Origin of the sequence: Corynebacterium sp. Marseille-P8863, assembly GCF_946902955.1 — a bacterium.
Taxonomy (GTDB): Bacteria; Actinomycetota; Actinomycetes; order Mycobacteriales; family Mycobacteriaceae; genus Corynebacterium; species Corynebacterium gottingense.
On record NZ_CAMPQC010000004.1, the window covers coordinates 1 to 56,789 of the forward strand.

At 66.8% G+C, this 56,789-nt stretch carries 54 protein-coding genes, 1 tRNA gene and 1 rRNA gene (1 of these 56 running past the window's edge); 32 read left to right on the plus strand and 24 right to left on the minus strand.

What is annotated here, in order from left to right; all coding sequences use genetic code 11:
* The first annotated feature begins 8 nt into the window (after positions 1–8).
* From rrf to der, 19 genes are all read left to right on the plus strand, one after another.
* Positions 9–126 (plus strand): 5S ribosomal RNA (gene rrf / locus OVO38_RS03930).
* 1,051 nt (positions 127–1,177) lie between these two features.
* Positions 1,178–1,777 (plus strand): hypothetical protein, encoded by a 600-nt coding sequence (locus tag OVO38_RS03935; RefSeq protein ID WP_267207802.1) that lies wholly within the window; start codon positions 1,178–1,180, stop codon positions 1,775–1,777.
* 161 nt (positions 1,778–1,938) lie between these two features.
* Entirely contained in the window at positions 1,939–2,784 is an 846-nt protein-coding gene (locus tag OVO38_RS03940; RefSeq protein ID WP_267207803.1) for a hypothetical protein, read from the plus strand.
* 17 nt (positions 2,785–2,801) lie between these two features.
* Positions 2,802–3,797 (plus strand): HAD-IIA family hydrolase, encoded by a 996-nt coding sequence (locus OVO38_RS03945; protein ID WP_267207804.1) that lies wholly within the window; start codon positions 2,802–2,804, stop codon positions 3,795–3,797.
* 1 nt (position 3,798) lies between these two features.
* On the plus strand, positions 3,799–3,966 hold the full coding sequence (locus OVO38_RS03950) for a hypothetical protein (protein ID WP_233125703.1): 168 nt from the start codon (positions 3,799–3,801) through the stop codon (positions 3,964–3,966).
* 14 nt (positions 3,967–3,980) lie between these two features.
* Positions 3,981–4,811, plus strand: coding sequence for a TlyA family RNA methyltransferase (locus OVO38_RS03955; RefSeq protein ID WP_239216807.1), 831 nt, complete (start codon positions 3,981–3,983; stop codon positions 4,809–4,811).
* Entirely contained in the window at positions 4,808–5,728 is a 921-nt protein-coding gene (locus OVO38_RS03960; RefSeq protein ID WP_095547083.1) for an NAD kinase, read from the plus strand. Before OVO38_RS03955 ends, OVO38_RS03960 begins: the two co-directional genes overlap by 4 nt.
* A 40-nt stretch (positions 5,729–5,768) precedes the next feature.
* Positions 5,769–7,496: a DNA repair protein RecN gene (gene recN / locus OVO38_RS03965; RefSeq protein WP_267207805.1), complete on the plus strand. Its 1,728-nt coding sequence runs from the start codon at positions 5,769–5,771 to the stop codon at positions 7,494–7,496.
* Positions 7,497–7,549: 53 nt separating this feature from the next.
* A complete protein-coding gene (gene steA, locus OVO38_RS03970) occupies positions 7,550–8,746 on the plus strand; it encodes a putative cytokinetic ring protein SteA (RefSeq protein WP_095536104.1) in 1,197 nt (398 codons plus the stop codon).
* A gap of 12 nt (positions 8,747–8,758) precedes the next feature.
* Positions 8,759–9,634: a copper transporter gene (locus tag OVO38_RS03975; protein ID WP_095536105.1), complete on the plus strand. Its 876-nt coding sequence runs from the start codon at positions 8,759–8,761 to the stop codon at positions 9,632–9,634.
* 10 nt (positions 9,635–9,644) lie between these two features.
* A complete protein-coding gene (locus OVO38_RS03980) occupies positions 9,645–10,322 on the plus strand; it encodes an NUDIX domain-containing protein (protein ID WP_279629699.1) in 678 nt (225 codons plus the stop codon).
* Positions 10,322–11,236, plus strand: a complete 915-nt coding sequence (gene xerD / locus OVO38_RS03985) for a site-specific tyrosine recombinase XerD (protein ID WP_144717010.1) — start codon at positions 10,322–10,324, stop codon at positions 11,234–11,236. Before OVO38_RS03980 ends, xerD begins: the two co-directional genes overlap by 1 nt.
* Before the next feature lie 105 nt (positions 11,237–11,341).
* Positions 11,342–12,457 (plus strand): hypothetical protein, encoded by a 1,116-nt coding sequence (locus OVO38_RS03990; protein WP_267207806.1) that lies wholly within the window; start codon positions 11,342–11,344, stop codon positions 12,455–12,457.
* A 110-nt stretch (positions 12,458–12,567) separates the two neighbouring features.
* Positions 12,568–13,449 carry a ParA family protein gene (locus tag OVO38_RS03995; RefSeq protein ID WP_267207807.1) on the plus strand — a complete coding sequence of 294 codons (882 nt, stop codon included), beginning with the start codon at positions 12,568–12,570 and terminating at the stop codon, positions 13,447–13,449.
* Positions 13,450–13,530: 81 nt separating this feature from the next.
* Positions 13,531–14,313, plus strand: coding sequence for a segregation and condensation protein A (locus tag OVO38_RS04000; RefSeq protein ID WP_233125709.1), 783 nt, complete (start codon positions 13,531–13,533; stop codon positions 14,311–14,313).
* Positions 14,314–14,378: 65 nt separating this feature from the next.
* On the plus strand, positions 14,379–14,939 hold the full coding sequence (gene scpB, locus OVO38_RS04005) for an SMC-Scp complex subunit ScpB (RefSeq protein WP_416358573.1): 561 nt from the start codon (positions 14,379–14,381) through the stop codon (positions 14,937–14,939).
* A 90-nt stretch (positions 14,940–15,029) separates the two neighbouring features.
* A complete protein-coding gene (locus OVO38_RS04010; RefSeq protein WP_095536110.1) occupies positions 15,030–15,977 on the plus strand; it encodes a pseudouridine synthase in 948 nt (315 codons plus the stop codon).
* The gene (gene cmk, locus OVO38_RS04015; RefSeq protein WP_095536551.1) at positions 15,977–16,684 is read left to right on the plus strand and encodes a (d)CMP kinase; all 708 of its coding nucleotides are present in this window, start codon (positions 15,977–15,979) and stop codon (positions 16,682–16,684) included. The genes OVO38_RS04010 and cmk overlap by 1 nt, the downstream gene beginning before the upstream one ends.
* The gene (gene der / locus OVO38_RS04020) at positions 16,681–18,276 is read left to right on the plus strand and encodes a ribosome biogenesis GTPase Der (protein WP_267207809.1); all 1,596 of its coding nucleotides are present in this window, start codon (positions 16,681–16,683) and stop codon (positions 18,274–18,276) included. Before cmk ends, der begins: the two co-directional genes overlap by 4 nt.
* A gap of 27 nt (positions 18,277–18,303) precedes the next feature.
* Here der and OVO38_RS04025 read toward each other — a convergent pair whose 3' ends face one another.
* Positions 18,304–19,104, minus strand: coding sequence for a class I SAM-dependent methyltransferase (locus OVO38_RS04025; RefSeq protein WP_267207810.1), 801 nt, complete (start codon positions 19,102–19,104; stop codon positions 18,304–18,306).
* A 40-nt stretch (positions 19,105–19,144) separates the two neighbouring features.
* On the opposite strand from OVO38_RS04025, the gene OVO38_RS04030 reads away from it, so the two are divergent.
* The 4 genes from OVO38_RS04030 to OVO38_RS04045 all read left to right on the plus strand — a co-directional run bounded on the left by OVO38_RS04030 (position 19,145) and on the right by OVO38_RS04045 (position 22,370).
* Positions 19,145–20,095: an alpha/beta hydrolase family esterase gene (locus OVO38_RS04030; protein ID WP_267207811.1), complete on the plus strand. Its 951-nt coding sequence runs from the start codon at positions 19,145–19,147 to the stop codon at positions 20,093–20,095.
* Positions 20,096–20,128: 33 nt separating this feature from the next.
* Complete coding sequence (locus OVO38_RS04035; RefSeq protein ID WP_267207883.1) at positions 20,129–21,082, plus strand: diacylglycerol/lipid kinase family protein; 954 nt, start codon at positions 20,129–20,131, stop codon at positions 21,080–21,082.
* Between the two features lie 208 nt (positions 21,083–21,290).
* Positions 21,291–21,782 carry a hypothetical protein gene (locus tag OVO38_RS04040; RefSeq protein WP_267207812.1) on the plus strand — a complete coding sequence of 164 codons (492 nt, stop codon included), beginning with the start codon at positions 21,291–21,293 and terminating at the stop codon, positions 21,780–21,782.
* The gene (locus OVO38_RS04045) at positions 21,783–22,370 is read left to right on the plus strand and encodes a DUF3558 family protein (RefSeq protein ID WP_267207813.1); all 588 of its coding nucleotides are present in this window, start codon (positions 21,783–21,785) and stop codon (positions 22,368–22,370) included. It begins immediately after the preceding gene.
* Positions 22,371–22,452: 82 nt separating this feature from the next.
* On the opposite strand, the gene OVO38_RS04050 is transcribed toward OVO38_RS04045, so the two are convergent.
* From OVO38_RS04050 to OVO38_RS04060, 3 genes are all read right to left on the minus strand, one after another.
* Positions 22,453–22,526: transfer RNA gene (locus OVO38_RS04050), tRNA-Pro, on the minus strand.
* Between the two features lie 85 nt (positions 22,527–22,611).
* Complete coding sequence (locus OVO38_RS04055; protein WP_267207814.1) at positions 22,612–23,016, minus strand: YchJ family protein; 405 nt, start codon at positions 23,014–23,016, stop codon at positions 22,612–22,614.
* Position 23,017: 1 nt separating this feature from the next.
* Positions 23,018–24,223 (minus strand): alpha/beta fold hydrolase, encoded by a 1,206-nt coding sequence (locus OVO38_RS04060; RefSeq protein WP_095553681.1) that lies wholly within the window; start codon positions 24,221–24,223, stop codon positions 23,018–23,020.
* A gap of 219 nt (positions 24,224–24,442) precedes the next feature.
* Between OVO38_RS04060 and secA2 the strand changes: the two genes are divergently transcribed.
* The 4 genes from secA2 to OVO38_RS04080 all read left to right on the plus strand — a co-directional run bounded on the left by secA2 (position 24,443) and on the right by OVO38_RS04080 (position 29,028).
* Positions 24,443–26,734, plus strand: coding sequence for an accessory Sec system translocase SecA2 (gene secA2 / locus OVO38_RS04065; protein ID WP_095536559.1), 2,292 nt, complete (start codon positions 24,443–24,445; stop codon positions 26,732–26,734).
* Between the two features lie 160 nt (positions 26,735–26,894).
* Positions 26,895–27,326, plus strand: a complete 432-nt coding sequence (gene odhI / locus OVO38_RS04070) for an oxoglutarate dehydrogenase inhibitor Odhl (RefSeq protein ID WP_095536120.1) — start codon at positions 26,895–26,897, stop codon at positions 27,324–27,326.
* Positions 27,327–27,405: 79 nt separating this feature from the next.
* Complete coding sequence (locus OVO38_RS04075) at positions 27,406–28,152, plus strand: MerR family transcriptional regulator (protein ID WP_323746820.1); 747 nt, start codon at positions 27,406–27,408, stop codon at positions 28,150–28,152.
* Between the two features lie 300 nt (positions 28,153–28,452).
* Positions 28,453–29,028 (plus strand): MerR family transcriptional regulator, encoded by a 576-nt coding sequence (locus OVO38_RS04080; RefSeq protein ID WP_095536121.1) that lies wholly within the window; start codon positions 28,453–28,455, stop codon positions 29,026–29,028.
* Between the two features lie 79 nt (positions 29,029–29,107).
* Here OVO38_RS04080 and OVO38_RS04085 read toward each other — a convergent pair whose 3' ends face one another.
* From OVO38_RS04085 to OVO38_RS04105, 5 genes are all read right to left on the minus strand, one after another.
* Positions 29,108–30,568: a VWA domain-containing protein gene (locus OVO38_RS04085; protein WP_267207815.1), complete on the minus strand. Its 1,461-nt coding sequence runs from the start codon at positions 30,566–30,568 to the stop codon at positions 29,108–29,110.
* A 65-nt stretch (positions 30,569–30,633) separates the two neighbouring features.
* Positions 30,634–31,509, minus strand: coding sequence for a 3-methyladenine DNA glycosylase (locus OVO38_RS04090; RefSeq protein WP_095553684.1), 876 nt, complete (start codon positions 31,507–31,509; stop codon positions 30,634–30,636).
* Positions 31,496–32,548, minus strand: coding sequence for a hemolysin family protein (locus tag OVO38_RS04095; protein ID WP_095547064.1), 1,053 nt, complete (start codon positions 32,546–32,548; stop codon positions 31,496–31,498). The genes OVO38_RS04090 and OVO38_RS04095 overlap by 14 nt, the downstream gene beginning before the upstream one ends.
* Positions 32,545–33,939, minus strand: coding sequence for a hemolysin family protein (locus OVO38_RS04100; RefSeq protein ID WP_267207816.1), 1,395 nt, complete (start codon positions 33,937–33,939; stop codon positions 32,545–32,547). The genes OVO38_RS04095 and OVO38_RS04100 overlap by 4 nt, the downstream gene beginning before the upstream one ends.
* Positions 33,940–33,951: 12 nt before the next feature.
* Positions 33,952–35,244, minus strand: coding sequence for a DEAD/DEAH box helicase (locus tag OVO38_RS04105; protein ID WP_095553687.1), 1,293 nt, complete (start codon positions 35,242–35,244; stop codon positions 33,952–33,954).
* Between the two features lie 147 nt (positions 35,245–35,391).
* Between OVO38_RS04105 and OVO38_RS04110 the strand changes: the two genes are divergently transcribed.
* Positions 35,392–36,468, plus strand: coding sequence for an HNH endonuclease signature motif containing protein (locus tag OVO38_RS04110; RefSeq protein ID WP_267207817.1), 1,077 nt, complete (start codon positions 35,392–35,394; stop codon positions 36,466–36,468).
* A gap of 7 nt (positions 36,469–36,475) precedes the next feature.
* On the opposite strand, the gene gndA is transcribed toward OVO38_RS04110, so the two are convergent.
* Complete coding sequence (gene gndA, locus OVO38_RS04115; protein WP_095276670.1) at positions 36,476–37,945, minus strand: NADP-dependent phosphogluconate dehydrogenase; 1,470 nt, start codon at positions 37,943–37,945, stop codon at positions 36,476–36,478.
* Between the two features lie 47 nt (positions 37,946–37,992).
* Between gndA and OVO38_RS04120 the strand changes: the two genes are divergently transcribed.
* The gene (locus tag OVO38_RS04120) at positions 37,993–38,445 is read left to right on the plus strand and encodes a PaaI family thioesterase (protein WP_267207818.1); all 453 of its coding nucleotides are present in this window, start codon (positions 37,993–37,995) and stop codon (positions 38,443–38,445) included.
* Between the two features lie 3 nt (positions 38,446–38,448).
* On the opposite strand, the gene OVO38_RS04125 is transcribed toward OVO38_RS04120, so the two are convergent.
* The 5 genes from OVO38_RS04125 to OVO38_RS04145 form a co-directional block, all read right to left on the minus strand.
* Complete coding sequence (locus tag OVO38_RS04125; protein WP_095536569.1) at positions 38,449–39,522, minus strand: magnesium and cobalt transport protein CorA; 1,074 nt, start codon at positions 39,520–39,522, stop codon at positions 38,449–38,451.
* 160 nt (positions 39,523–39,682) lie between these two features.
* Complete coding sequence (pflA, locus tag OVO38_RS04130) at positions 39,683–40,558, minus strand: pyruvate formate-lyase-activating protein (RefSeq protein ID WP_095276661.1); 876 nt, start codon at positions 40,556–40,558, stop codon at positions 39,683–39,685.
* Between the two features lie 94 nt (positions 40,559–40,652).
* Complete coding sequence (grcA2, locus tag OVO38_RS04135; RefSeq protein ID WP_144716995.1) at positions 40,653–40,904, minus strand: autonomous glycyl radical cofactor GrcA2; 252 nt, start codon at positions 40,902–40,904, stop codon at positions 40,653–40,655.
* 93 nt (positions 40,905–40,997) lie between these two features.
* Complete coding sequence (gene pflB, locus OVO38_RS04140) at positions 40,998–43,109, minus strand: formate C-acetyltransferase (RefSeq protein ID WP_144716994.1); 2,112 nt, start codon at positions 43,107–43,109, stop codon at positions 40,998–41,000.
* A 302-nt stretch (positions 43,110–43,411) separates the two neighbouring features.
* Positions 43,412–44,812, minus strand: a complete 1,401-nt coding sequence (locus OVO38_RS04145; protein WP_095536131.1) for an NAD(P)/FAD-dependent oxidoreductase — start codon at positions 44,810–44,812, stop codon at positions 43,412–43,414.
* Positions 44,813–44,953: 141 nt separating this feature from the next.
* Here OVO38_RS04145 and OVO38_RS04150 point away from each other — a divergent pair, with 141 nt between their 5' ends.
* Entirely contained in the window at positions 44,954–46,252 is a 1,299-nt protein-coding gene (locus OVO38_RS04150) for an SAM-dependent methyltransferase (RefSeq protein WP_267207819.1), read from the plus strand.
* A gap of 112 nt (positions 46,253–46,364) precedes the next feature.
* Here OVO38_RS04150 and OVO38_RS04155 read toward each other — a convergent pair whose 3' ends face one another.
* Both OVO38_RS04155 and OVO38_RS04160 read right to left on the minus strand, forming a co-directional pair.
* Entirely contained in the window at positions 46,365–47,099 is a 735-nt protein-coding gene (locus tag OVO38_RS04155) for a YceI family protein (RefSeq protein WP_095548205.1), read from the minus strand.
* 5 nt (positions 47,100–47,104) lie between these two features.
* Complete coding sequence (locus OVO38_RS04160) at positions 47,105–47,440, minus strand: hypothetical protein (protein WP_267207820.1); 336 nt, start codon at positions 47,438–47,440, stop codon at positions 47,105–47,107.
* A gap of 134 nt (positions 47,441–47,574) precedes the next feature.
* On the opposite strand from OVO38_RS04160, the gene OVO38_RS04165 reads away from it, so the two are divergent.
* The gene (locus OVO38_RS04165) at positions 47,575–47,946 is read left to right on the plus strand and encodes an RNA polymerase-binding protein RbpA (protein WP_095276641.1); all 372 of its coding nucleotides are present in this window, start codon (positions 47,575–47,577) and stop codon (positions 47,944–47,946) included.
* 67 nt (positions 47,947–48,013) lie between these two features.
* Here the strand turns inward: OVO38_RS04165 and OVO38_RS04170 are convergent, their stop codons facing one another.
* The 6 genes from OVO38_RS04170 to OVO38_RS04195 all read right to left on the minus strand — a co-directional run bounded on the left by OVO38_RS04170 (position 48,014) and on the right by OVO38_RS04195 (position 54,309).
* Positions 48,014–49,000 (minus strand): polyprenol monophosphomannose synthase, encoded by a 987-nt coding sequence (locus OVO38_RS04170; RefSeq protein ID WP_267207821.1) that lies wholly within the window; start codon positions 48,998–49,000, stop codon positions 48,014–48,016.
* A 95-nt stretch (positions 49,001–49,095) separates the two neighbouring features.
* Positions 49,096–50,628 carry an apolipoprotein N-acyltransferase gene (gene lnt / locus OVO38_RS04175; RefSeq protein ID WP_267207822.1) on the minus strand — a complete coding sequence of 511 codons (1,533 nt, stop codon included), beginning with the start codon at positions 50,626–50,628 and terminating at the stop codon, positions 49,096–49,098.
* The gene (locus OVO38_RS04180) at positions 50,629–51,213 is read right to left on the minus strand and encodes an FxsA family protein (RefSeq protein ID WP_267207823.1); all 585 of its coding nucleotides are present in this window, start codon (positions 51,211–51,213) and stop codon (positions 50,629–50,631) included.
* A gap of 9 nt (positions 51,214–51,222) precedes the next feature.
* Positions 51,223–52,422 (minus strand): lipase family protein, encoded by a 1,200-nt coding sequence (locus OVO38_RS04185; protein WP_267207824.1) that lies wholly within the window; start codon positions 52,420–52,422, stop codon positions 51,223–51,225.
* A 5-nt stretch (positions 52,423–52,427) separates the two neighbouring features.
* On the minus strand, positions 52,428–53,204 hold the full coding sequence (locus OVO38_RS04190; protein WP_095545725.1) for an SDR family oxidoreductase: 777 nt from the start codon (positions 53,202–53,204) through the stop codon (positions 52,428–52,430).
* 4 nt (positions 53,205–53,208) lie between these two features.
* Positions 53,209–54,309 carry a M24 family metallopeptidase gene (locus OVO38_RS04195; RefSeq protein WP_267207825.1) on the minus strand — a complete coding sequence of 367 codons (1,101 nt, stop codon included), beginning with the start codon at positions 54,307–54,309 and terminating at the stop codon, positions 53,209–53,211.
* Between the two features lie 33 nt (positions 54,310–54,342).
* Here OVO38_RS04195 and OVO38_RS04200 point away from each other — a divergent pair, with 33 nt between their 5' ends.
* Positions 54,343–54,966, plus strand: coding sequence for a trypsin-like peptidase domain-containing protein (locus tag OVO38_RS04200; protein WP_267207826.1), 624 nt, complete (start codon positions 54,343–54,345; stop codon positions 54,964–54,966).
* On the opposite strand, the gene OVO38_RS04205 is transcribed toward OVO38_RS04200, so the two are convergent.
* On the minus strand, positions 54,963–56,789 hold the 3' portion of the coding sequence (locus tag OVO38_RS04205) for a DEAD/DEAH box helicase (RefSeq protein WP_267207827.1). The gene runs 1,041 nt beyond the window's last position; the window shows 1,827 of its 2,868 coding nt (coding positions 1,042–2,868); the start codon falls outside the window, past its right edge; it ends in the stop codon at positions 54,963–54,965. The two genes, OVO38_RS04200 and OVO38_RS04205, sit on opposite strands and share 4 nt — an antisense overlap.

Genomic DNA, 56,789 nt, shown 5'->3' on the forward strand with positions numbered 1-56,789 from the left:
TTGGGTGTGTCGGTGGTTGATGGCGGCGGGGAAACGCCCGGTCCCATTCCGAACCCGGAAGCTAAGCCCGCCCGCGCTGATGGTACTGCACTCGGGAGGGTGTGGGAGAGTAGGTTACCGCCGACCCAATAACTATAAATAATTGAATACTGTTTGTGCGCCCCGTCGGGTGGGACCTGTTGTTGGTCCATACCCGGCGGGGCGCTTTTTTCTATTCCCGCGCGGGGTGGGGGCTGCTGGCCCCCCGGCTGTTGATCGAGACGCACCCCGCGCTATTTGGCGCCCGCGGCGACACCGGACCGAGGGGGTTTACCGTTGGCGGTTGTCTACATGGGGCGAGCTCCATCTCCACCGACCGGGCACATGCGGCCAGGGCTTCTATCGGCGCAACCGTACAAATAGAGCTAGCTCCAAAGAGAGCCGCCGCGCCGAAGTTTTACAACCACCGCACCCACACACCTGGCACCGTTTCGCAACACTTGTTACCGCAGAGTGATCGGGGAGTTTCGTGAGGGGGCGGGGATCCCAGTGGTTTTACTCTGCCAGCCCAAGAGCGCAACTCGGCTAAACACCCGGGGCAAAGATTTCGCTGTTACCCTCGCCGCGCGATCGCCGGGCGTTGCTGTTGCCACCCGGTTCACGCGTGCTGGCGCACCGCCCAACCCCGCGTGCAGTCAGTAGGGCGGCTATTTGACGAGATCTCCGTGACGAAGATGCGAGACCGGGGGGACCGCGTGAACTCGTCATCCTTTTCTCGTCAACCGCACACAGCGTCCATCAAACTCACGCCATTCTCGTCAAACACGCGAAAGCTTCACCGGGCCGGACCGACAGCTCGCCGTCACACCCGCACCGGGAGAAGCTCAGAGCCCCGACGCGGCACCATCCCCAGCTGAAAGAAGGGCTGCGATGTCCGCGGAGTGGGAAAGCAGCCGATTTTCAAGAGCATGGATTACACGCAACGTCCACTGGTGCGCTCTCACAATATTGGCAGTGTGGCAACGCACTGAATCGATTCAGACGTGATTTGTCTCGCACACGCCTTGCACCTTTTGTAGATTGACAATTGACAGTCAGTTAACAATGCGATTGTCGGAAGCCAGCACACATTCTCTACCAATTGGAGTTTTAAGCTATGTTGAATAAGCGTTTCGCGGCCAGCGTTGTTGCTGGCTGCATGATCACCCCCGGAATTGTCGCGCCTTCGGCCAATGCGGTATCCGTCAAGGTGAGCGGTGGCACCTGCCACTTCACCTTCACTGCTCAGGAGCAAGAGCGGTACATGATGCCAAGCTCAAACACGACAACGCCGCAGGAGGCGAAGAAGGCCATCAAGGAGACAAAGGCAGCGCAAGCGCAGGAGCGAAAAGCTATTGCGGAGCTGAAGAAGACCGATCCCGCCGCCGCGGCAGAGCGCGAGAAGTTGTTCAAGGTTGGGGTTGAGGCCTACGAGAAGACCTTCCTTCCAGCTTTTCAAAAGTGCGCGGGCAGTGGTGGCTCCAATGCGCCGCAAAAGCCGAAACCCAAGCCGAAGCCCAAGCCGAAGCCAAAGCCGGGGACTCCGGGCACCGATGGCGGTTCCAGCTCTCAGGACGGCGGTAAGCCCGGAGATGCCGAGGGAAAGAACGCGCTGAGCGATGAGGACGGCAAGCTCAACGGGGCGGGGATCGGAGTCGTCTCGGCCGGCGTGATCCTGTTGGTGCTGGGCGGCGTTGCAGCTGCGCTTCCTTCGCTGAAGCCGATGCTGCCCGCTGAGATTGCGGCGATGCTGCCGTAGTGAGGTTCGCCTCGCCTGGAGTAGGGGCTCAGTAGAAGGCCGCGAGCTCGTGAGGGTTCGCGGCCTTTGGTGTGGCGGTGGCGTCGATAAGCACTTCGCCCCTGGCGGTGTCCGAGAGCAACAGACCCTATAATGAGTTGAACGCGAAAGAAAGGGCATTGATGTCGGAAAACGATAACCGGTCGTATAAGCGTGGTGGCCAGAACGGCCGTGGTGGCAAGCCGAAGCGTGGCCGCGATGACAAGCGTCGCGGTGGCCGCGGCGACAGGTTTGAGAAAAAGGTCCGGCATGATCGGTCGAACCCGTCACGGCAGGGGTTCCGCGAGGACCGGATGGCGCAGAAGATTTCCGAGCCGGATCTGCCGGATGGCATCGACATCAATGAGCTTGATCGTTCCGTGCTGCAGGACCTGCGCGTGCTGTCCAAGGACAACGCTAACCGCGTAGCGCAGCACATGGTGATGGCGATCGAGATGCTGGAGGACGACCCCAAGCTCGCGCTGCGCCACGCGCGTGCCGCGAAGAACCGCGCAGGCCGCGTGGGCGTGGTGCGCGAGACCAACGGAATCGTGGCCTACCACGCCGGTGAATGGAAGGAAGCGCTTTCCGAGCTGCGGGCGGCACGCCGCATGAGCGGCGGCCCCGGCCTGTTGGCCGTCATGGCAGACGCGGAGCGCGGCCTTGGCCGCCCCGAAAAGGCACTCGAGCTGGGGCGGACGCCGGAGGCTCGGCAGCTGGAGCCGGAAGACCGCGTCGAGCTGGCCATCGTGCTCGCAGGTGCGCGCCACGATCTTGGGCAGCACGACTCCGCACTGGCAACGCTGTCTCGCCTTGACCCGACGCTGCATCCTGAAACCTTCTCCGAGCTGCGTTTGGCCTACGCGTACGCAGATGCGCTGCTCTCCGTGCAGCGAGAGAACGAGGCCAAGGAGTGGTTCGCCGCTGTGGACAAGGCAGACGAAGACGGCATCACGGATGCGGACGAGCGTGTCCGCGAGCTGAGCTAGAACGAGCGCGACGAGACATGGACGGAAACACGACGCTACAAGCGCAGCACGACGCGCTTCTGCTGGATCTGGACGGCACGGTCTGGGAGGGCGGCCGGGCGATCCCGAACGCCGTCGAGGCGATCAACGCCTCCGGGTGCAAGGCAATCTACATCACGAACAACGCCTCTCGAGCGGCGAGCAGGGTCGCAGCAATGCTGCAAGACATTGGGCTCAACGCCGCCGAGGCCGACGTGCTCACCTCGGCTCAGGCCGCGCTCGGGCTGGCGGAGGACGTGCTCGAACCGGGGGATCCGGTGCTCGTGCTCGGCGCGCAGCCGTTCAAGGATCTCGTCCGTGACGCGGGGTACCAGGTCACGGATTCCGCCGACGACGCACCGAAGGCTGTGCTCCACGGGCACAACCCGGACACCGGGTGGGCGGAACTGTCCGAAGCCGCGTTGGCCATCCGCGCCGGCGCCGTCTACCTCGCGTCCAACATGGACACCACGCTGCCGATGGAGCGGGGCCTGATGGTAGGCAACGGATCGATGATCGCTGCGGTCACCTCAGCCACCGGCGTGACGCCACGGTCGGCGGGCAAGCCCGAGCCCGCGATGTTCCACCAGGCGGCAGAGCGCTTCGGGGCCAAGTCGCCGCTGGGCATCGGCGACCGCCTGGACACCGACCTGGCTGGCGGCGTCGCGGCGGGGATGCCCACGCTCCACGTGCTCACCGGCGTCTCCGGGCCGCTCGCGCTGCTCCAGGCCCCGCCGCAGCAGCGCCCGACGTACATCGGCGAAGATATGCGCGCGCTGGCGGCGGATCCCGCCACGCTGCAGCCCGGTGCGCAGGGCGGCTTCCAGGCGCGGATGGAGGGCGACGAGCTGGTCGTGGATGGGGGCGAGGAGGCGTCGACAAGCGTTCAGGCGCTGCGTACCGCCCTCGAGGTCGCCTGGGCGCAGCCCACCGGGCCGAGGAATGTGCGGGCGGCGTCCACGGAGGCCGAGGCCGCGCTGGCGAAGTGGTGGTAGCGTGCCCGCGCCGAAGCCACACGACCCGCGCACGACGCAGCACAGCCCCGCCGAAGTCACGCAGCGCGTGCAGGAGATTCTCGCCGAGCCCGTGCAATCGCTTGTCGACGAAGCGTCGCAGCTCACCCGCGCCCACGACGTCTTAAGCGACGCCCTACGCAACCAGTAGAAGGAGACTCAGACGTGGCACCTGGACGGAGGCGACTCGACGCCGAACTCGTCCGCCGCAAAATCGCGCGCTCGCGCGAGCAGGCGCAGATGTGGATCAAGGAAGGCAAAGTCATCGTCGGCGGCTTCCCCGCGACGAAGCCCGCCACCGTGGTGGAACCCGACGCTTCCATCAAGGTGGATGTGGCGGAGGAGGACGAGTGGGCGTCGCGAGGCGCGCACAAGCTCCTGTCCGCGCTGGAGGCGTTCGGGCCGCAGGGGCTCGACGTGGCGGGCAAAGTGGCGCTCGACGCGGGCGCATCGACCGGCGGCTTCACCGACGTGCTGCTCAAGCGCGGGGCGCGGGAAGTCATCGCCGTGGACGTGGGGTACGGGCAGTTGATCTGGCGGCTGCAGAATGATCCGCGCGTGCGGGTGCTGGACCGGACGAACATCCGCAACCTGACGCTCGAGCAGATCGGGCAACCCGCCGACCTCATGGTGGGCGATCTTTCCTTCATCTCCCTCAAGCTGGTGCTGCCCGCGATCGCGGCCTGCCTGGCGCCGGGGGCCGACCTGCTTCCCATGGTGAAACCGCAGTTCGAGGTGGGCAAGGACCGGCTCGGCCATGGCGGTGTCGTGCGCTCGAACGAGCTGCGCGCCGAGGTGACCGCGGACGTGGCCGCGTACGCGCAGTCGCTGGGGCTCAGCGTGAAAGGCGTCACCGCTTCTGGTCTTCCCGGCCCGAGCGGCAACGTAGAATACTTCCTATGGCTGGTCAAAGACGGCGGCGCCGGAGCACTGGATGCTGCGGCGCTGCGGGCCATGGTGGACACAGCAGTTGAGGAAGGACCGACACACACGTGACTGAGACCGCGCACCGGACAATCCTGCTCGTCCCGCACTACTACCGGCCCGAAAACATCTCTTCCGCTGCGGTCGCGGCGCGCCTGCTCACCGCCGCCGGCATCGGGGTTCGGCTGCTCACGTTGCGGGAGGACAGCCCTGTTGATGAGGACGCGGTGCTGCGCGACTTGGACCACGTCCAGCCCGGGCCAGACGCCGCGAAAGGCTGTGAGCTTGTCCTCGTCCTCGGCGGCGACGGCACCTTCCTCCGCGCCGCGAGCTTCGCGCACGCGCAGGACATCCCGGTGCTGGGCATCAACCTGGGCCACGTCGGATTCCTCGCAGAGGGCGAGTCGGAGAGCCTCGAGGCGGTGATCCAGCACGTCATTGATAAGACCTACCGTGTCGAAGAGCGCATGACTATCGACGTCATGGTGCGCGACGCAGACGACAACGAGCTGGGGCGCAGCTGGGCGCTCAACGAGTGCAGCATTGAAAACGCGAACCGCACGCAGGTGCTCGACGCCACGTTGGAGATCGACTTCCGCCCCGTGTCCTCGTTTGGCTGCGACGGTGTGCTCATCTCCACCCCGACCGGCTCGACCGCGTACGCCTTCTCCGCGGGCGGGCCCGTCATGTGGCCGGCGCTGGACGCCATCCTCGTCGTGCCGAACAACGCGCACGCGCTGTTTGCTAAGCCACTGGTGGTCTCGCCGCGGTCCACGGTTGCCGTCGAATCCGAACCGACGACGAGCGACGCCGTGGTAGTCATGGACGGCTTCCGCTCGATTGCAATGCCCCCGGGCTCGCGCGTGGAAGTGATCCGCGGCGCGCGCCCGGTACGGTGGGTGCGTATCGACGACCGCCCGTTCACCGACCGGCTGGTGAACAAGTTCCAGCTGCCGGTGTCTGGCTGGCGTGGCCCGCGCTACTCGTAGTCGCGGCTGCACGGGACGGATGTGAGGGAAGGGAGAAGCCATGCTGGCAGAGATTGCCATTAGCAACCTGGGCGTGATCTCGCACGCCTCTGCGGAACTGGCTCCGGGGCTCACGGTGCTCACCGGTGAGACCGGCGCCGGTAAGACCATGGTGGTCACCGGTCTGCGGCTCCTCACCGGAGGCCGCGCGGACGCGTCCCGCGTGCGCACCGGCGCCAAGGAGGCCGTGGTCGAGGGCGCGTTCAGCACCGACGGGCTTCCGGAGGACGTCCGCGTGCGCATCGCGGAGATCGCGGAGGGGGCCGGCGCGGCCGCCGACGAGAACGACGAGTACGTCGTCTCCCGCTCAGTCAAGGCGACCGGGCGGTCGAAGGCGCACCTCGGCGGCCGGACGGTGCCCGCGGCAACGCTGGGCGAGCTTTCCAATGAGCTGCTCACAATCCACGGGCAAAACGACCAGCTGCGCCTCATGTCGCCAGATCAGCAGCTCGCGGCGGTGGACCGGTTCGACCCGAAAATCGCCGGCAAGCTGGAGACCTACCGCACCGCGTACACGGCGTGGCGCAAGGCGGCGAGCGAACTCCGCGAGCGCACGGAGCGTCGACAGGAGCTGGCCCAGGAGATTGACCGGCTGCAGTTCGCCATCTCGGAGATCGACGAGGTCGCCCCGCAGGACGGCGAGGATACAGACCTCGTCGACACCATTAATCGCCTCCAGGACGTCGACGCGCTGCGCGAGGCGTCGCACACCGCGCTCGTAGCCATCGACGGCGCCGAGGCGGCTGGCGGGTACGGCGACGACGAGGAAGCTGCCTCCACGCTCGTCGGCCGCGCGGCGACCGCGCTGGACGGCGCGAGTGACAAGGCGCTGCAGGAGCTCGGCGCCAGGTTGCACGAGGTGGCGAGCATGCTTGGCGACGTCTCCGCGGAACTTGGCAGCTACGTCGCGGAGCTCCCGAGTGACCCGGACGAGCTTGAGCGGCTCCTCCAGCGCCAGCAGCAGCTCAAGGGGTTGACCAGGAAATACGCCCCCGACATTGCTGGCGTCCTGGCCTGGCGCGCCAAGGCTGCGAAGCGGCTCGAACGCATCGACACCTCCGACGAGGCCATCGAGCAGCTGAAGAAGCAGGTCGCGGAGGCGGAAGCCCAGATGCGCACCCGCGCCACCGCGTTGTCGAAGGCGCGGGCCAAGGCCGCCGCGGCGCTGGGCAAGGCCGTGACCGAAGAACTCCACGGCCTGGCGATGCCGAAGGCGCAGCTGACCGTATCCATTGACAGCACCGACTTCGGCCCGCGCGGCGCCGATGCGGCGGAGATTCGGCTTGCCCCGAACAGCGCGCTCGAGCCGAAGCCGCTGGCGACGAGCGCGTCCGGCGGTGAGCTCTCGCGCGTCATGCTCGCCCTCGAGGTGGTGCTGTCCGGCACCAGCGGGGGAGCGACGATGGTGTTCGACGAGGTCGACGCCGGCGTCGGCGGGCGCGCAGCGGTGGAAATCGGCCGCCGCCTTGCCCGGCTCGCCGCGCGCAACCAGGTCATCGTGGTCACCCACCTCCCGCAGGTCGCGGCCTACGCGGATACCCACCTGCACGTGGCAAAGGATGTCAGCGACGAGGCCGTCACCTCGGGCGTGCTGAGCCTGAGCTCCGCCGAGCGGATCGACGAGCTGGCCCGCATGATGGCCGGCCTGGACGACTCCGATACCGGCAAAGCCCACGCGAAGGAGCTGTTCGCAAGGGCGCAGCGCGAAGTGGAGGAATTGCGCCAGTAGCGCTCCCGCGCGCCTACCAGGTTCGGGCAGGTCACGCGTGCACAATATGACGCATGACTGTTGCTTCCCGGAACTCCGAATCCGCGCAGCCCGCGCTGACGGGCACGTTGCGTGACTGCAGGCCGAAAGGCAAGGGGCCGTCCCGCATGAGCGAGGGCGACATCGCGCTGGTTGATTCGGCGGACATGACTCGCCGCCAGGCTGAGGCGCTGCTCGCGCACCGGCCGAGCGCCGTGATCAACCTGTCCCGCTTTTCCACCGGCGCCATGCCCAACTACGGCCCGCATTTGCTTCTCGACGCCAACGTCACCCTCCTCGAAGCAACCGGAGGCGACGGCGCCCTGCGCGACGGCAAGAAGGTCCGCCTCGGCGAGGACGGCAGCATCACCGTGGGCAAGAAGCCCGCGGGGACCGCAGTGCCTGTGACGCGCGGCGACCTCGACGCCACGTTCGCCGAGGCGCAGCGCAACCTGGTCGAGCAGATGGAGGCCTACTTTGGCAACACCATCGAGTTCGTGCACGCGGAAGCCCCGTTGCTCATCGACGGCCTCGGCGCCCCGGACCTTGGCGAGTCCATGGCGGAGCGAAAGGTCGTGGTGGTGTCGCCCTGCCCGGACCTCCGCGATCGGCTGAAGGGGATCAAGAACTTCATGTCCGAGTTCACCCCGGTGATCGTGGGCGTTGGTCAGGCGTCGGACGTCCTCGTGGAGCTCGGTTTCGAACCTGACTACATTGTCGGAGATCCGACTGACGTGGCGTCGGAAAGCTTGCGCAGCGGCGCGCGCGTCATCCTCCCCGCCGAGCCGGACGGGTTTGCTCCGGGGCTGGAGCGCATCCAGGATCTGGGAGTGGGGGCGATGACCTTTCCGGCGGCGACGGAATCCCCGACGGACCTGGCGATCCTGTTGGCGGTGTTCCACGACGCGGAGATGATCGTGACCGTTGGTCAGGTCGTGGAGCTTGACCAGATTTTCGCCGCGCCCGAGTCGACGCCGCCCGAGGCGCTGCTCACCCGCATGAAGGCGGGACGCAAGCTGGTTGATTCCACGGTGGTGGAGCAGCTGTACGCGGTGCCGTCGAGTGGCGGGGTCGCGTGGGCGTGGGCGATCCTGGGGATCCTGGTGGCGATCGCGACCATCGTCCTCGTCGTCGGCCTGTATGGGCCGGGGGATTTCTCTGACAACCTGGTCAATACCTGGAACAGCATTGCGCTGTCCTTCCAGGACCTGATCGACCGCCTGACCAAGTAAAGGAGCCTGAACATGTCTGATGGAGGACGCACAAGCGGGCTTGTGGTGACCGGCCTGGGGTGGGGCATTGCGCTCGGCGTGGCCGCCGGCGCGCTGCTCATCGCGCCCGCGATGCATAACGACGGCCAGCCGCTTGGCCAGGACAACTCCGCGACCTCGAAGGAGGCGCAGCGCGCGGAGGCGTACGCCGACAACTCGGATACGCTGCTCGGTGAGCAGTCGGCGGCAATTGTGAAAGACGCGCTGAAAGATAAGCACGTGACGGTGATCCGCACCGAGGGCGCCTCCGATGAGGACGTGAAGGCGGTGCGCTGGCTGCTGGGAAAGGCGGGCGCCAAGGATTCCGGCGAGCTTGAGTTGGCATCAAAGTTCACGGATCAGGACTCGGCGGACGCGCTGTCGTCACTGATCGCAAACACCCTGCCCGCCGGGGCACAGCTGTCGGTGGAAGATCGACGGCCAGGCGTCCACGCCGGTGAATCGCTGTCCGCGGCACTGTTGGTTGATGCGGAGACGGGGGAGCCGCTCGCGCCCGCGGGCGACCGGCAGTTCGTCCTCGATGCGCTCAAGCAAGCGGGGTTTGTGCACTACAGCGGCGACCTTGTGCCCGCTGACGCGATCGTGATCGTGACCGGGGCCGCCGGAGACGACACCGACGAGGAAGGCGGCGTGGGCGCAGGCAAGGGCGCCCCGGACGAATTCGGCCAACAGCTGCTTGCAGACTTCGCCGACGCACTGGGCAAGACTGAGCCGACCGTGTTAGGCGTGCGCGAAATTGACGCGTGGCACGCACCGGAGCTCCAGCACGCGACCTTTGTGCAGGCCGTGGAGACGGAGGCGGGCCGCATCCGCGCGACGCTTGGTGCGGCAGGCTCGGCAACGTCCTAGGCTTACACCTATGGCTGAACAGATGGAACACACTTCGCCGCACGCGCACGAGTTCACGGTCGTTGACTCGGAACTGCTGCAGGAATCGCCCATCTTGGCGATGCGCCGAGACACGGTCACGATGCCCGGCGGGGCGCAGGCGTCGCGCGAGGTCGTCGAGCACTTCGGCGCAGTCGCCGTCGTTGCGCTGAACGATCGTAACGAGGTGGCCGTGGTGAAGCAGTACCGGCACGCTGTGCGCCACCGCCTGCTCGAGCTCCCCGCCGGGCTGCTCGACGTCGCCGGTGAGGACGAGCTGACCGGCGCCAAGCGCGAGCTTGTCGAGGAAGCCGGGCTCGAGGCCGCCAACTGGTCAGTGCTTGTGGACCTGGTGACCTCGCCCGGCTTCGCCGAAGAGGCCGTCCGGGTCTTCCTCGCCCGCGAGCTCCGCGAGGTCCCTCGCCCGCCCGCCGAGGAGGAAGAGGCGGATATGACGTTGACCTGGATGCCGCTGGAACAAGCGCGCGAGGCGGTGCTTCGCGGTGAGATCGTCAACTCCATCGCGATCGCGGGCGTGCTCGCAGCAAGCGAGGTGCAAGCCGGTCGCGCGACACCGCGCAGCACCGACGCACCGTTCGAGCTGCGCCCGACCTCGCTGGCAAAGCGCCGCGTCGCCGCAGGGATCACCCCGGACATGAAGCGCATCTAGTGCAGGCTCGCACCCTCGCCGAGCGCTGGTTGACCCACCTCATCGTCGAGCGCGGCGTGTCCACGCACACGGAGAGCAATTATCGACGCGACGTCAACCGCTACCTCACCTGGCTGGAGCGCGCCGGCATCACCGATCTCGCGGCAGTCAGCGCGCTGGACGTCGAGGCGTACGTGGCCGACCTCCGCCGCGGCGTCGACGGGACGAAGCCGCTGGCCACCTCCTCGGTAGCGCGGGCCCTGGTCGTGGCTCGGGGGCTGCACAAGTTCGGCGTGGCGGAGGGGGTCCTGCCGCGCGACGTGGCCGCCGAGGTGGCCCCGCCGCAGCAGGGCGAGCAGCTGCCGGACACGCTTTCTGTCGCGGAGGTCGAGTCGCTGCTTGACTCGTGCGCGGGCGATACCCCGGTTGGCGTGCGCGATCGCGCGTTGCTGGAGCTGCTCTACGCCACGGGCGCCCGCGTCTCCGAGGTGCTTGCACTCAACGTCGACGACGCGTCCGAGCTCGAGCCCGGCGCAGGGGTTCTCACCGTCACCGGCAAGGGCAATAAGCAGCGGCTGGTGCCGGTGGGCAGTCACGCGCAGGACGCGCTGCAGGCATACCTTGTGCGGGTGCGCCCGTCGTTTGCCACCGGAAAGTCTCACGCCCTGTTCCTGAACACCCGCGGCGGAGCTCTGTCGCGCCAAAGCGCGTGGACGGCGATCAAGCAGGCCGCCGAGCGGGCGGGCGTGCACAAAGACATCTCCCCGCACACGCTGCGCCACTCGTTTGCCACGCACCTTCTCGAGGGAGGGGCGGATGTGCGGACGGTGCAGGAGCTGCTGGGACACGCGTCGGTGACCACGACGCAGATTTACACCCACGTCACGGCGGAGAATTTGCGCGAGGTGTGGCGGCAGGCCCATCCGCGTGCGTGAGTCGGGGGCGGATCTCACCGTTGCCTGTGGATGCAGTGGCAGTGGTTGCCAGCATAACCGTGTAGATTGAGCGTTTTGCACGATACTCAAGGAGGTCCACGACCCGTGAATCTAGCTCGCCGTACATTTGCCGCGTGTGGCGTCGCCACGCTCTGCGCCGTTGGTGCGCCGCTCGCGTCAGCGCAGCTTCCCGAGGGCATCGACCCTGCGGAGGTGCAATCGATGATCCCGTCCGAGGTCACTGTCCGCGCCGGCGAGACCACCACCGTGGACCTCGGCGTGCCCGTGGATGCGAATTACTCCGGCGGCGGATGGACCGTCACTTCCAACGGCACTCAGGTCTCGGTCACCGCACCCGATGACCCTGGCGCCACTGCGAGCGTGCCCGCCAGCTCTGGAGGGATGAACGCGACCGTCAATCTGGTCGCCGTGGGCGATGACGAGGAGGCAATTGCCGACGACGCGTCGTCGGCAGGCGGCGCAGCCAGCGCCGACGATGATGCTTCCGGCAGCGAAGGCGGCAGCGGTGCGCGCGAGTTTGGCAGGTCCGGCGAGGATGGGGACGGCGAAAGCGCTGGGGATGCTGGGGATACGGAGGACTCAGGAGACTCAGGAGACTCAGGGGACTCAGAGGATTCAGCAGGCAGCGCCGGTAGCGGGCACAGCAGGAACGGCGGCGCGGCCGGCAGCGTGTCCCACCCGGACCGCACTAAGGCGGAGGAGGTGGACACTTCGGGCGCCAAGCGCTTCGAGTTCGACGGCGAGATTGACGGCAACACGCTCGTGGTGAAGGTGCCGTTGTCGCGCGCTGCGGACCTGATGAAGTACACCAAGACCGATACCGAGGGCGCAACGCTGCGCTACCTGGACGTCAACGGCCAGGTGATCAAGGGGGTCAAGCGCGACGTCGACGTGGCGAAGCGCACGCTGACCCTGACGTACCCGGAAGGCGAGACACCGGACAACCCGTTCATTATGGAAGTGGTGCGGGACGGCAAGGCCGAGTTCGTCGCCGTGATCACCGCGACCAATGCGCCCACGGAAGAGGCGAGCGGGGACGGGGAGAATCCGTATGGGGAGGCGTCGGCAAGCGATCAAGGCCCCAACACTGACTCGAACGGTGGCGGCTCGATTGTCCCGCTGATTATCGGCGGGGTTGCGCTGCTGGCGGCGATTGCGTTGATCATTGTGTTCTTTGTACGGCGGCGCGCGCGGGCCTAAACGGCGAAACAACAGTGTTGTAAGATGGGCGCGTCAAGCGTTACGGCGTGACGGGCTCGATTGGCGCAGAGACGGTGCCAGGCGACGGAAAGGCACGGAGAGGACCGACAATGGCAGACGACGCACTGTTCGACGCTTCCGAGGAGAAGACCTTCCTCACGGGGCGTCCGTTCCGCGAGTTTGCGGACCCGGCTCCGCTGGACAAGCACGGCCCGGCCACAGTGCTGTCCATGGTCAACCAGAAGGGTGGCGTGGGGAAGACGACCTCCACCATTAACCTGGGTGCGTGCCTGGCGGAGCAGAGCCGCAAGGTGCTGCTGGTGGATCTCGACCCGCAGGGCGCCCTGTCCGCGGGGCTCGGGGTATCGCACGACGAGGAGCAGGTCACCGTCTACGACCTGCTCTTTGACAACACCACGAGCATCCACGGCGCCATTCGCCATTCCAACGTCAGCGGGCTCGATCTCGTGCCGGCAAACATCGACCTCTCGGCCGCGGAAATCCAGCTGGTCAACGAGGTGGGGCGCGAGCACACGCTCGCGCGAGCGCTGCGCCCGGTGCGCAACGAGTACGACATCATCATCATCGACTGCGGCCCGTCCCTTGGCCTGCTCACGGTCAACGCTCTGGCCTGCTCGCAGGGGGTCATCATCCCGATGGAATGCGAGTACTTCTCGCTGCGCGGACTGGCCCTGCTGACGGACACGGTGGAGAAGGTGCGCGACCGCATCAACTTCGACCTGGACATCGTGGGCATCCTGGTTACCATGTTTGACCGGCGCACGACGCACGCCCGCGAGGTGATGGATCGCGTCGTGGAGGTCTTCGGGGACCGCGTTTTTGACACCGTGATTACGCGGACCGTCCGGTTCCCGGAGACCTCGGTCGCCGGTGAGCCGATCATCACGTGGGCGCCGCGCTCGCAGGGAGCGGAGCAGTACCGCAACCTGGCCAAGGAGCTGCTGGAGCGCACCGAAACCAGGACCTCGTAGGCCGGCGTGAGCGACCCGCACACCGGGGCAGAAGCGCGCGACGGAGCGCAAGCGAGTGGGCAGGCGGGCGAGCAGCCCGAGATCACCGGGTTCCGCCTCGTGCTCAACAACTTTGAGGGCCCCTTCGACCTGCTGCTCAACCTGATTAGCTCGAAGAAGCTGGACGTCACCGAGGTGGCGCTTGCAGAGGTGACCGATGAGTTCATCGCGTACACGCGGGCGCTTGGAGAGACCGCCGACCTGGACGAGATCACGGAGTTCATCCTCGTCGCGGCCACGCTCCTGGACCTCAAAGCGGCGCGCCTGGTGCCGCGTGGCGACGCCGACGAGATCGAGGACCTCGAACTGCTGGAGTCGCGCGACCTCCTCTTCGCCCGCCTGCTGCAGTACCGCGCGTACCAGCAAGTGGCCGACCAGTTTGCGCAGTGGCAGAAGCATGCCAGGCGCAGGTACCCGCGCGCGGTGTCGATGGAGCCACAGTTCGTGGACCTGCTGCCGCCCGTGCGCCTGGGACATACCCCGGCCAGTTTTGCGGAGCTTGCCGCCAGCGTCTTCCGGCCGAAGCCGCCCGAGGAGGTCGGCGTTGACCACCTGCACGCCGTGCAGGTCTCTGTGCCGGAGCAGGCCGGGCGGATTCTGGAAACGCTGAAGCTGGTCGGGGCGACGCAGTGGCTTTCTTTCGCGTCGCTGACCAAGGATTGCGCGCTGTCCATGGAGATCGTCGGCCGGTTTCTCGCGCTGCTCGAGCTGTACAAGGCGCGCGCCGTGGAGACGAAGCAGGAGGAGGCGCTGGGGCCGCTGGAAGTGTCGTGGACCGGGCTCGACGTGGACCCCGCGGTGGTCGCGGCAAGCAACTGGAGCTAGGCGGTGCTAGGTAGTGCGCGATGGGTGGGGGCGGGGAGGCGTCGATAAGCACTCGGCCCCTTACAATGTGCGACATGGACATGCCGATGGTCTCACAGCTGCGCTCGCGCGTGGAATCGATCCTGCTTGTGGTGGACAACCCCGTCGAGGCAGAAGACCTGGCGGGGGTGTTGGACGCGACGCGGGAAGACGTGGACGCGGTGCTGCGCGAGTGGGCCGGCGAGCTTGACGCGCGGGGCAGCGGGATCGAGCTGCGCGAAACGCAGGAGGGGTGGCGGCTCTACACGCGGCCGCACAACGCCGATGCGGTCGAGGCGTTCGTCCTGGACGGCACGCAAACGAAGCTGAGTCGCGCCGCACTTGAGACGCTCGCGGTGGTGGCGTACCGCCAGCCGGTGACGCGCGCGCAGGTCGCTGGCGTGCGCGGTGTCAACGTGGACGGGGTGATGCGCACGCTGACGCTGCGCGGGTTGATTGCGGAGGTCGACCCCGATGACGCCACTGGCGCGCACCGCTACGTCACCACGGAACTGTTCCTGGAGCTGCTGGGACTCGACTCGCTGTCGCGCCTGCCGGACCTGGCGCCGCTGTTGCCAGAGGTAGACGCGATCGAGGATGCGTGGTAGAACACCAAGTCCTGGTAGACTCTGCCACGAACTTGGGCGCACCGTTTTCGGTGGCCCGTACAACCCCAATACGTTTGCAAAGGATTCAGCATGACTCCTCCCGCTCGCCGAGACGGCACACCGGACAAGGGGAAGGACGAAACGTTCTACCCTTCGTACGCAAAGCCGGCGAAGAAGCAGCACGTCCGACTGGACAAGCGGCGCGAGAACGCCCGCAAGAACGAGCCCCACCCGTTGGAAGATAACTGGTGGGACGACGATGACAAGGGTGCCACGGGTGCCAAGAAGGCCCGGAAGCAGAAGTCCGAAGGCATTCGCCTGCAAAAAGTGCTCGCGCAGGCCGGCGTGGCGTCGCGCCGCCACGCGGAGGTGATGATTGACCAAGGCCGCGTGGAGGTCAACGGCAAGATCATCACCGTCCAGGGCACGCGCGTGAACCCCAATGTGGACATCATCCGCGTCGACGGCACCCGCATCAACGTCAACGAGGAGTTGGAGTACGTCGCGTTTAATAAGCCGCGCGGGGTGCACACCACGATGCGCGACGAGATGGACCGCATCTCCGTCGGCTCCTACCTGTCCGAGCGCACCGCGGCCGGGCAGCGCCTGTTCCACGTGGGCCGCCTCGACGCCGACACCGAGGGGCTCCTCCTATTGACCAACGACGGCGAGCTGGCCAACCGCCTCACGCACCCGAAGTACAAGGTGACCAAGACCTACTTGGCAACGGTGCTGGGCGAGGCCAAGGGCGACCTGGTGAAGAAGCTGAAGGAGGGCGTTGTGCTTGACGACGGCACCGTGACTGTAGACTACGCGCAGATCGTCGACGTGCACAACGGCCAGTCCATCGTCCGCGTGGAGCTGCACGAGGGCCGCAAGCACATCGTGCGCCGCATGCTCAAGGAGTGCGGCTTCCCGGTGCAGCGCCTGGTGCGCACCAAGGTGCACACCGTGCAGCTGGGAGACATGAAGCCCGGTTCCATGCGCGTGCTGAACTCTGCCGAGTTGGCCTCCTTGTACAAGGTGGTGGATATGTAATGGCTGACGCAACGCAGCTTTCGAACATGCCGGACGGCGGGCTCATTCTCGCCGTCGACGGCCCTTCCGGGACCGGCAAGTCCACCACCTGCCGCGCGCTGGCGAAGTCGCTGGGCGCGAAGTACGTGGATACGGGCGCGATGTACCGCGTGGCCACGCTTGCGGTGCTCCGCGCCGGAGTCGACCCGGCCGACACCGACGCGGTGGTGGCGGCGACCGCCGATCTGCCGCTCGAAGTCTCCGACGACCCAGATTCCAAGCAGGTGCTCCTCGGCGGCGAGGACGTCTCGGGCGAGATCCGCGGCCCGGAGGTTACCCGCAACGTCTCCGCCGTCTCCGCCATTCCACAAGTCCGCGTGAACTTGGTCGAGCTGCAGCGCAAGCTGGCCCGCGAGGCCCACCGCGCCATCGTAGAGGGGCGCGACATCGGGACGGTGGTGCTTGCCGACGCCCCCGCGAAGGCCTTCATGACCGCCTCGGCCCAGGTGCGCGCGCAGCGCCGCTACGACCAGGACATCGCCGCGGGACGCAACGCCGACTTTGACACCGTGCTCGCGGACGTGCAGCGCCGCGACGAGCTCGACTCGTCCCGTGCGACCAGCCCGCTGAAGCCCGCGGAGGACGCGGAGGTCATCGACACCTCCGAGATGACCCCCGAGCAGGTGCTTGACGCCCTGACCGGGCTGATTGAAAGGAGCGCGAAATGACACACCGCGAGGAACCGGAAACCCAGTTCATTCAGCCTGGGATCGACGCGTCCGGCTACGAGGACCTGGACCCCGCCGAGGTAGGTGCCGACGACGCGGAGTTCTACGACGCCGACTTTGACGTCAATGATTTCGACGACGCCGATTTCGCAGCCCCCGATTACGGCGAGGACAGCGAGGGCCCTGAAAACACGGACGACTACACCGACGAGGATTGGGCCGAGGTCGAAGAGGCCTTCGGCATCTTGCGCCCGAACGTGGTGGAGGAGAACCTGCCCACCGTGGCGATCGTCGGCCGTCCGAACGTGGGCAAGTCCAGCCTGGTCAACCGCTTCCTCGGCCGCCGCGAGGCCGTGGTGGAGGATCACCCGGGTGTGACTCGTGACCGCGTGAGCTACCTGGCCGAGTGGGGCGGGCGCCGCTTCTGGGTGCAAGACACCGGCGGCTGGGACCCGAACGCCCGCGGCATCCACGGCGCGATCGCCCGCCAGGCGGAGGCCGCGATGGAAACGGCCGACGTGATCGTCATGGTGGTGGACGCGCAGACCGCCATCACGGAGACGGATTCCGTGATGGCGCGCAACCTGCAGCGCTCTCCGGTCCCGGTGATCCTGGTGGCGAACAAGTTTGAATCAGAATCCCAGTGGGGCGACGCTGCCGAGTTCTACGGGCTCGGCCTGGGCGACCTGTGGCCCGTCTCCGCGCTGCACGGCCGCGGAGGCGCCGACGTGTTGGACGAGATTCTGCGCCTCTTCCCGGACGAGCCGCGCGCGAAATCCTCCATCACGGACGGTCCACGCCGAGTCGCGCTGGTGGGCCGCCCGAACGTGGGCAAGTCCAGCCTGCTGAACAAGCTGTCCAAGTCGCACCGCTCGGTGGTAGACAACGTCGCTGGCACCACGGTGGACCCGGTGGATGAGATGATCCAGCTGGATGAGCACCTGTGGAAGTTCATCGACACCGCTGGCCTGCGCAAGAAGGTGAAGAACGCGCAGGGGCACGAGTACTACGCCAGCCTGCGCACCCGCGGCACGATCGACGCGGCGGAGGTCTGCGTGGTGCTCATCGACGCCTCCGAAGAGATCTCCGAGCAGGACCAGCGCGTCATCTCCATGGTGCTGGAGGCAGGCAAGGCCATGGTCATCTGCTTTAACAAGTGGGACCTCATGGACGAGGACCGCCGCTACTACTTTGACCGCGAGTTCGACGAGATGATGGGGCACCTCCCGTGGGTGACCAAGCTCAACATCTCCGCAGACACGGGTCGCGGCCTGCACCGCCTCGAGCCGGCGATGGCGCAGGCGCTGGAGAACTGGGACAAGCGCGTCTCCACCGGCCAGCTGAACAACTGGCTGCGCGAGGCGATCGCGGCGAACCCGCCGCCAATGAAGAACAACCGCCTGCCCAAGCTGCTCTTCGCCACGATGGCGACCACCCGCCCGCCGACACTGGTGCTGTTTACCACCGGCTTCCTGGACGCCGGTTACCGCCGCTACCTGGAGCGTAGGTTCCGCGAGCAGTTCGGCTACCACGGCACGCCGGTGCGCATCGCCGTGCGCGTGCGCGAGCGCAACCCTCGCCGCCGCAAGTAGGGGCCGATAGCTTATCGACGCCCCCGCTCACCCCTCTTTCCCGTACACAAACGCGTCCGCGCGGTAGGGAAGAGGGATGCGCTGGCCGCGCTCGAAACCGAGGCGGTCGTGGAGGTACCAGTCCAGGTTGGCCACCATCTTTGCGCGCGTCTTCTCGTTGGCGCGCAGCCAGTACGAGCGCGAGGCCATAAGCTCGAAGCACTCGTCGGTGGTGACGATCTGCGCCCAGGTGTCGCGCACCTCGCCCTCCAGCGTCCACGGGGTTGCTACGTCGGGGTAGAACCCGGCGCGCTGGACGTCGCCGGAGTGCATGATGCGGCTTAAGCGCAGCACCCACGGGTGGTTGACGGCAAGGGTGTTCCAGCACAGCAGGAGCTTGCCGCCCGGGCTCGTGATGCGCGCGGCCTCCGCGCTCGCCGTCGCGGTGTCCACCCAGTGCCAGGTTTGCGCGCAAGTGACGGCGTCGACGGCGCCGTCGGCTAGCCCGGTTGCTTCGGCCGTCGCCCGCCAGGCGGGGACGTTGGGGAGCTTGTCCCGCAGGACGCGGACCATGTCCGCGGACGGGTCGCAGGCGAGGACCCGGCGCGTGGATTCGGAGTCGGCCCCGGCGCCGAGGAGCTCGGTGAGCTTGCCGGTGCCGGCGCCGACGTCCAGGATGCGGGTGCCGCCGGCGCGCTGGGGAAGGTCCGCGATGAGGGCTGGGACTGAGGGCGGGTAGGAGGGCCGGATGGCGTCGTAAAGCACTGCACCGCTGTTGAACGCACTGGCTGAGCTGCTGCGATGCTGTGCGTCGCGGAACGCTGGCTGCTGCTTCCCACTCGGCTTCATAATGGACTAATCTACCGATACGAATCTGGATGGAGGAACTATGGCAGCACGGCGCCTCGTGGCGCTGCTCGTCGCGGCGGGCCTGGCGCTGAGCAGCGCTGGTTGTGGGGGCGGTGAGCAGCTGGACGCCGTCGACGCCGACCTGATCGCGCCCTCCACTCCGCGGGACGAGGTCGCCGAGGTGCAGCCGTGGAGCAAGCCGGAGACGCAACGGCGCACGATCAAGGTGGGCCAGCGAGACCGGAGCTTCCTCTTGAGCCTGCCGGCGGGCGCGCGGGAGCGCTCGCGGCTCCCGCTGATCTTTGCGTTCCATGGGTACAGGGAGGACGCGGCGTCGATGCGGAAGTACTCGCAGCTCGATGGGGCGGACGCGATCGTCGTGTACATGGATGGCGTGGATCGGGCGTGGGCGCCCGCCCCGTACGCCAGGACGACCGGCGGGGACGACCTGGCGTTCGTGGACGCCGTGCGCGAGCAGGTGACAGGCGAATTCTCGGTGGACAAGGCGCGAGTGTTTGCCACCGGCCTGTCCAACGGGGGCGGGTTCGCCTCCTACGTGGGCTGCCAGCGCCCGCAGGATTTTACTGCGGTGGCGTCGGTGTCGGCGGCGTTCTACCAGCGCGTCTCGCAGGGGTGTTCCTCCATCCCGATTAAGCACGTGGACTTTCACGGCACGAACGACTCCGTGATGAGCTACTTCGGCGGCCAGCGCCACGACACGGCGTACGAGTCCGTCGAGGCAATGCTGGCGGAGGCGGCGGAGCGCAACCACTGCGACGCGGAGTACGTGGAAAAGCCGCTTTCAGACACCGTGACGGAGCTGCGGTGGGACGGCTGCGACGCGCCGTTGGTGCACTACCGTGTGGACGGCGGCCCGCACATTTGGCAGGGCGGCACGGTGGATTCGTCGCGGACGACCTCTGCAGGATTTGCCACACGAACGCAGCTGGCGTTTTTCGGCGTGCCGTTTGGCTCAGTGTCGGACCTGTAATGTGCACCAGGTGCCCTATGCTTTGGCATTGTGATGCAGAACTCTGACAACGCGACCAGGACGGCCATTGTGGTGTACAACCCGGTCAAGATCGACGAGAAAACGCTGCGCTCCCAGGTCGAGCGCTACGCGCAGGACGGCTGGCACATCGAGTGGGTGCGCACCACACCGGACGATTCCGGCGAGGCGGAGGTGGCCGCGGCGCACCACCCGGACGTCGAGCTTGTACTGGTGGCCGGCGGCGACGGGACGGTGCGCGAGATCGCCACGTCGCTTGCGGGATCCGGCATCGCGCTGGGCATCGTGCCGACCGGCACCGGCAACTTGCTCGCGCGCAACCTGCGCCTCGACCTCGGCCTCGAGGAGTCCGTGCGGCGGGCGTTTCGCGGGGAGCACAAGCTTATCGACGTCTGCCGCGCCAAACTTTCACGCCCCGACGGCTCCAACGAGCGTCTCGGCTTCGTGGTGATGGCTGGCGTCGGCCTGGACGCGCAGATGATCGCGTACACCGACGAGAGGCTCAAGAAGAAGATCGGTCCGTTGGCGTACGTCTCCGGCATTGCGAAGTCGCTGCGCGGCGGCAACCGGATCAAGGCGTCCTTCGTTGTGGACGGGGACCATACTCACTCGCAGCGGTTGCATACGCTGATCTTTGGTAACTGCGGAGAGCTGATCAATCAGGTCCCGTTGTTGCCTGAGGCTAGGCCGGACGACGGCGTCCTCGATGCCGTCGGCATGGCGCCGCGTGGTCCCGTCGGGTGGGCGAAAATCGGCCTCAACCTTGTGGTCAATAAGGCGGCGAAACTCCGCGGTCGGAAGCCTGATCCGGCGGTGGTGGAATTTGCGGACCTGCTGTACTCGCGGGGCAGCTACGCGCGGGCCGCGTTTGCAGAGCCGGAAATCTTCGAAGTGGACGGGGACCCCGTGGGTGAGGTGACGGCGGTGGAGATCTCCGTCGACGCGGGTGCGCTGAAGGTGTGCGTGTAGCCGGCTGCCGTTGTGACGAGGATCGCTCCCGCGGACCCTGTGTGACATAAGTGGCGGTGTTTCCTCTCCTGCGGGATACTGAGTGCGAACGTGGTTCAGCCTCGGCAGTAAGGAGATGATTGTGCGAGCATCGGTTGGTAGTTGCGCGGGCGCGGTAGTTGTCGGGCTCTCGCTGAGCGCGTGTAGTGCGTCGGAGGAAGTTCCGTCGGTGCCGGAGTTCCAGTTCACAAGCGGGACGTTGGCGATCGGAGAGTTTTCCAGCAGCTCTGTCGAGGGCAATCTGTTCGACCCGTGCACGGAGATTTCCCCGGAGGAGTACGAGGCGGCTGGCATACCGGATGTGCGGCCGGTACCGGCCGATCAACAAGTCACCGGATACAACTCGTGCGACACCGGTCTCTACGAGGACAAGGTCGGACAACGCCTCGTAATTTCCGGCGGGACCATGAGCGAAGCGGGATACAAGAGAACGTCGAAAAACCACCTGGAGTACCCAGAATCGGTCGTTCCCGGTTTGTACACCATCACCAGCGATTTGTCTGGCGTGTGCATCGCACAAGTCGATACGGTACGGGGCGGACTGAAAGTGCAGATGTCCGCCCAGGGAGTCGGGAGCGAAGATGTTGATAGCTGCCAAGTCGCGCGGGGGACAATTGAAGACCTATACAAGGCTGTGAACACCGACGAGGAGGAGCAGTAGATGAGTGCTAAAGATCGCCGACTACCCACAGCTTTCATGATCGCGCCGGCGTTCCTCGCCGTCTCGGCGTGCGGTAGCGATACAGAGGAACAATCAGCACCCGATGCGCCACCGGTATTCCATTTTGTCAGCGGAGACCTCGCAATCGGCGAGTTCTACTCAGATGAGGTAGAAGGCAACCTCTTCGACCCCTGCACGGGTATCTCAGCAGAGGAATACGCGGCCGCGGGGATTACCGGCGTCGAAGCCTTTGATAACGAGTTTGGCGACCCGAGCGTCGTCATGTCGTGCACCACCGCCGACCCGTCAGCGCAAGAGAGTCGGCGAATCATGATCTCGGCGGTAGGAGAGAACACAATCAAGTCGCTGGGTGGTGCCCAGATTGAACACCCAGACTCCACGATGCCGGGGCTCTATACGGTGAAGGAAGGCGCAAACGGTGGCTGCGCTGCGCAGGTGGATACCGAACGGGGAGCGCTCTCGATCAGTCGCTGGAAGTACAATGCCCAGGGCCAGGAGGACGAGGTGTGCCGCGCGGCGCAGAAAGAGCTCGAGGAGCTTTACGACGCCACGCAGCAGGCGTCGTAGCAGTGGATGTTTCCGCGGCATGTGGAAGGAAACAGTTCCCGCAAGGGGACTCAGAACCCCCAAACCCCCGTAAAGAAAATTGTCGGACTGACAGGATTTGAACCTGCGACCCCCACACCCCCAGTGTGGTGCGCTACCAAACTGCGCCACAGCCCGTCCGTTACTGCATTCGCGGTAACTCGGCTAGATTACAACACTGTCACTCGAAACGGAAAATTGCCAGGTCAGCGGGCAAACCTTGCTACTGCACATCGCCGTCCAGGTAGACCCACGCGCCGTCCTCGCGGACGAAGCGCGAGACCTCGCGCTGCACGCCGTCGGGGGAGTAGGCCGCGAACTCGACCACGCCCTCGGAATCGAAGAGTGAGCCGCCCTGGGAGCGCACAATCTGCAGGCGATTGAACGCAAGGCCCTCGGTGGGAAGCTCCGACAACGCCGGACGCGTTGCCTTCGCCCAGGTGGAGTGGAGGTAGTCCGCGAAGCCGCCCACGAAGGCGGTGTAGCGCGAGCGCATCAACGCCTCGGCGGTTGGTGCCTTGGCGCCCCGGTGGAGCGCGCCGCAGCACGCCGCGTAGGGCTTGCCGGTGCCGCAGGGGCACGGTTGCAGGTCCGCGATGCGCGGCTGTTGCCGCCTGACGCCCGCCACGTTAGCGCTGCTTGTCGCGCTCGCGGCGCTGCTCGACGGTGGCGGTATCTACCGTGGTCGTGATGTCGCCTGCGGCAATGTAGCCGTCGACGGTGGACGCGGCGCCGGCGGCGCGCAGCGTCTGGACCTGCTCGTCGGTGAGGTCGCCGTAGAGCGTGATGTGGCGGGTGAAGGTGGTGTCGGCGTCGTGGGTGACTTCCACGCGGACGTCGTCAAGCTTCATGCCCTTGGCCGCGCTCCTGATGGCCTGCGAGCACGAGGCCGCCAGCGCGGACATGAACAGGCCGGTGGACGTGACGCCCTGGCCCTTGCCGCCGGCGTTCTTCGCGCGGTCCGTGGTGATCTCGCGGTTCGAAGTGCGCACCACATCGCCGTACTTGGTGCCGCGGGCGGAGTAGGAGATCGCGTTGGAATCGCCAGTCGGCTCCGGGGTGAACTCCGGCACGATGTACTGCTGGGCCCACGAGCCGATGATGTCGGCGGCGCGCTGCGCGGTGCCCTGGCGCGTGAGCAGGTGATCGGCCTTGTCAAGCGCCATGAGCGACTTGGGGTAGCGGGTGAGCTGGAAGATGGTCTGGGCGTTGTCGATGCCCACGGTGACGTCGATAGGCGAGTGCACCAGCAGCAGCGGTTTACGGATCTTGCCCAGGTACTCCTCCGGGTTCGTCTCCGCGAGGTCTTCGAGGAAGTGGCGCGAGATGACCAGGTCGCGGCCGCCCAGCGTGACGTGCACCGAGCCGCTGCGGTCCGCCTCGCCGATCTTGTCGGCGTAGTGCAACACGGAGTGGGCGGGATCGAAGGGGGCGCCGACGGTGGCCACCATCTTGAGCATCTTCTTCAGCTCCGGGCGCGTCGCGGCCTTGAGCGTTGCCGCGCCGCCGAGCGAGTGCCCCATAATGAGCTGCGGGGCGGTGTAGTTCTCCTCCATCCACTGCGCCACGGCCACGATGTCATCAACGTTTTGGTTAAACGAGGTCTCGGCGAACTCGCCCTTGGACTGACCCAGGCCGGGGAAGTCGAAGCGCACGGTGGCAATCCCGTGCTCCGTCAGGCGCTTGGAAATACGCGATGCGCCGGGGGTGTGGCGGGAGCCCGCGAAGCAGTGCGCGAAGATGGCGTACGCCTTCGCCGGGCCGTCCGGACGGTCCATCGTTGCGGCAAGCTCCACGCCCGTGGAGGACGGAATTTTCAGGTTGAGAGATTTCATGTCGCGGACTTCCCCTTGTGTGTGGTTGATTCGCGCTGCTTCGAGGCTGCTGCGAGACTGGCTTCAATACAATCTAAGGCACAAATAAGCTAGCAACAACAGTCCTCCCGCGACCTGCATCGCGGGGGTAAAGCCGCTGCGCCTAGACTTTGAGGCAATACTGCGGCGACAGAGCGATGCAGAGCGATCACAGTGCGACGAGGAAGGACGGTTAAGCGCATGGGAGCATTCGACTGGTTCTGGAAGGCCATGGGCTCAACATCTGAGCGCAACAACAAGAAATCCAAGGGCATCGTTGCCGGCGCCCACGAGCTGATCCCGAGCATTGAGCAGCTTGACGACGCCGCGCTGGCCGCCGCCATCCGAGACACCGTCTCCGGCGGCGCGATCAAGGACAAGCAGCGCTTCCTTGCCATCCTGTCGGTCGCCTCCAAACGCACGCTCGGCTTGCTGCCGTTCGACGTGCAGAACCAGGCGGTCCTGCGTCTGCTCGAGGGCGACGTCATCCAGATGGCCACCGGTGAGGGCAAGACGCTTGTCGGCGCGATGGCGGCCACGGGGTTCGGGCTGACCGGCAAGCGCGTCCACGTCATCACCGTGAACAATTACCTGGCGGACCGCGATGCGGAATGGATGCGCCCGCTCGTCGAATTCTTCGGCCTGCGCGTCGCCTCCGTGACGGAGAACAGCTCCCGCGAGGAGCGCACCGCCGCCTACCGCAGCGACATCGTCTACGCGCCCGTTACTGAAATCGGCTTCGACCACCTGCGGGACAACCAGATCACCTCGCGCGCTCAGACCGTCCAGGCCCCGGCGGACGTCGCCCTGGTCGACGAGGCGGACAGCGTGCTTGTCGACGAAGCCCTCGTCCCCCTCGTCCTCGCCGGCTCCGAAGGAGCGACCCAGACCACCGGGCGCATCACCGAGGCCGTCTCCCACTTGCGCGAGGGCAAGGACTACGCGATCGACGCCGAGGGGCGCAACGTCTTCCTCACCGACGAAGGCGCCGAGCACGTGGAACGCCTGCTGGGCATCGACTCGCTCTACGGCGACGGGCAGATTGGCGACACCCTCGTGCGCGTCAACCTCGCCCTGCACGCGAAGGCGCTGCTGATCCGCGACGTCCACTACATCGTGGAGGACGGCAAGGTCGCGCTTGTCGACGCCTCCCGCGGCCGCGTCGCCGAACTGCAGCGCTGGCCGGACGGCCTGCAGGCGGCCGTGGAAGCCAAGGAAGGCCTCACCGTCTCTGAGGGCGGCCGGATCCTGGACTCCATTACGCTCCAAGCGCTGATGCGCCGCTACCCAACCGTGTGCGGAATGACCGGCACCGCGGTCGAAGCCACCGACCAGCTCCGCTCGTTCTACGACCTCCACGTCGCTGTGATTGACCGGGCCAACGAGCTGCAGCGCTTCGACGAGGCGGACCGCATCTACGCCACGATGGAGGAGAAGAACAAGGCCATCGTCGACGAGGTTGCGCACCTGAACTCGACCCGCCAGCCGGTGCTCGTGGGCACCCACGATGTCGCAGAATCCGAGGCGCTCGCCGAGGCGCTGGAGGCCCGCGGCGTGTCCGTGAACGTGCTCAACGCGAAAAACGACGCAGAGGAGGCCCGCATCATCGCAGAGGCGGGCGACCTCGGCCGCGTGACCGTCTCGACGCAGATGGCTGGCCGCGGCACCGACATCCGCCTCGGCGGTGCGGACGAGGCGGATCACGACAAGGTCGCGGCGCTCGGGGGCCTGGCGGTCATCGGTACAGCGCGCCACCGCTCCGCGCGCCTGGACAACCAGCTCCGCGGGCGCGCAGGCCGCCAGGGCGACCCGGGCCTGAGCCTGTTCTTCGTCTCGCTGGAGGATGACGTCGTGTCCACGGGCGGCGCGGACGAACAGGTCACCGCCCACCCGGACGAGACCGGCCGGATCGAATCCAACCGCATTCAGCAGTTTGTCGAGCACTGTCAGCGCGTCACCGAAGGCCAACTGCTGGAGATCCACTCCCAGACCTGGAAGTACAACAAGCTGCTCGCCGACCACCGCGACATCCTTGACCAGCGCCGCGCGGCCCTCCTGGACACCGATACCGCGTGGCGCGAGCTCGCCGAGCGTAGCCCGCAGCGCGCCGCGGAGCTGGAGCACCTGCCGCAGGAGGTCCGGGAGCAGGCGGCCCGCGACATCATGCTCTACCACCTCGACACCGAGTGGTCGGAGTACCTCGGGCTCATGGACGACGTGCGCGAGTCCATCCACCTGCGCGCCATCGCCCGAGAAACCCCGATCACCGAGTACCACCGCATCGCCGTCCGTGAGTTCAAGGAGCTGGCCAACCGGGCCGTCGACCAGGCAGTCGACACGTTCGAGCAGGTGCCTATCGACGCCAACGGCGCCCACCTCGCCGACGCAGGCTGGAAGCGGCCCAGCGCCACCTGGACTTACATGGTCTCGGATAACCCGCTGGCCGGGTCGGGCAACAGCGTGATCTCCGGCATCGGCAATATTTTCCGGTAGGCGAGAGGTGGGGAAATCCTGTGGAGTGGTGGCAAACACCCCCGCGGGAGCCTCGAGCCGGTAGTATGACAGGCAGCTAACTGAAAACCTCGACATTGGTGCGCCTCGCTGGCCCGTGCACGCGGGGCGCGCCGATTTCACACATAGTCAGGAGTAAGTGATGAGCGATAACACCGGTAACCCGCAGAACCAGGTGGAAACGACGTCGGTGTTCCGTGCGGACCTGCTGAAGGAGATGGAGTCTGGCGCGTCCGCCTCCAAGGACGGCATCACCGGCGCGGAAAACCTCCCCGAGGGCGCGGCACTGCTGGTAGTTAAGCGCGGCCCGAACGCCGGCGCTCGCTTCCTGCTGGACCAGGACTCGACCACCGCGGGCCGCCACCCGGAGGCAGACATCTTCCTCGATGACGTCACCGTGTCCCGCCGCCACGCAGAGTTCCGCCGCACCGAGGACTCCTTCGAGGTCGTCGATGTGGGATCGCTCAACGGCACCTACGTCAACCGCGAGCCGCGCAACTCCCAGAAGCTGTCCACGGGCGACGAGATCCAGATCGGCAAGTTCCGCCTCGTCTTTATCGCGGACGAGAAGTAGACTCACTCCGACCCGAGCCCCCACGTACCCGCGCCCCTGACAACGGGGCGCTCTTTACGCAACGAAAGATCCACCACCAGTGAGCGCACTCCGCAAAACTTCCCCGCTGAAGCCGACGGGCACGACCCAGCAGGCGAAAACCATGTCGATCGGCGTGGTCCTTGAACGCCTCCGCGAGGAGTTCCCGGACGTGACCGTCTCCAAGATTCGCTACCTGGAGTCCGAGGGGCTCATCACCCCGCAGCGCACCGCGTCCGGCTACCGCCGCTTCACCGACGCGGACGTGGAGCGCCTCCGCTACATCCTGGTCACCCAGCGCGACAACTACCTGCCGCTGAAGGTGATCCGCGAGCAGCTCGAGGCGATGGATTCGGGCGAGGTCGCCGCCCTGATGGCGCCCGACGCGGAAAGCGGCGCGCCGATGGTGTCGCCGGAGAACTTCCGGGCGCCCGCATCCACCAAGCTCACCGATACCGACGTGGCCGCGCAGGCCGAGACCGACGCGGCGACGGTCGCTGAGCTGACCAAAGCCGGGCTGATTAGCCCGGACGCGGCCGGCCACTACACGGCCGACGACGTCCAGGTGGTCTCGACCGCGCTCTCCCTCGGCGAGTTCGGCGTGGACATCCGCCACCTGAAGACGCTGCGCACCGCCGCAGCGCGCCAGGTCGACCTCATCGCCCGCGTCGCGGAGCCGATTGCGAAGTCCGGCAAGGACACCGCGCAGCAGCAGGCCGAGGAGACCGGTCAGCAGATGTCCGCGCTCGTCGTTTCGCTGCACGCGTCGCTGGTGAAGAATCAGCTCCGTCACCGACTGGGCCACTAGCGCTTCACGACGCCACCGCCCCCGCCCGCCTCCATCCAGGTGCGCAGCGGGGGCGTTCCTGTGCGCTACCCAATTTCGGGGGGAGGGGCGTGGTTCGGCCCGCGTGCGGTCGCGGAATCCGCACGCCACGCGCCTGCTGTGGCTGGTGGGGCGCATGTGGTTGGTGGGGCGAGGAGAGTCTCAACGTGAAGTTGAGGGTTAGAGTTCGGCGTGTTGCGCGTGCAAAGGTTGACCGAAAGCCTATGCTTGGCATTTAATAAAGCACATAGGCACTACGCCAAACTTCATGGGAGTAATTACGTGACTACACACAACGGACACGGCACCACCGGCGACGCCCCCATTCAGGAATCGCTCTTTGACATCGGGCCATCGGACGAGGTGGGCTACCGCGTGCCCATCGCCTGCCAGGTTGCCGGCATCACGTACCGCCAGCTCGACTACTGGGCGCGCACCGAGCTCGTCCGCCCGTCAATCCGCGGCGCAAAGGGCTCCGGCTCCCAGCGCCTTTACTCGTTCAAGGACGTGCTGGTGCTGAAGATTGTGAAGCGCCTGCTGGACACCGGCATCTCGCTGCAGAACATCCGCCTCGCGGTGGAGAAGCTGCGCGACCGCGGTGTGAACGACATTGCGGAGATCACCCTGGTCTCGGACGGCGCAACGGTCTACGAATGCCGCAGCAACGAGGAGATCATCGACCTTCTCGGCGGAGGCCAGGGCGTGTTCGGCATCGCCGTGCCGCAGATTATGAAGGAGCTTTCGGGCACCATCTCCGCGTTCCCGTCGGAGCGCGTGATCACCGAGGATGACGCACCGGTCGCAGAGGTCACCGGGATCGACGAGCTCGCCGCGCGCCGTCGCCGCAAGTCCTCCTAGCAGGTTCTGCTTCACTCCCACTATCGCGCCCCGCACTGACCGGGGCGCGATTTTTTACGCCCGAGGGCGTCCCCCGCGTCTACTTCACGCCGGCGGCCGACTTCACAGCGTCGATAAGCCCCTCGGCACCATCGACGTGCTGGTCGGATGATGCGACATTGCGCAGCCCCTGGTCCTGCGGCTCGCCGCCGACGTGCACCACCGTGACGTCGACGCCCTGGTCCGTAAACGGTTTGACCGCGTTGGCAAATTCCTCGTCGTTTCCGGCGTCAGCGGTGCCGGTGGTCAGCACGACGATCCGCACTGGCTCGCCCCACTGCGCAGCGGCGCCCGCCGCGGCGAGGACCGCCTCGCGGGTCTGCGGAACGCCGCCGGTGAGGAAGCGGTGCACCGCCTGGTCGACGTCGCCCGCGTTGCCCGTCAAAGCGACGTTGTCGCGGTACCCGCGGGTTACGCCCGGGTTGAGCGGCGAGGAGTAGTTCCACAGGCCGACCATCTTCCCCCGCTCGCCGACCGCACCTGCTGCTGCGCCGACCGCGTCCTTCGCCGGCTCGATGTACGGTGCCATGCCATCCGACGTGTCGAGCAGGAACAGCGTGTTCTCCACCGGGCTGGCCGCGGAATCGGACTCCGGGGCGTCGTCCTTCGCGCTCGCCTTTGCGTCGCTGCCCGCGGCGCCGGCGCCGTCGTTTGCGGTGCCGTCGGTAAGCGCGGCCCCACCCGCGGGGAGCGCCGCGGCCCAGACCATCTCCGCGATCACGGGCTGCTGCGGGTCCTGCCCATCGAACTTGTCGGCCGAGAAGCGCGCCAAGTCCTGGCCCGCCCGCGACTGGTCCTCGGTCACGTCGCCGGCCGCGTTGAGCGGGATCGCCGCGTAGGACACGGCGGCATCGATCGGGGTGAACGTGAGGCCCTCGGGGACGGCGTCCTCGGACGTCGCGAGGAAAGTGTCGTCAGCACCGTCGAAGCCGTCGAGCGAGTCGACACGCTGATCAGTCAGCGCCTTCACCGCCGCCTGGTCGTCGCCCTTCGCCAGCGTCCCGGCGACGACGGCTGACGCCGACGGCTCGTCGCTCGCTGCGAAGCGCACCTTGTCCAATCCGACCTGGTCAAGCTTCGCCTCGGCCTTTCCGGACAGGCCGACCGGCTGGTTGGCCACGATCGCCGGCTCCGACACGGCAGCGGTGCGCTTCGCGTTCGCCAGCTGCTGCTGCGTGACCGGCGTGTTCGGCGCGAGGTAGACCGCCGCATCCGCAACGTTGTCCACCAGCTGCGGCTTGACGCAGTGGTCACGGACCACGGGCGCGCTCTCCTGGTAAGTCTTCATCAGCTGCTCGGCGACCGCGTGGTCCGACGCCGCGACCGGGAGCGTGACGTCGCCGGCGACGCACTCGCCGCCGCCCTGCGCCTCGTCGGCGTCGGTACCGCGACCGAAGATGAACCACAGCAGCCCGGCGATGAGCAGCAGGACCACGAGCAGCGCGATCAGCGCCTCGCCGGACAGCCTGTAGTTGTTCTTACCGTTGGAATGCCGTGCCATGTATACCGCCTTGTCAGCCGAGTCTGCTTGGATGCGCAGCGCGCAGGTAGCGCCTTGCCGCAATCTTATCCGTGCTGCACGCGTTCTAAGAGCGCGACAAGCCGATGGCGCAGCGGCGCGGCGTCTTCCGCCAATTTCCGCTGCCGGCGGACGTACTCCGCCTTGCCTTCAGCTGTCTCGATCGGCACGACTCCAAACCCGAGCTCGCGGCAGTCGTACGGCGAGGCCTCCATGTCCAGCCTCCGCGCCTCGCGCGCGAGCGCGAACGTGTCCAGCAACAGCTCGCCGGGGACGAGCGGGCCGAGCTTGGTCGCCCACTTGTACAGGTCCATCGCCACGTGCACGCAGCCTGCCTGGTCGTTCGCCGCCTGCCCCTCGCGCGTGAGCACGGTCAGGTTCAGCGGGCGCGCCGGCGGCGTGAAAAATCGGTACGCGTCAAAGTGCGTGCACTTGAGCTGATGCGCCTCAACCACAGCATCGGTCCCGGCGCGCCCCAGTCGCAGCGGCAACGCGTGGCGCGGGGTGTCCGTTCGGTAGACCATTGCCCATTCGTGCAGGCCGAAGCAGTCAAAGTGCGCGGGACGCTTCTCGACGCCCCCGAGCACCCGCCCAACCGCCTCCGCGTCCCTCCCGCGGTGGGCAACAAACGCCTCGACGTCCACGCCAACCGTGCCATCAGCGTTGACGCGGTAATCGCGCCAGGTCGCGTGGGGGAGGGCGGTGGCGTCGGCAAGCGTGCGCCCCACGCCCGGGTGCCACCGGCGCAGGTGGGCGGGGCGGAGCGGGTAGTACTCGAAGAGGAAGTCCCACACCGGGTGCGCGACGCCGTGCGTGCGGCGCTCCAGGTGCGGGGTGATCCACCGGTCCGCGCGGGCCTCGTGCGCCGCGATGAGCGCTTCGTACTCGCGCGGCTGGAGCACCTCCGGGCTACTCGTCCTCATGCGTCCAGTCTGCGACGGTGCCCACGTACTCCTCGATGAGGTCCTCGAGCGCCAGCACGCCGACCAGCTCGCCGTTGTCCCGGACCTGTGCCATGTGGGCGGAGCGCCGGTGGAGGGAGGTGAGGGCGTCGTCAAGCGTCTGCGCACCGTCGACGATGGAGAGGGGGCGGATGCGCTTCTTGGGCACCAAGGGATCGGCGTCGTCGGACTCCATGAGGTCCAAGATGTCCTTGACGTGGATGTAGCCGACCAGCACGCCCGGCTCCGTCTGGACGGGGAAGCGGGAGTACCCCGTATCGCGCACCGCTTCCTCCACGGCGGAGAGGCGGATGCCGGACGGCTGCAGCGTGATGGTCTTCAGATCCGGCAGGCGGATCATCACTTCCTTCAGGTTGCGGGTCTCGGAACGCAGGGCCTTGGCCAGGCGGGCGGTCTCCTCGGCGTCGAGCAGGCCCTCCTCGCGCGACTCCTGGATCATGTTGGCGAGCTGCTCCTGGTCGACCGTGGAATCCAGCTCGTCGCGCTGCACGATGCCGAACGCCGCAAGCGTCTTGCGGGCGATCCAGTTGAGCAGCTCAATGACCGGGCGCGTGAGCTTGATCCACACCGTCATCGCGCCGGTGAGCCACATCGCCGTGGTTTCGGGGCCGGCGATAGCGATGTTTTTTGGCACCATCTCTCCAAGCAGGATGTGCAGGTAGGAGATGATCACCAGCGCGATGGCGAAGCTCACCGGGTGCAGCAGGTTCTCGGGCAGGTTGAGCGCCAGGAACGGCACCTCGATGTAGTGCGCGATCGCCGGCTCGGCGACCTTACCCAACACCAGCGAGGCGATCGTGATGCCGAACTGCGCGCCCGCCAGGTAGATCGACAGGTGCTCGGTGGCGTCGAGCACGCCCTTTGCGTCCTTCCTTCCCTGGGCGAGTAAGTTTTCAAGGCGGTCGCGGCGCGACGACACCAGCGCAAACTCGGCGCCGACAAAGAACGCGTTGGCCGCGAGGAGGAAAATGATCAGCAGAATTGCGACCCAAATGCTCATCGACGCTCACCTCCAGCAACTTCCTCAGCCTGCGCGGGGGAGACGGGGCTGAGCAGCACCCGGTCCACGCGGCGGTCATCCATGGCGGACACGCGCCCGACCCACGTTCCGGCGCCGCCGGATTCGAACCCCTCCTGGAAGTTCTCCGCGGCGTTGGGCAGCACGACCTTGTCGCCCAGCTTGGGGATCCGCCCCAGCACGGACATGATCAGGCCGCCGAGGGTTTCGTACGGGCCTTCCGGCGCGGTGTAGCCGGTGGTGGCGGTGACGTCGTCAAGCCTCACGAGCCCCGAAACCTCCCACGAGGTGCCGATGCGCTGGAAGTCGCGCTCCTGCTCCTTGTCGTCGTACTCGTCGTAGACCTCGCCGAGGATCTCCTCCACGACGTCCTCGATGGTGACCAAGCCCTGCGTGCCGCCGAACTCGTCGGCGACGAGAACGACCTGCGACCCGGCCTGGCGGACCCGGTTGAGCACCGAATCGCCGTCGAGCGTGCCCGGCACGAACGGCACCTCGCGGGCGAGGGAAGCCAGCTTCGTGGTTGCGCGGTCGGCCTTGTCCACCGAGAACGCGTCTTTGATGTGCACCACGCCGATGGTGTCGTCCAGGTCGCCGCGGCGCACCGGGAAGCGCGAGTGGCCGGACTGGCGCGCCAAGGCGATGAGGTCGGCAACGGTGTCGTCGGCATCGAGCGCGTCGATGGTGGAGCGCGGCGTCATGACCTCCTCGGCGGTGGTGTCGCCGAACTGCAGCGAGCGGTCGATCACCGCGGCGGTCTCGGCGTCCAGGCCGCCCGCCTCGGCTGAGCTGCGCACCATCGCGGTCAGCTCCTGGCCGGAGCGCGCCGACGCAAGCTCATCGGCAGGCTCCATACCGAGCTTGCGCACGACGAAGTTCGCCGACCTGTTCAGGAAATTGATGAAGCCACGGAAAAAACGGTTGAACGCGTTGACCGGCGGGACCACGAACCGGGCGGTGCCCAGCGGGTTGGTGATCGCGATATTCTTGGGCACAAGCTCACCGAACACCATGGACAGCAGCGTCGCGACGATCAGCGCGAGCACCATCGCCACGACGCCGGATGCGTCCTTGTCCAAGCCCACCAGCTCAAGCAGCGGGGCGAAGTACTTGCCCAGCACCGGCTCCGCGAGGAAGCCGGATGCAAGGGTGGTGAGCGTGATGCCGAGCTGTGCGCCCGAGAGCGCGAACGAGAGGTTGGCGTGGTCGCGCGCGACGGCTTTGGCGCGCTTGTCACCTTTTTCCCTCACGTGTGCGTCGACCGCCGAGCGCTCCAGCCCGGTCATGGCGAACTCGATCGCCACGAACAGGCCCGTTGAGGCGGTGAGCAGTATGAAACCCGCAAGGGAGAGGATGGATATGAGTATGTCCATTATGGTTGCGCGTTAGCGCCCGTGACTCCTTCGTGTTCGATTCCCGCGCCGCTTGTTGCGGCCGGAGGGCTTCGCTTGACGACGCCCACGCGCAGGTTGTCCCGGCGGCGGCAGGGGAGCGCCCTCCGGCTTGCGTGCACCCGTGATCTTAACTAACGCTTCAGACATCGGGGTGACGCGGACCTCGCGCGCGTCGACACCCGCCTTCTTGAGCAACTTTTCCACTTCCTGGCGCTGGTCGTCCATGACGAGCGTGACGACGGTGCCGGACGTGCCCGCGCGGGCGGTGCGCCCGGCGCGGTGCAGGTACGCCTTGTGCTCGGCGGGCGGGTCGACGTGGACGACGAGCGAGACGTCGTTGATGTCGATGCCGCGCGCCGCGATGTCTGTGGCCACGAGCACGGGCGTGGAACCGTCGCCGAAGCCCTCGATCGCCCGCGTGCGCGCGCCCTGGCCCTTGTCGCCGTGCAGGCCCTGCGCGTTGATGCCGACGCGGCGCAGCTTCTTCACCTGGCGGTCCACGCCGTGCTTCGTGCGCATGAACATGATCGTTTTGCCGTCGCGAGCGGCGATCTGGAGGACGATCTCGTTGCGCTCCTCGCGGCCGCCGACGAGCAGCCGGACGTGCTCCATCGTGTCCACCGCCGCCTCGACGGGCGCGGTCGAGTGCGTCACCGGGTCGTGCATGTAGCGGGCCACGAGCTTCTCGACGTCCCCGTCAAGCGTCGCCGAGAACAGCAGCCGCTGCCCGTTCTCGGGCGTGCGGTCGAGCAGCTTGCGTACCTGGGGGAGGAAGCCCATGTCGGCCATCTGGTCGGCCTCGTCGAGCGCTGTGATTTCCACCGCGTCGAGGGAGAGCTTCTTCTGGCCGATGAGGTCCTGCGCGCGCCCCGGCGTGGCCACGAGCAGGTCGACGGGGGCGGCAAGCGCGCGGATGTGCTTGTTCACGTTGACGCCGCCCACGACTTCGAGGATGCGGAGGCCGAGAGCTGCGGCGGCGTCGTCAAGCCTTTCGCGGATCTGCGCGGCGAGCTCTCGGGTGGGCGCGAGCACGAGGCCGCGTGGATGGCCCGGGCGGCTGGGAGCGCCGGCGAGGCGGGCGAGGATGGGCAGGCCGAACGTGAATGTTTTGCCGGATCCGGTGGGGCCGCGGCCGAGGACATCGCGGCCGGCGAGCGCGTCCGGGATCGCCGCCTCCTGGATGGGGAACGGGTGCTCGATGCCCTGGCGTGTGAGCACTGTGACCACGGGTTGTGGCAGGCCGAGTTCGGCGAAAGTTGTGGGAGACGGTGTCGACGATGTCATTGCGACCACTTTAGCGCGCGAAAACCCCAAACCCTATTAGACGCACGCGGCGGGCCTGCGGTTCCCTCCGCGTCAGGTTTTGGAAGACTTCTCACACTTTGCCGTTTACGCTGGTCAGCGCGTTGTGGTGCGGCTATGCTCTGGGGCATGACGCTTATCGACGCCCTCATCCACCACGACCGCAACGGCATTGCCATCATCGCCGATGCGGCGGAGTCGAGCGTCGACGCGCTGGTCGACCGCGGGATGGAGCGCGATCGCGCCGAACAACTGATGGGCGCGGCCGAGGTCTACTTCGGGCAGGTGCGCAACCGCCGGGCGCAGGACGCGTGCGTCGCGGCGGCGCGCGAAAATCAGCACCGGTTGGAGACGCTGGCGTTTATTGCGCGGTCGTCGAGAAGCTTGGAGACAGACGCGGACCGGTGGAAATACCGCACCAAGTTGTGCGAAACGCGCGGCGACCTCCGCGCGATCACACGGCGGGCCAGGGCGTTGAAGAAGGAACTGCAGCCGGCGCGGCCGCGGGAGCCGAAGGCGACCATTACGTTCCACGACCAGGGCTGGTCCACCATGCACCTCACCGCGCGCACCAGCGACGTGCTGCCGCTGTTTGAGGCGGCGAAGGGCGACCCGGCGGGCTGGGCGAAGGGCGGAGGCGCGACCGCGGCCCCCGCGGCGGCGTTGACCACGGTGCTCAACATGGACATCGGCGACTTTGCGCAGTGGCGCAAGCACCCCGAGCGCACCGACGAGATCGAGGTGCAGCTCACCAACGGCGAATGGCTCACCGGCGCGGAGCTGATCAACCGGAAGCTGCGGGAGTCTGGGTACATCGCGTTGATCTCGCCAACCGACGGGCCGATCAACCTCTACGGCACCACGCTGCGCCACGCGTCCCGCGAGATGCGCCTCCTCATGAGCGCGGATGCGCCCACCTGCGCGTGGAAAGACTGCAACCAGCCCGCGGACTTCTCGGAGGCGCACCACATCCACGAGTGGTCGAAAGGCGGGACGACGACGATTGACAATCTCTGCTGGTTGTGCACGTACCACAATCGGCAAAACGGCCGCCCGCACCGCGGCCGGATGGAGCGCGTCGACGGGCAGATCGTATGGAAAAGCCCCGGAGGCTACGTCACGCCCCGGGGCAGAAACCACGGCGATCCGTGGGTGCGCGCAAAACGGTTGGCCACCACAGCGGCTACCGGCCCGCCCGTTAACTAGGTTTTGCTTACGCGTCGATTTCTTCGCGGCTTCCCGACCACGTGGTGTGGTAGGTGCCGTCCATGTCGACGCGCTTGTAGGTGTGCGCGCCGAAGAAGTCGCGCTGGCCCTGGATCAGCGCTGCCGGGAGGCGGTTCGAGCGCAGCGAGTCGTAGTACGACAGCGACGACGCGAACACCGGCACCGGCAGGCCGAGTTGGGTGGCGGTGATGACGACGCGGCGCCAGGCGTCGATAAGCCCGCCCTCGAGCTCCTGCTTGAAGTACGGGTCGAGCAGCAGGGAGGGCAGCTTGGGGTCGTTCTCGTAGGCCTCGGTGATGCGGTTGAGGAACTTCGCGCGGATGATGCAGCCGCCGCGCCAGATGCGCGCGAGCGCGCCCGGCTCGAGATCCCAGCCGTACTCCTGCGAGCCAGCATTGATCTCGTCGAAGCCCTGCGCGTACGCGACGAGCTTGGAGGCGTAGAGCGCGCGGCGCACGTCCTCGACGAAGGCGTCCTTGTCCACGCCGAGGTCATCGAGCGTGGTCACCTCGCCAGCGGGCAGCCCGATGCGCTGGGCGGCCTCGCGCTGGGCAATTGCCGACGACAACGCGCGCGCAAACACCGCCTCCCCGATCCCCGTGACCGGCACACCGAGGTCGAGCGCCTCCTTGACGGTCCAGCGGCCGGTGCCCTTTTGGCCGGCGGCGTCCAGGATGACGTCGATGAACGGCTTGCCCGTCTTCGCGTCGGTCTGACGCAGCACCTCGGCGGTGATCTCGATGAGGTAGGAGTCCAGGTCGCCCTCGTTCCAGGTGCTGAAGATGTCCGCGAGCTCGGCGGGCGTGAGGCCGGCGCCGTAGCGGAGGAGATGGTAGGCCTCGCCGATCACCTGCATGTCGGCGTACTCGATGCCGTTGTGGACCATCTTGACAAAGTGGCCGGCGCCGTCGGGGCCGATGTGGGTGACGCACGGGGAGCCGTCGACCTTCGCGGAAATGTCCTCGAGCAGGGGACCGAGCGTCTCCCAGGATTCCTTCGGGCCGCCGGGCATAATCGACGGGCCGCGCAGCGCTCCCTCCTCGCCGCCGGAGATGCCGGCGCCGACGAAGTGGCGGCCGCGCGCGGCGACCTCCTTCTCGCGGCGGATCGTGTCGGTGAACAGAGAGTTGCCGCCATCGATAATGATGTCTCCGTCATCCATCGCGGTTGCGAGCTGGTCGATCACCGCATCGGTCGCGGCGCCAGCCTGGACCATGATGATGGCCTTGCGCGGGCGCTCGAGGGAAGCCACGAAATCTTCGATGGTCTCCGAGGGGACGAAATTCCCTTCGGCGCCGTGCTCAGCCATGACGGCGCGCGTCTTTTCCGGCGAGCGGTTATAGATGGCCACCGTGTGGCCCTTGGAGGCAAAGTTGCGGGCGAGGTTGGAGCCCATGACGGCCATGCCAACGACGCCGATCTGGGCGAGTCCGGTAGCGGGGGATGCATCAGTCATGCGCCCGATTCTACGCGCCGCGTACGGGCGGGCGGTAGAGTGTGCACATGGAGACGCACGACTACCGCAGCCGCTTTGCCCGAGAGCCGCTGGTCGAGCCGCTGAGCGCGGACGAGCTGCGCGACCTCAACGCGCACGACATCGGGTTCGGCCCGCACATCGGGCTTGTCATCACCGCGTGTTCGGCGGAGCGCACCGAGGGCTACGTCGAAGTGGGGCCGCAGCACTTGCAGCTCACGGGTGTGGTGAATGGGGGCGTGTATGCGTCGATAGGCGAAACGATCGGCTCGATGGCAGCGATCGCGGCGGCGGGCCGCCCGGCGCTAGGGATGAGTAACTACACCGACCTGCTGGGCGGCGTTTCCGGCGGGCGGATCGAAGCGGTCGCGCGCCCGGTGCACACCGGCAAGCGCACGCACCTGTGGCGCGTGGAGCAGCGCAACGGCGACACGCTGGTTGCGGTGACGAACCTCAAGCTCATGCTTGTCGACGCCACGTAACACCTACAGCCAGTTATTTCGCCTAAACCACCAGTACATGATGGCCATCGACGCAAACATGACGATGAGCACGACCGGATAGCCGTACGCCCAGCTCAGCTCGGGCATGTTCTCAAAGTTCATGCCGTAGATGCCGGCGATCATGGTCGGGGCGGCGGCCATACCGACGACGGCGGAGATGGTGCGCATGTCGCTGTTTTGCTGCATGCTGACTTTGGCCACGGAGGCGTCGAGAAGCGACGAGAGGCGCTCGTCGAAGCCGAAGAGGTGGTCGCTGGCGATGGTCGCGTTGTCGACGACGTCGCGGAAGTACGAACGCAGCGTCTTGCGGAGCAAGTCCTTGTGACTGACAAGGCTGTTTTTCAGCGCCGGCGCGAGCGGGTCAATGGCGTGCCGCATCTCCAAAACCTCACGCTTGTACATGTAAATCTTGTCGATGTTGATGTCGCGCCGCGGAGTGAACACCTCGTTTTCCAGGTCGTCGACGTCGATGCTCAGCGCCTGGGCGACGCGCAGGTGGTTGTCCACCGCGTAGTCGGAGACCTTCCACGCCACGGCCGCGGGGCCGAGGATGGCAAGCTCCTCGTCCTCCTCCAGCTGGCCGGTCAGGTCGGGGAGGGGCGCATTGTGGCGAATCGTGATGGCGAAATTGGGGCCGACCACGATCTGTACCTCGCCGGTGGAAATAATCTCGCGGGCGTCGGAGACCTCTTCGTCGTCGCGGTAATAGACGGTGCGGATGACCAGGAAGAGTTGGTCGTCGTAGCGCTCCACCTTGGGGCGCTGGTGGGCGTCGATGACATCGTCGACGATGAGGTCGTGCAGGTCGAAGAGCTCCGCGATGCGCTCCATCTGCGTCGTCGTCGGCTCCTTGAGCGACAGCCACACGAAGGCGTTGTCATGCTGGTTGACGTGCTCGAGCGCCTGCGCCACCCGCGCGTTGCCGGGCTGGCGCTTGCCGTCGACGAAGATGCGGCAGAAATCAATCGAGCGTTCTATCGGCACCGGGACGTGTTGAGCAACTGGTGCGAAGTTCTTCTTCGGCCGTTGACGTGGAAGTGGAATCCGAGGCGGCATAGCAGCCTCCCTTCGTGTGACGAACCGGCCGGGCCGGTTGCAACGGGCAGATCGTGGCTTGGCCGAAGCGAAGCCCTTAAAAAATACTACGCCCTCCGCGCGAGCGCGAACTCGCGGCGGAGGGGAAGACGTGGCGTCGATAAGCGACGAGCCCGGGGCGCTAGTGAACCTCGAGGCCGCGCGAGCGGAAGATGTCGCGGATGTGCTCGACGTGCTCGGGCGACGGCGGAGTGACGTCGTCGAGCTCGTACGGCATACCGATCTTCTTCCACTTGTCGGCGCCCATGTTGTGGAAGGGGAGGACCTCGACGCGCTCGACGTTGTTGGTCCAGCGGGCGACGATGTCGGCGACGTTGTTCACGTTCTCCTCGGAGTCGGTGTAGCCGGGCACGACAACGAAGCGAATCCAGACGCGCTTGCCCTTCTCACTGAGGCGGTCGCCGAAGTCGATGGTGGGCTGCAGCTGGCGCTTGGTCACGCGCTGGTACGTCTCCTCGTCGCCGGACTTCACGTCGAGGAGGAACAGGTCGATGTTGTCCAGGTCCTCGTCGCGCAGACGCGCGCCCAGGTAGCCGGAGGTGTCGATCGTGGTGTGGATGCCCGCGGAGTGCACCATCTTCAGCAGGCGGCGCGTGAACGCGATCTGGAACAGCGGCTCGCCGCCGGAGAGGGTGAGGCCGCCGCCGGTGGCGTCGAAGATGCGCTTGTAGCGCTTCACGCGGTTCGCCACAGACTCGACGGATTCGAGGGTGCCTTCCTTCATCTCCATCGTGTCGGGGTTGTGGCAGTACAGGCAGCGCAGGGGGCAGCCGGACAGGAAGATGGTCATGCGGGTGCCGGGGCCGTCGACGGCGGTGACGAGCTCCCACGAGTGGACGAGCCCGATGTCGCCGGTGCGCCGCGCCTCGAGCAGCTCGGGTCGGGTGATTTCCATGTCGGCGTCGGCGGTGCCGCCAAGGCCCGCGGCGACGCCTCTGATGCGTTCGCCCTGCTGGGGTTCGAGTGTGACTACGCCGGTTGTGCCATCTTGCGCCATGGCTGGCCTCCTGTGCTGTGTGCTTATCGACGCGCCCCACCGCCCACCCCGAAGGGCGAGTCAGTGGGGCGCTACGTCCTGGTTACGCCGCTGGTTATGCGCCGCGGTGGAAGGTGCGCGAGATCACGTCGCGCTGCTGCTCCTTGGTGAGCTTGACAAAGTTCACCGCGTAGCCGGACACGCGAACCGTCAGGTTCGGGTAGTTCTCCGGGTGCTCCATTGCGTCCTCGAGGGTGTTCTGGTCCAGCACGTTGATGTTGGCGTGGTACAGACCGGAGTTCATGTTGTTGGCCTCGCGGGAGGACTTCATGGAAGCCATACGGTCTTCGAAGGTGTGGGTAGACATTGTGGTGTGCTCCTTTTCGGGGAAGTGGTGATTAGTGGGGTATTGAGTTGTCCGTTGCCGGTCGGCCGGTGGGCCGACCGGGCGGGCCCGGGTTTATGCCGGGTGGATCTCTGCGTCCGCGTTGTCCATGATGAAGCCCGCGTCGAGGACGCCGACCAGGTTCTTGACCTGCTCGTCCTTGTTACGGCCGAGGCCGGACGGGGTGATCGTGTTGGTCAGCGAGATGCCGTCCAGCGCGTCGTTGTAGTCGAGCTTACCCACGGACAGCATGGAGGCGACCATGCCGTGGTTGTCGGCGCCGTTCTCCGGGTTTGCGCCCGGTGCGAACGGAGTGCCGGCCTTGTGCCCGGACGGGAACGCACCGGTGGCCTTGCCGTAGACCACGTTGGAAGTGATGGTCAGGACGGACTGGGTCGGGATCGCGTCGCGGTACATCGGGATCTCTTTGATCTTCTGCATCACGGTGTGGACCACGGTGGCGGCGATGTCGTCAGCGCGGTCGTCGTCGTTGCCGTAGAACGGGAACTCGCCCTCGGTCTTGTAGTCGACGACCAGGCCGGATTCGTCGCGAATCGGCGTGACCTTCGCGTACTTGATGGCGGACAGCGAGTCGGCGACGATGGACAGGCCGGCGATGCCGCAGCCCATGGTGCGAACGATGTCGGAGTCGTGCAGCGCCATCTCGACGGCCTCGTACGCGTACTTGTCGTGGCAGTAGTGGATGATGTTCAGGGCCTCGACGTAGGTGCCGACAACCCAATCCAGCATCTCCTCGTACTTCTGCCAGACCTCGTCAAAGTCCAGCGGGCCGTCGCCGGTGATCGGGGTGTGGCCCTCGGTGACCTGCTTGCCGGTGACCTCGTCGCGGCCGCCGTTGATGGCGTACAGGAGGGACTTCGCCGCGTTGACGCGGGCGCCGAAGAACTGCATCTGCTTGCCCACCGGCATCGGGGAGACGCAGCATGCGATGGCGGCGTCGTCGCCCCACTGGTCACGAATCTGCTTGTCAGACTCGTACTGGATGGAGGAGGTCTCGATGGAGATGGCGGAGCAGAACTCCTTGTAGCCCTCCGGAAGCGCCGGGTCCCAGAAGATGGTGATGTTCGGCTCCGGTGCCGGGCCCAGGTTGCGCAGGGTCTGCAGGAGGCGGAACGAGGTCTTGGTGACCTGGTGGCGGCCGTCGGAGGAGAAGCCAGCGTCGGACCAGGTTGCCCAGTACGGGTCGCCGGAGAAGATCTGGTCGTAGTCCTCGGTGCGCAGGAAGCGGACGATGCGGAGCTTGAGCACCAGGGCGTCAATAATCTCCTGTGCGTCTTCCTCGGTCAGCGTGCCGTTGGCCAGGTCGCGCTCGAAGTAGATGTCGAAGAAGGGGGAGAGGCGGCCGATGGACATTGCGGCACCGTCCTGGCTCTTCACGGAGGCGAGGTAGCCGAAGTAGGTCCACTGCACGGCCTCGTGAGCGTTGGTCGCCGGGCCGGAGATGTCGAAGCCGTAGTCGGCTGCCATCTTCTTGAGCTTCTTCAGCGCCTTGATCTGCTCAGCGTGCTCCTCGCGGTAGCGTGCCCAGTGCTCGGAGAAGCCCTTGTCCAGGGAAGCGTCCTTGGCGGCGAGCTTGTCCTCGATGAGCTTGTCCACGCCGTAGAGGGCGACGCGGCGGTAGTCACCGATGATGCGGCCGCGGCCGTATGCGTCGGGCAGGCCGGTGACAATGTGGGAGGAGCGGGCCGCGCGGATGCGCGGGGTGTAGATGTCAAAGACAGCGTCGTTGTGGGTCTTGCGGTAGGAGGTGAAGATCTTCTTCACGTCCGGGTTGACCTCTTTGCCGGCCTCCTTGATGGCCTGCTCGACCATGCGCCAGCCACCGTTCGGCATCATCGCGCGCTTGGTCGGGACGTCGGTCTGCAGGCCGACGATCACGTTGTCGTCTTCAGAGATGTAGCCGGCCGGGAAGGCGTCGATGTCTGCCGGGGTCTCGGTGTCAACGTCGAAGACGCGACGCTCGCGCTCGACGGAGAGGTACTTCTTGTCCAGCGTGTCCCAAACGCGGAGGGTCTTTTCCGTCGGGCCGGCGAGGAACGATGCATCGCCGTCGAAGGGGGTGTAGTTGCGCTGGACGAAATCGCGAACATTGATCTCGTCGGTCCACGGGCCTTCGGCAAAGCCGTCCCATGCGGTGTTCTGCGATGCAGCAGTTGTAGCAGTCACTTTGAAAAACGATCCTTCTAGTCTCGAGGGTTTTCCACGATGGGGACGCGCTAGCACTTTCCCAGGTTCCCGTTCAACATCTGCCACCGGAAGTCGTTCCGGCCGATGATTTGAAGCGCTACCATCGTTGTGTCCCAATTATAAGGTGAGACCATTGCGAACCCGCTACTTTCAACCGTGTGACCTTGGCCACCGGGGGTGAATTACCCCCGCCGACACAGCAAAAGGCCCGGTCGTGTGGACCGGGCCTCGAATCGCGGGTGTAGGCGGGGGTACGCTACTGCACCCGACGGGGGGAGTGCTTAGTTTTCGCCGTTGGTATCGCGAACCTCTTCAAAGGTGTCCTCAGCGCCGTCGACGTTGGCGCGCAGCTTGTCCAGCGCGTTGCGGCCGTGCTGCTGCTGCAGCGTGGTGGCGAGGTTGTAGCGATTCGGGGTGAGCGCGTTGTTGGTCCAGGTGTACATGGACACCAGGCGGTTGCGCACGCCGACGAGGAAGGAGACGTGAACTGCCAGCCACATCATCCAGCCGAGGAAGCCTGCGACCTCGACCTTGCCCATCTTCACCACGGCGTTGTAGCGGGAGACGATCGCCATAGAGCCCTTGTCAAAGTACTCGAACTCGTCGCGGGCGGACGGCGCAACGTCGTGCTCGACCTGCTCCTTGATGATCCGACCGACGTACTCGCCGGACTGGATCGCCACCTGAGCAACGCCGGGGAGGCGGTTGCGGTTCATCATGTCGCCGATGATGAACAGGTTGTCCTTGTCGCCCACGGTGAGGTCCGCGTTGACCGGAACCTTGCCGTTGCGCTCTGCCTCGACGCCGACCTGCTCGGCGATCTGCTTGCCCAGCGGGGACGCCTGCACGCCTGCGGACCAGATCTTGGTCGCCGCGCGCAGCGTCGTCTCCTCGCCGGAATTGGTGTCCTTGTAGGTGACGCTGCCGGCATCCACGTTGGAAACCAGGGCGTTGAGGACGACGGTGACGCCCTTGCGCTCCAGCTCGCGCTGCGCCTTCTTGCCCAGGCGCTTCCCAAATGGCGGGAGGACCTGCGGCATGCCGTCGATAAGCACGATCTTTGCTTGCGACGGAACGAAGTTCTTGAACTGGCCCTTGAAGGAGCGGTGGGCCATCTCGGCCACCTGGCCAGCCAGCTCGACGCCGGTCGGGCCTGCGCCGACGATGACGAAGGTGAGCAGCTCGTTGCGCTCTTCCTCGGTCTCGGCGAGCTCTGCGCGCTCGAAGGCGGAGACGAGGCGGGCACGGATTTCGAGGGCGTTGTCCACGGTCTTCAGGCCGGGAGCGAACTCGGCGAACTGGTCGTTGCCAAAGTAGGACTGGCCGGCGCCCGCGGCGACGACGAGGGAGTCGTACGCGTAGGTGCGGGTGAACGCGCCCTCGTTGGCGGTAACGGTCTGGCCCTCAACGTTGACGTCGGTGACGTCGCCACGTACGACGCTCACGTTGTCCTGGCCCGCGAGGATCTGGCGGACCGAGGTGGCAATCTCACCGCTGGAAAGCAGGCCGGTTGCCACCTGGTAGAGCAGCGGGGCGAAGAGGTGGTAGTTCGTGCGGTTGATCAGCGTAATGTCCACGTCCGCATCCGCGAGCTCGCGGGCGGCGAACAGGCCACCGAAACCAGCGCCAATAATGACGACGTGGTGGCGGTTGCCTGCGGGACGGTACGGCGCTTCTGTCATAGGTAAGACTCCTTGTACCTAATTTAAAGACAAGTCTGGAAATTTCCCCTGCACATACTACGCCGAATTCCCTGAAGCTCCACAGGCGGGTGCCGACGTGGCATCGCCGGGATCCGGCGCGCACCCGCTACCATCAGCCGAGTGACCTCCCCACACGACATGAACGCGTCCAGCGTCCCCGAGCATTTGGCAATTATCGACGCCACCGCGTGGCCAAGCGTGGCCGCAGTCCCCGGAGGGCGACTCGGTAGGTGGCGGGCCGGGCGGGCGGAGGCGCGTTTTGCGGCGGCGTGCGCCAACGCCGGCATCCGCGTTGACGGCGATGCCCCGGACGTCGTGGTGGATTACGCGGAGGTGTTCCAGCGCGTCGCCGCCAACGGCTGGGTCGGGCTGGCTGAGGGGTACTTGGCCGGGGAGTGGCACACGCCGGACTCTGAGCGGCTCGTGCAGGTGCTGCGCAAGCTCGTCCAGTCCGGCTACGTGCCGTCCACGCTGCGCGTCGCGCCGGCGAGGTCGCACGAGAGCGGGGAAGTGCCGCCCAGCCTGATTCAGCACTACGCGGGCGACGGCGTGAGCCCGTTCCAGGGCCACTTCGCCACCGGCGTGCCGACGCGGGAGCGGGTGCGCGTGAAGTCGTACGCGCGTGGCGCAGGGCATGGCAACGAGCCTGCGCGACACTTCGTGGACGTGACCGAGATCGCCGCGCCCCAGGACGAGGGGACGACCCGCTCGGATTTGGCGGACGCGCAGGCGCGATCCGTAGCAATGCTCCTGCAGGCGGCTGGTGTGCGCGACCGGTCCCGCGTGCTGGAGTATCCGGCGTCCGGACCCGCGGTCACGCTGGCGGCCGGGGACAAGGTCGAGTGCGTGACCAATTCGCCGGAGTCCGCGGACGCGCTGCGCGAGCAGCTCACGTTCGCGGGCGTACCGGGTCAGGTCAGGGTCAAGCGGCTCGGGCGCGGGTACGACGCGGCGGTGTCGCTCGAGCACCTCGAGACGCTGAGCGACGACGACAAAGCCGAGTTTCTCACGCAGCTCGGGTCTGCGGTTGCGCCGGGTGGCAAGGTGGCGATCCAGACGATCGTGGCAGGGCCGGAGATGAATAAGGCGGCGCGGGCGGCGTTGGCTTCGCTGAGGGCGTACGTGTGGCCGGGCCTGAGCTACGCATCCACGGAGACGTTGGCGCGGATTGTGGACCGCAAGACCGGGCTGCGCATCATCGCGGAGACGCACGCGCCTCAGCACCTGGCGACGTCGCTGGGATTGCAGCGAGCCACCTTTGATTCGCACCTGCGTGACGCGGCCGCGGACGGGTTCGATCCGGTGTACCGGCGACTGTGGGTGTGGCAGCTCGCGCTGCGTCAGGCGCTCGCGGAGCTGCGGATGATTGATCTCACGCAACTGACGCTCACGGCGCGGAACCGGCGGGGGCGGCGGTAGATTGAGGGGCGTGGTGGCGTCGACAAGCGTGGGCCCGCGCGTTAGTTGACATAATGTACATTATCGGACAAATACGCATATATATTACGTCAAGTGACGTAATATAGGACGGCTACTGGTGCATGTTGAGGCGGATGTTGACCTCGCCCTGCTCGTCAATCTTGGCCGCCACGAACTCCGGCGACTCGACGCCGTAATCCGCCCGGTTGATCGGGACATCGCCCGCGACGATCAGCGACGAGCCGGAGCGCGCGACGTCGAACTCGTGCGTCACCGTGTTTGTCTCGCCGTGGATGGTCATCTCGCCGGTGAGCTCCACCTTGGCCACGGAGCCGTCATCCGGCACCTGGGATACGTCCGCCGGCTCCGTGACGCGGAACGTCGCCTCCGGGAACTGGTCCGTGTGTAGGATCTTGCGGCGGACGTTGGAATCGCGGACGTCGCTATCGCTCGTCAGGTTGGTCATGTCGACGGTGATCTCGCCGGCGGTGAGCGTGCCGGCCTCAATATCCGCCGAGCCGCTCACGCCCTCCGTTGAGCCCGAGGTGACCTTCTCTTGGCCCGGGAGGATCTCAAAGAACGTAAAGCCCGCCGACGAGCCGTTTGGGCCCGGGCGAGACGAGACTTCCCAGTGTCCGTCGAGAGGCGTATCGGCGGCCTTGAGGCGCGACTCATCAATGCCTTCGGTCTTCACGCCGTTTCCAAACAGCCCCCCGAGCGCGAGCGGGACGAACGCGACCGCAAGCAGAATGACCACGATGATCGACCCGGCGACGATGAGCAGCGTCCGCCTGCGCTTCAGTGCGGCCTCGTCGAAACTTTTGCCAGCTTCAGTGCCGTTGTGCATACCTGTTACCTTAACCTCTCGATGCTGTGGGACAGATTCACCATTTCGTCACATAAGTGACGTAATTCCTCCGGGGTTGCGCCCTCGCTTGCCGCGGTCTGGACGTCCTCCGCCGCGCACCGCAGCTGATATAGCTGATCGCGCAGGTCAGCAACCTTTTTCGGCGAGAGAATGACCGCGTCCGCCGGGATCTGGGTGCCGGAGAGCGAGTGCCGCTGCTCGTACGCGCGCTGCTTGCACGAGGCGTTACAGAACTTCCTCCGGCGGCCCCTACCCTGCTGCTCGGGCATCTGCCCTCCGCACCAGGCGCAAGTGGGCGCCTGCTTTCCTTCGCTAGCCACACGGCAAGCCTAATACACGCGCCGCGCCAAACCCCATCCGCGGGAACAATGCGGGCAGGTTGACCGTTATACTGTATCGACTGGGAATGCTTGCAATGGCTTGCAGTGACTCGCAATGAAGGGATTGATACAGCATGGCTGATCGTGTGCTCCGTGGAAGCCGCATGGGTGCAGTGAGCTACGAAACCGACAGGGACCACGACCTGGCCCCGCGTCAGATGGCAAAGTACCGTACCCCCGACGGGGAGGTTTTTGAGGTCCCCTTCGCTGATGATGCGGAGATCCCCGAGGAGTGGATGTGCAAGAACGGCCAGCTCGGCACCCTGATTGAGGGTGAGGGCGTGGAGTCCAAGCCGGCCAAGCCACCGCGCACCCACTGGGACATGCTGCGGGAGCGCCGCAGCATCGAGGAGCTTGACGTCCTGCTCGAGGAGCGCCTCGAGCACCTGCGCAAGCGCCGCCGCGCCGCCGCGCGACTGGCAAAGGAGCAGCAGGGCGAGAAGTAAGCCCCGAACATACGCAACGGCCCGGCACAGTGAGTCCACTGTGGTCCGGGCCGTTGGTCGTTGGTGCTTAGCGCTGCTTCTTGGTCGCCTCGTAGCGCACGAGACCGAGGCCCTCGCTGATCATCTCAGTCGCCTGGCTCACTATGTCGGTGACCTTGCCCGGCACCTTGCGCAGGGGGCTGTTGCTCAGCTCGTAGTTGCCCAGCTTCGCGCCCTCGGCGATCATGTTGACCACCTGCTCCGGCAGCTGGTCGGCCTTCGCGCCGAGGCGGGAGAGCTTCGAGTTATCAAGCTCGTACTGAAGCAGCTTGCCGCCCTCCGTGGCCATCTCGCTGACCTTCCAGGACTTCTCCTTCACGCCCCACTTCGTTACCTCGATGAGGGACTGGCCGGCAAAGCTAGCGTCCAGCTTGGACTCGCCCAGCGTGCGGTCCTCAAAAGTGATGGGCACCTCGCGCACGTCGAAGCCGGCATCGATGACCTTGTGCGCCAGGTCCACCTGGAAGATGTAGCCCTTGTTGGACAGCGCGTCCAGGTCGATGGCCTCGAGGACCTCGCGGCGGAACGCGCGGTAGCCGGCGGTCATATCGGCGACGTCGTCACCGAGCGCCAGCGAGATGTACTGGTTGCCCAGCTTGGACAGCAGGTAGCGCTGGCGGGGCCAGTTCTTCGCCTCGCCGCCCTCGACGTAGCGGGAGCCGATCACCAGGTCGCCGCCGCGCTCAATCGCGGTGAGCAGGCGCGGAAGCTCCTCCGGTTTGTGGGAGCCGTCCGCGTCCATCTGGCACAGCACGGCGTAGTCACGCTCCAAGCCCCAGCGGAAGCCGGCGCGGTAGGCGGCGAGCAGGCCCTCCTTGCCGGCGCGGTGCAGGACGTGGACCTCATCGTGCTTCGCCGCCAGCTCATCAGCCTTGTCGCCGGTGCCGTCCGGAGAGTTATCGTCCACGATCAGTAGGTCGACCTCCGGGTTCGCCGTCAGTACGCGCTCCGTAATCAGCGGGATGTTCTCCAGCTCGTTGTAGGTGGGGATGATCACCAGCGTTGCGTTCGCCATGGGCGATTGACTCCTTTTGCAGATACGTCTTGTTGGGTATTCGTTTCGGTTCGCGGAAGTGGGTGCGGGCCTGTGGTAGGGCCGCGTGGGCGTCGCTAAGCCATACGCTCCTTCTCCGCGGGACTCTTAGCAGCATACTCGCGCTTGGGGCGCGCCACGGCACCGAGCGCGACCGCGGCACCGCCGAGTACTAACATCCACTCTAGCCACTGGCCGAACCGCACGGCTGGGGTGATGGAGTCCTTGAGCGGGAGCTCCTCCTGCAGGTGCGCGGCCTGGAAAATCTCGCTTTGTTGGGAGACGGAACCGTCTGGGTGCACGATCGCAGAGACCCCGGAGGTCGCGGCGACGACCACGGCGCGGTCGGTCTCGATCGCGCGCATGCGGCTCATGGCCAGCTGCTGGTAGGTCATGTCGGTGAAGCCGAAGGTCGCGTTGTTCGTCGGGGTGGCCAGCAGCTGCGCGCCGTTGCGCACCGCCATGCGGTAAGCCGGATCCTCCGCGACCTCGTAGCACGTGGCCACGCCGACGACCGTCGTTCCCATCCGGACCACGCCCGGGCCATCGCCGGGCTTGAAGTCCCCGGCCAGATCCACCATGTCGGAAAAGTTGCGGAAGAAGTCGCGCATGGGCATGTACTCGCCAAACGGCTGGAGGAAGCGCTTGTTGTGCCGCTCGCCCACCGAGCCGTCCGGGTTGATGACCACCATGGTGTTGCGCTCCCCGACCTGGTCGCGCGTGAGCGTGCCCACTAGGACGGGGACGCCGACGGCCGCAGCGGCCTCCTTGACCAGCGCGCCCGCTTCCGGGTCCGTAAACGGGTTGACGTCCGAGGCGTTCTCCGGCCAGATCACCAGGTCAAGCGGCTGGCCTTGATCCTTCGCGTCCTGCGCCAGCCGCTTGGTCTCCTCCACGTGATTGCTCAGCACCGCGCGGCGCTGCGCGTTGAAATCCAGCCCAAGCCGCGGGACGTTGCCCTGCACTGTCGCCGCGCGGGCCGTCCCAACCTCGTGGGCGGGCGTGTTGACCGCAGCCGACGCCGCCAGCCCCAAGACCAACGGCGCCACGACCGCGACCCCGCCCGCAGCGCGTGCGCGCCCGCGTGCGACCACCAGCGCCGCCAGCCCTGCGCCGGCGAGCACCACCGACAGCGTCACGAGCGCAGGCCCGCCGAAGTGCGCGAGGTTGCCAAGCGGACCGCCGATCTGCCCCCAAGCGAGCCGCACCCAGGCGAACCCACCGAACGGGAACGAGGAGCGACAGAACTCCACGGCTACGTAGACCAGCGCGAATGCGGCGAAGCCGTAGCGCCAGCGGGCAACGAGCGTGCCGAAGGCGCCGGTGGCCAGCGCGTACAGCGCAAGGAAGACGGAGAGCGCCACGTACGGCATTGCGCCCACGAACTCACCGATCCACGGCAGCAGCAGGAGGTAGCACACCAGCGCCTGGACCAGGCCGAGACCAGCGCCCGTCCACACCCCTGGCCGCGCGCTCCCCCACGGCGCGAGCGCGCCAAAGAGCAGCGTCATCGCGAGGACGCCCGCCCACCAGAGCCCGTGCGGCTCGTAGGACAAGTACGCCAGCGCGCCCGCCCCCGCAGCCAGCAGCAGTCGCAGCACTCCCCGCACCTACTTGTCCTTTCCGCCGTCGGGCTCTTTGCTTGTCGACGCCCCTCCGTCCCCGTCGCCACGATCATCCTTCGGGCCTTCGGCGCGGAACATGGCCTCGAGCTCGTCGGCATCAATGACGTCGTGCTCCGTGTCCTGCTCGTGCGCCTGGTGGCGGCCTGCCTGCCGGCCGGTGCCGAAGTTGCCGTAGCTGGTCTGGAATTGCGACAGCGGCGAGGTGTTGTACACGCGGACACCGAAGTTTTCCATGCTCCGGATCGTCCGCGTTCTGATGAAGCGGCGCAGGAACCCGCGGGTGGGGCCGAAGACGAGCAGGAACCCGAGCAGGGAGCTGACGAAGCCGGGAATGATGCACAGCAGCCATCCCGTCATCAACAGGGCGGAGTCCCCCGCTACCCTGCCGAGCGACGAGCGCCCCTCGGCGGCGTTCACCAGCGTGCCCCGCAGCGCGAGGCTGGCGAGCGCACCACCGAGAAACATCAGCGCGAAGATGGCGAGCAGTGCCCAGCCGACGCCGATGAGCTTGGCAACGCCGAAGAACGCGAGTGCCTCAATGAGAAAGTAGGCGAAAATAAACAGCGGCATGCGGCCAGACTACCTGTCCAGCTGTCGCACGAGCCATTTGACGTCACCCGCCAGATGTTGGAAATACGGGCCATAGTGGTTGACGCCAGTCCTGCCCGGCACGCGCGGCATGCGGCGCGTCTGCAACGGAATCTCCCACGCGTCCGCGAGCGCGGTGAGCTGCGGGTACGGGATGATGTCGTCGTGGAGCGAGCCCCAGAACCGGGTCGGGATGCGCAGCGGCCGCCTGCGTCCGAGCGCGATCGACTCGAGGTGCTCGGAGGTGCCAGGGAGGGCGTGAAGGAGCTCCGCCATGCTGAGGCCACTGCGAGTCCACCGGGTCGTGTGCGCCCAGGGGCGGCGAAGCGATGCCCCGACGGCGCAGAGGTCCGAGTCCGCCAGGATCGTCGCGGCGCCTTCGGGGCTGAGGTGCGGCAGGATCTCATCCGCCAGGTCCGGGTGGTGCGCCATGAGTCCCGCGACGGCGTAAAGGATCACCACGGAGGGCATGGCGCCGTCGACGTGGTCGAGCATCGGCACGAGCGCGGCCGGGGGCGCGCCGACGACGGCGGCTTGCGGCTGGAGCTCCGGGGCGTACTCCGGGCGTTCGAGCCAGGCGCCCACTGCCCCGCCGCCCTGGGAGAAGCCCCACAGGCCGAGCACGGTGGTGTCGACGGAGAGGGATGAGGCGGCGCGGGTGGCGTCGATGAGCGACTGCGCGGCGGCAACGTGGTCGCAGTAGAGCTGCACGTTCTCGGCCGGGTTGCGGGGGTAGTCGGTGAGCACGACGTTGGCGCCCGCCGCGAGCAGCAGGTTGATCGCCGGCTGCTCGTAGGCGGCGATGAGGTCCCACGGCGCGCGGCGCGGGACGAGGCCGACGGTGCAGGAGTACGAGGGATTGCAGCGCGGGGCGACGCCCTGCGTGGAGGGGGCGAACGCGATGGTGGGGCGCGGGCCGTGGCCCGGCCAAGGGGTGCGCGAGCGGAAGACCGCCCCGGTGGCGGTGAGGGCGCGGCCGTCCTCGTCCGCAGTAACGTAGTCGATCCCCCAAACGTCGGCGGGGTTGAGACGCTTGGTCAGGCCTACGGCCTTGATTTCGCGGGCGTTGAGGAGGGATCCGGGAGTCATGCCCGTCACCCACGTCGGCGTGGTGTGCTCCGGCTCGGTGCGGCGGGGGTCGTGGAGGGCGTCGAGAAGCAGCCCCGCGATTGTGCGGGTGAGAGGAAACATGCGTCCTACCTCGGCATATGACGCCAGATCGGGCGCGGGACGAGGCGCATGACCAGCGCGAGCGCGGCGAGGCGGCGCGGGATCCACACGGTTGTGCTGCGGCCCCGCTGGGCGGCGTCGACGACCGCATCGGCGACTTCGTCCGGAGTCACCGACATGATCGCGGGCGTCATCCCCTCCGTCATCGAGCCGATAACAAACCCGGGGCGCGCGGTGATCAAGTGCAGCGCCGAGCCGTGGAGCCGGTCCGCCAGGCCCTGGCAGAACGCGTCGAGCCCCGCCTTGGTGGAGCCGTAGACGTAGTTCGCGCGGCGGGCCCGCCAGCCGGCGATGGATGAGAATGCGACAATGTTGCCGCGACCCATGACGTCCGCCAGCACGGTCAGCGCGCTGATTTGTGCGAGGTAGTCCACGCTGCCGATGCGGACGGCCTCGGACTCGTCGCGCTCGGCACGCGCCTGATCGCCGAGGATGCCAAACGCGACAACGGCGGTGGTGATCTCCTCCGCGGCGTGCACGGATTCCACTATCCGGCGGTGGGACTCGAGCTCCGTGGCCTCGAACCGGATGCACTCGATGCTGGCGGCACCGGCTTCGCGCAGACACTCCGCGATGGCGCGAGCGTCAGCGCGTTCGGGCTCGCGCATGGCCAGCACGACCCTCCGCCCGGAGCAGACGCGCAGGGCGATGGCGGTGCCAATGTCGCTGGTGCCGCCGAGCACGAGCACGGTGCCGGTGGTGGGCGGTTCGGCGGTCCTCCCGCCGCGGATGGGTCGAGACATGGGCTTAGCGGAGGTCGCGGGAGACGTTATCCAGCGAGACTGCGCCGTCCTCGTCCAGGTAAACGATGTCTTCCAGGCGCATACCCCACTTGCCCGGCAGGTAGATGCCCGGCTCGATGGAAAACGCCATGTTGGCCTGCAATGCGGTGTCGTTGCCGGCGATGATGAACGGGTCCTCGTGGCCCGCCAGGCCGATGCCGTGGCCCAGGCGGTGCGTGAAGTACTCGCCGTACCCGGCCTCCTCGATCACGCCGCGCGCCACCGCGTCCAGCTCGCCGGCGGTGATGCCGGGGCGTGCCGCGGTGACCGCCGCCTGGTGGGCGCGGAACAGTATCTCGTAGGCCTTGACCACCTCGGGATCCGCCTTCGCAGGGTCGCCGCCCACGATGTAGGTGCGGGTGCAGTCCGAGTGGTAACCCGAATCCAGCGTGCCGCCCAGGTCCACGACAACCACGTCGCCGTCTTCCAGCACGCGCTCGGAGAAGTCGTGGTGCGGGTTGGCGCCGTTTTCGCCGGAGCCGACGATGACAAAGTCGACGGACTCGTGCTCGTCCATGATCAGGCGGTCCAGCTCGGCGGCCACCTGCGCCTCGGTGCGGCCCGCCACCAGGAACTCCGGCACGCGGGCATGGACGCGGTCGATTGCCTCGCCGGCGCGCTTGAGCTCTGCCAACTCGGCCGGTTCCTTAGCCATAAACAGCTCAGCAAGCGTGTCCGTCGCCAGACGGGTTTGCGGGAGCAGGGCCTGCAGCGCGAAGACGTGGTTTGCGGTCAGCGAGCTGCCCAGCGCCACGGGTGCGGACGCATCGAGCGCCTCAGTTGCCAGCTGGTACGGGTCCTGCCCGTCCTGCCAGCCGCGGATTTCCACATCGTCGCCGGCAACGCCCAGGCTGCCAATGTCCGTCACCGGAGCGACGAGGACGGCCCGCCCGTCAGGGCCGATGGCCAGGGCGGTGAGCCGCTCGTGCGAGGAGGCCCAGGAGCCGGTGAGGTAAGCAAACTCCGGGCCGGTGCCGACAACCAGGCCCCCGAGCTTGTGCGCCGCAACGAGCTCGGCGGCACGGGATCGACGGTGTGCGAACGTGGACTGATCTATACGCGTCATGCTGGCAATGATAGGCCAGTTACACTCGAGCGCGTGACCGACCCTGTCCCCTGCTACCCCGACTTGCTCGTCCGGTGCTCCGTGGGCGCGCGCTACTGCTCGGGCATCCTCGTCGCTCAGGACACGGTGCTCACCTGCGCCCATTTCCTGCTCCCAGAGCGCCCCGCCCCGTCCCGCATTACGGTGCGCCTGCGGGGCACGCGCCGTCGCGCCCGCGAGGTGCGCATCTTCGAAGGCACCGACGTGGCTCTCATCACGCTCAATCGCGTCCGCACCGCCGACGACGCGCCGCCTGGACCGTACCCGCCCCTCGCCCCGCCGGCGCGCTTGCTTGGAAGCGCGCTGAAACGTACGGTCACGTTCGGATTCGGCGGCGGCGCCACCTCCCCCGCGGCCCGCGACGGGCGATTCCTCATCACGCTTCCGCTCGCCTTTTCGCGCAGCATGCGCACCATCGTGCGCCCGGCGGGCATCGTCGCCAACGCCGCCCCCGCGATCAAGGGGGACTCCGGGGGCCCAGTGCTTATCGACGCCCACCTCGCCGGCGTCCAGTCCCTCATCCTCGACCCGTGGCGCGTCAACCTGCACATCGCCACCGTCTCCCTGCTGAACAAGGAAGTGCGCGACGCCATCGAGGCGGCACGGGCCGCCTGCTAGTTGCCGATGGCGACGACGCCGCGTCGAATAGCGTCAATGGCCCGGTTGGCGCTGTCGCGGACCTCGTCGCTGTACCCGGTCTTCTTTACTTGCTCGAGCAGGTCGATGACCTGGCGGCACCAGCGCACAAAGTCGCCGGGGGTCAGCTCGGTGCCGGACTCCGCGGCCGCCGCCAGTGCGTACCCGAGCGGGGCGCCGGCGGTCCACTGGTGCATGGCGAGCGAGAACGCGGGATCCGGGAGTCGGGTCACCGGCAGCTGGTGGCGCTGCTCATCAAAGGAGAGCTCGCCGTAGACGCGCATGGTCTCCCCCATCGCCTCCGCCATTCGGTCCGTGGCAGCCTCCGGTTCGCCGTGCGTGGCCTTGCGGTTTTCAAACACCACCATGGACGCCACGCCGGCGAGCTCCGCGGGGTCCAGCTCGTCCCAAATACCGCGCTTGAGGCACTGCGCGACGAGCAGGTCGGAGACGTTGTGGATGCGCGCCAGGCGCTCGCCTTCGTCGGTCACGCGCGGCTCGCCGCCGATGAGCTCGACGTAGTCCATCTCCGTGAGCAGTCCGATGATGCGCTCGAAGGTGCGGCCCAACGAATCGGTCGAACGATCCACGCTGTTGGTCAGCCGGCGCAGCTTGCGCTCGTTGCGCACCAGCTCCTCCCCGACCCGCGCGAGCACCTCGCGGTCATGCGGCGGCCACGCGTGCACCGGGTGGTTGTGCATGGCCTCGCGCAGCGCGGTCACCTTCTTGCTGGGCCGAACCCGCACCTTGTCCTTGAGCTTGCGCGGCGCGTTGAAACTCCCGCTGTGCAGCATGTTTACCACTTTGCGGGTGTGCTTGCGCGGCTGGTCCTGCACGTGGCGGGGTACCTTGATCTGCCCAACAACGACTGGCGCGTTGCGAAACGAGCCGGCGTCGATGCGCCCGGACCAGCCGCGTTCCGTGGTCACCCACGGGCGGGGATCGCGCTTCTTTCCCGCCACCTGCACGACGGCGGCTAGCTCCGGCTTCTTCTTCCCCGGCAAGGCGATGACCTCGCCGACGCGCAGCCGCCCCAGGATCGTCTCCGTCTCCGCCTGGCGGTTTTCCAGCGCGTGGCGGCGCGCGTCCTTCTCAGCCTCGGAGAGGTCGCGGCGCAACTGCAGGTACTCCTCCAGGGCCGCCGCCGGGTCCGTGCCCGGCGGGTTAAAGCCGGCCACGTCTCGTTCCAGTTGCGCGCGCAGGCTGCGTACCTTGGAGCGCAGGCGGTCGATGTCACGCACCTCGCCCACCACGGAGCGGTTGGTCTGAAACTGGGCGAACGACTGCTCGATGAGCCGGATGGAGTCGTCGTAACCGTTCATGCCCAGCATGTTGATCGCCATGTTGTACCCGGGCTGGAACTGCGAGATGAGTGGGTAGGTGCGCGTGGATGCCAAGCCTGCCACCTCGTGCGGGTCCATCGCCGGAGACCACTGCACCACCGCGTTGCCGATATGGTCGATGCCGCGGCGGCCCGCGCGGCCGGTGAGCTGCGTGTACTGCCCCGGCGTGAGGTCGACGTGCGCCTCGCCGTTGAACTTGACCAGCTTCTCCAACACGACGGTGCGCGCCGGCATGTTGATACCCAGCGCAAGCGTTTCGGTGGCGAAAACTACTTTGACCAGACCCCGGACGAACAGCTGCTCCACAATGTGTTTGAACGCGGGGAGCAGGCCGGCATGGTGGGCGGCGAAGCCGCGCAGCCACGCCGTGCGGAGTTGGCGGAAGTTGAGCACGTCGAGGTCTTCGTCGGGGATGCCTTCGACGCCGGCGTCGATAATAGCCCTTGCCTCCTCTTGCTCCTC

Excerpts from the sequence above, each read along its gene's own strand:
- odhI (WP_095536120.1), top strand. The coding sequence starts at position 26,895 with ATGAGCGATAACACCGGTAACCCGCAGAACCAGGTGGAAACGACGTCG.
- OVO38_RS03980 (WP_279629699.1), top strand. The coding sequence starts at position 9,645 with ATGGCTGAACAGATGGAACACACTTCGCCGCACGCGCACGAGTTCACG.
- scpB (WP_416358573.1), top strand. The coding sequence starts at position 14,379 with ATGTGCGACATGGACATGCCGATGGTCTCACAGCTGCGCTCGCGCGTG.
- OVO38_RS04120 (WP_267207818.1), top strand. The coding sequence starts at position 37,993 with ATGGAGACGCACGACTACCGCAGCCGCTTTGCCCGAGAGCCGCTGGTC.
- OVO38_RS04190 (WP_095545725.1), bottom strand. The coding sequence starts at position 53,204 with ATGTCTCGACCCATCCGCGGCGGGAGGACCGCCGAACCGCCCACCACC.
- OVO38_RS04105 (WP_095553687.1), bottom strand. The coding sequence starts at position 35,244 with ATGACATCGTCGACACCGTCTCCCACAACTTTCGCCGAACTCGGCCTG.
- cmk (WP_095536551.1), top strand. The coding sequence starts at position 15,977 with ATGGCTGACGCAACGCAGCTTTCGAACATGCCGGACGGCGGGCTCATT.
- OVO38_RS03935 (WP_267207802.1), top strand. The coding sequence starts at position 1,178 with ATGATCACCCCCGGAATTGTCGCGCCTTCGGCCAATGCGGTATCCGTC.
- recN (WP_267207805.1), top strand. The coding sequence starts at position 5,769 with ATGCTGGCAGAGATTGCCATTAGCAACCTGGGCGTGATCTCGCACGCC.
- OVO38_RS04035 (WP_267207883.1), top strand. The coding sequence starts at position 20,129 with ATGCAGAACTCTGACAACGCGACCAGGACGGCCATTGTGGTGTACAAC.
- OVO38_RS03945 (WP_267207804.1), top strand. The coding sequence starts at position 2,802 with ATGGACGGAAACACGACGCTACAAGCGCAGCACGACGCGCTTCTGCTG.
- OVO38_RS03975 (WP_095536105.1), top strand. The coding sequence starts at position 8,759 with ATGTCTGATGGAGGACGCACAAGCGGGCTTGTGGTGACCGGCCTGGGG.
- OVO38_RS04100 (WP_267207816.1), bottom strand. The coding sequence starts at position 33,939 with ATGGACATACTCATATCCATCCTCTCCCTTGCGGGTTTCATACTGCTC.
- OVO38_RS04145 (WP_095536131.1), bottom strand. The coding sequence starts at position 44,812 with ATGACAGAAGCGCCGTACCGTCCCGCAGGCAACCGCCACCACGTCGTC.
- OVO38_RS04185 (WP_267207824.1), bottom strand. The coding sequence starts at position 52,422 with ATGTTTCCTCTCACCCGCACAATCGCGGGGCTGCTTCTCGACGCCCTC.
- OVO38_RS04155 (WP_095548205.1), bottom strand. The coding sequence starts at position 47,099 with ATGCACAACGGCACTGAAGCTGGCAAAAGTTTCGACGAGGCCGCACTG.
- secA2 (WP_095536559.1), top strand. The coding sequence starts at position 24,443 with ATGGGAGCATTCGACTGGTTCTGGAAGGCCATGGGCTCAACATCTGAG.
- OVO38_RS04030 (WP_267207811.1), top strand. The coding sequence starts at position 19,145 with ATGGCAGCACGGCGCCTCGTGGCGCTGCTCGTCGCGGCGGGCCTGGCG.
- steA (WP_095536104.1), top strand. The coding sequence starts at position 7,550 with ATGACTGTTGCTTCCCGGAACTCCGAATCCGCGCAGCCCGCGCTGACG.
- OVO38_RS04090 (WP_095553684.1), bottom strand. The coding sequence starts at position 31,509 with ATGAGGACGAGTAGCCCGGAGGTGCTCCAGCCGCGCGAGTACGAAGCG.
- OVO38_RS04170 (WP_267207821.1), bottom strand. The coding sequence starts at position 49,000 with ATGGCGAACGCAACGCTGGTGATCATCCCCACCTACAACGAGCTGGAG.
- OVO38_RS04110 (WP_267207817.1), top strand. The coding sequence starts at position 35,392 with ATGACGCTTATCGACGCCCTCATCCACCACGACCGCAACGGCATTGCC.
- OVO38_RS04060 (WP_095553681.1), bottom strand. The coding sequence starts at position 24,223 with ATGAAATCTCTCAACCTGAAAATTCCGTCCTCCACGGGCGTGGAGCTT.
- OVO38_RS04095 (WP_095547064.1), bottom strand. The coding sequence starts at position 32,548 with ATGAGCATTTGGGTCGCAATTCTGCTGATCATTTTCCTCCTCGCGGCC.
- OVO38_RS03940 (WP_267207803.1), top strand. The coding sequence starts at position 1,939 with ATGTCGGAAAACGATAACCGGTCGTATAAGCGTGGTGGCCAGAACGGC.
- OVO38_RS03995 (WP_267207807.1), top strand. The coding sequence starts at position 12,568 with ATGGCAGACGACGCACTGTTCGACGCTTCCGAGGAGAAGACCTTCCTC.
- der (WP_267207809.1), top strand. The coding sequence starts at position 16,681 with ATGACACACCGCGAGGAACCGGAAACCCAGTTCATTCAGCCTGGGATC.
- OVO38_RS04180 (WP_267207823.1), bottom strand. The coding sequence starts at position 51,213 with ATGCCGCTGTTTATTTTCGCCTACTTTCTCATTGAGGCACTCGCGTTC.
- OVO38_RS04125 (WP_095536569.1), bottom strand. The coding sequence starts at position 39,522 with ATGCCGCCTCGGATTCCACTTCCACGTCAACGGCCGAAGAAGAACTTC.
- OVO38_RS04025 (WP_267207810.1), bottom strand. The coding sequence starts at position 19,104 with ATGAAGCCGAGTGGGAAGCAGCAGCCAGCGTTCCGCGACGCACAGCAT.
- OVO38_RS04195 (WP_267207825.1), bottom strand. The coding sequence starts at position 54,309 with ATGACGCGTATAGATCAGTCCACGTTCGCACACCGTCGATCCCGTGCC.
- OVO38_RS04010 (WP_095536110.1), top strand. The coding sequence starts at position 15,030 with ATGACTCCTCCCGCTCGCCGAGACGGCACACCGGACAAGGGGAAGGAC.
- OVO38_RS04165 (WP_095276641.1), top strand. The coding sequence starts at position 47,575 with ATGGCTGATCGTGTGCTCCGTGGAAGCCGCATGGGTGCAGTGAGCTAC.
- OVO38_RS04045 (WP_267207813.1), top strand. The coding sequence starts at position 21,783 with ATGAGTGCTAAAGATCGCCGACTACCCACAGCTTTCATGATCGCGCCG.
- pflA (WP_095276661.1), bottom strand. The coding sequence starts at position 40,558 with ATGGCGCAAGATGGCACAACCGGCGTAGTCACACTCGAACCCCAGCAG.
- OVO38_RS04085 (WP_267207815.1), bottom strand. The coding sequence starts at position 30,568 with ATGGCACGGCATTCCAACGGTAAGAACAACTACAGGCTGTCCGGCGAG.
- gndA (WP_095276670.1), bottom strand. The coding sequence starts at position 37,945 with ATGACTGATGCATCCCCCGCTACCGGACTCGCCCAGATCGGCGTCGTT.
- grcA2 (WP_144716995.1), bottom strand. The coding sequence starts at position 40,904 with ATGTCTACCCACACCTTCGAAGACCGTATGGCTTCCATGAAGTCCTCC.